This window comes from Verrucosispora sp. CNZ293 (assembly GCF_002754655.1).
This window is the reverse complement of the sequence record NZ_PEFR01000001.1, coordinates 4,520,057-4,574,578: the sequence shown is the minus strand read 5'-3', so window position 1 is coordinate 4,574,578 and position 54,522 is coordinate 4,520,057. Positions and strand designations below refer to the sequence as shown.

Genomic DNA, 54,522 nt, shown 5'->3' with positions numbered 1-54,522 from the left:
GGTTCGCCGGGCCGGCGTGGGTGGCGGACGGGGGTGATCCGCCACCGGAGACGTCGGTAAATCGACGTCTGACGATGTACCGTAGGGCCCGGTGAGGTGTTTCACAAGAGGTTCATTGAAACAAGGCGATGTAACAGTTGAGTTTCCCGCCGTTGGGTGCCACGGGACAGGTGGCGGCCGTCGGCGGCCCTGCCGTCGGGGGTGATCGGCCGGCGGCCGGCTGGCCGGGCAGCCGGCAACGAAGCCGTATCGCTATCGCAACGAACCCGTATCGGTCCCGATCGGTAGGTGTGGGTAGGGTCGAGGGGCACCCTGACGGCGTCCGGCCGGTGCGGCTGGTGCGGCATCTGCCAGGTAGGCTGGCTGCGCTCGCCCGTTGTGGGTCGGCACCCAACTGCGTACACAGTCAGGAGTGCCCAGTGCCTCGCGTCGTCGTCGACGTCATGCTCAAGCCCGAGATCCTCGATCCTCAGGGCCAGGCCGTCGCAAACGCGCTGCCCCGGCTCGGCGTCAACGACGTCGCCTCGGTACGGATCGGCAGGCGGATCGAGATCGACTTTACCGGTGAACCGGACCTGGACCGGGCCCGGGAGATCGCCGACAAGCTGCTCGCCAACCCGGTCATCGAGGACTTCACGGTCCGTCTGGTCGAGGCCGACGAAACCGCGGAAGCCCGGTCGTGACCGCCCGGGTCGGTGTGGTGACGTTCCCCGGCTCGCTCGACGACGGGGACGCGGCCCGGGCCGTGCGGATCGCCGGCGCCGAACCGGTCCGTCTCTGGCACGGTGAGGCGGAGCTGCACGGGGTGGACGCGGTAGTCCTGCCCGGCGGCTTCTCCTACGGTGACTACCTGCGCTGCGGTGCCATCGCCCGGTTCGCGCCGGTGATGGAGAAGATCGTCGACGCCGCCGGTGGCGGCCTGCCCGTGCTGGGCATCTGCAACGGCTTCCAGATCCTCTGCGAGGCTCACCTGCTGCCCGGGGCGCTCACCCGCAACCAGCACCTGCACTTCCGTAACCGCGACCAGATCCTGCGCATCGAGTCGACCGGTACCGCCTGGACGAACACGTTCCAGCCGGGCCAGGAGGTGCTGATCCCGGTCAAGAACGGTGAGGGCTGCTACGTCGCCGACCCGGCGACGCTTGACGCGCTCGAGGCCGAGGGTCGGGTAGTCGCCCGCTATGTCGGCGGCAACCCCAACGGTTCGCAGCGGGACATCGCCGCGATCACCAACCAGGCCGGCAACGTGGTCGGCATCATGCCGCATCCCGAGCACGCGGTGGAGGCGCTCACCGGCCCCTCCCTCGACGGCCTCGGCTTCTTCACCTCGGTGCTGAAGCACCTGGTGGGGGCGCCGGCGTGACCGTCCGCGGCGGGATCATCGGTCGGCTCACCCGCCCCTCGGGCGGCGAGCGCAACAAGGAGACGTCATGACCACGCATCCGGACCCGGTACGGGAGAACCCGGAGGCGGTCCCGGCGCAGCCGCAACCGGCCGCCGCGCCGTCGGCCGCTCCGGCCCGGCACGCCGCCGTCTCGGAGGCCACCGACTGGGCCGACGGGACGGACACCGTGCCGCGCGCCGCGAGCACTCCCGAGGAACTCCAGCCGTACGCCGAGCTGGGGCTGCGGGACGACGAGTACGACCGCATCCGGCACATCCTGGGCCGCCGGCCGACCCAGTCCGAGCTGGCGATGTACTCGATCATGTGGAGCGAGCACTGCTCCTACAAGTCCAGCAAGGTGCACCTGCGCCAGTTCAGCGAGAAGGCCCCGCCGAGCGACCGGATGCTGGCCGGCATCGGTGAGAACGCCGGCGTGGTGCGGATCTCCGACGAGTTGGCGGTGACCTTCAAGGTCGAGTCGCACAACCACCCGAGCTTCGTCGAGCCGTACCAGGGCGCGGCGACGGGTGTCGGCGGCATCGTCCGCGACATCCTGGCCATGGGCGCCCGACCGGTGGCGGTGATGGACCCGCTGCGTTTCGGTGCCGCAGACCACCCCGACACCGCCCGGGTGCTGCCCGGCGTGGTCGCCGGTGTCGGCGGCTACGGCAACTGCCTCGGCCTGCCCAACATCGGTGGCGAGGTGGTCTTCGACCCCTGCTACCAGGGCAACCCGCTGGTGAACGCGCTCTGCCTGGGCGTGCTGCCGGTCGACCGGCTGCAGAGGAAGGAAGCCACCGGCCCCGGCAACGTGGTGGTGCTGATGGGCGCCAAGACCGGCCGGGACGGTATCGGTGGCGTGTCGGTGCTCGCCAGCGCCACGTTCACCGAGGGCAGTGAGCAGCGCCGCCCGTCCGTGCAGGTCGGCGACCCCTTCATGGAGAAGCTGCTGATCGAAGCGTGCCTGGAGCTGTACGACGCCGAGCTGGTCGTCGGCATCCAGGACCTCGGCGGAGCCGGGCTGACCTGCGCCCTGACCGAGACGGCGGCCTCCGCCGGCACCGGCATGCGGGTGTGGCTGGAGCGGGTGCCGCTGCGCGAGCCCTCGATGGAGCCGCACGAGATCCTGGCCAGCGAGTCCCAGGAGCGGATGCTGCTCGTCGTCGCGCCGGAGAAGCTGGAGGCAGTGCTCAAGACCGCCGAGAAGTGGGGCGTCTGGGCCACCGCGATCGGCGAGGTCACCGCGCCCGAGCCGGACGGTTCACCGGGTCGGCTGCTGATCACCTGGCGGGACCACCTGGTGGTGGACGTACCGCCGGGATCGCTCGTGGACGACGGGCCGGTCTACGCCCGTCCGATGCGGGAGCCGGCGGACCTGATCCTGCTCCAGGCCGACCGGGCGGAGACGCTGCCCCGGCCGAGCGACGCGGACACGCTGCGCGAAACCGTGCTGCGGATGATCGCCTCACCCAACCTCTGCGACAAGACCTGGGTGACCGAGCAGTACGACCGCTACGTGCTGGGCAACACGGTGCTCGCCCAGCCGGAGGACTCGGGCGTGATCCGCATCGACGAGCGCACCGGGCTGGGCGTGGCGCTGTCCGTGGACGGCAACGGCCGGTACGCCCGGCTCGACCCGTACCAGGGCGCCAAGCTGGCGCTGGCCGAGGCGTACCGGAACGTGTCGGTGACCGGTGCGACACCCATCGCGGTCACCGACTGCCTGAACTTCGGCTCGCCGGAGGACCCGGGCGTGATGTGGCAGTTCGCCGAAGCGGTACGCGGCCTGGCCGACGGCTGCGCTGAGCTGGGCATCCCGGTGACCGGCGGCAACGTCAGCTTCTACAACCAGACCGGCGCGGCGGCCATCCACCCGACGCCTGTCGTCGGCGTGCTCGGTGTGCTGGAGAACGTGGCCGACCGGGTGGCGTCCGGCTTCGTTCCGCGTGCCGGCGCCGATCACGATCAGCTATTCCTGCTCGGTGAGACGCACGTGGAACTCTCCGGCTCGGAGTGGGCCTGGGTGACCCACCAGCACCTCGGTGGCGTACCCCCGCACGTCGACCTGGCCCGCGAGAAGCAACTCGCCGGCCTGCTGGCCGACGCGGCCCGGGTCGGGCACCTCAGCTCCGCGCACGACCTCTCCGACGGCGGTCTCGCGCAGAGCCTTGTGGAGTCCTGCCTGCGGCACGGCGTGGGGGCCCGGATCGCGGTGCCGGAGCGCTTCGAGGGCAACTCGATGCCGTTCGTCTTCCTGTTCAGCGAGTCCGCCGGCCGGGTGCTCGTCTCGGTGCCGCGCGGGCACGAGAAGGCGTTCACCGCGCTCTGCGGCGAGCACGGCGTGCCGTGGGAGCTGATCGGCGTCACCGACCCGACGGCCGGCGCACTTGAGGTGCACGGCCAGTTCCGGATCGGCCTGGACGAGCTGCGCGAGGCGTACACCGGCACCCTGCCGGCCCTGTTCGGCGGCGTGCAGCCGTTCGAGGTGACCGCCCCGGCAGTCGCCGAGGTCGTCATCGACGGGCCGGCCGACGTCGACTCGCCGTCAAACGTCGGATCGCCGGCGGCAGCCGCCGGGCCGAGCACCGACCCGGAGCCGGCCGCGCCGGAGCCGGTCGCTGCCCGCCCGCAGGCCGAGCAGCCGGCACCTTCCGGCGCGGATCAGTCCGGCCCCGAGCCGGTCGAAGCCGCGTCCGCGCCGGCTACGGCCGCGCCGGCTACGGCCGATTCGACCGGCGAGCCGGCCGACCGACCGGCTGAGCGGGCCACCCCACCGGTGCGTACCGGTCGGGTCGCGGCGGCCCAGCCGTCGGCCGAGGCGGTCGACCCGGCGGTCAGCCAGGAAGAATCCGGGGCGGACGCTCCGCAGCACGGTGACACCGAGCAGCCCCCCGCGCCCGACGAGCGCTGAGGCGCTGGCCGCGGCCGTGTTCGCCCAACCCGGGTCGGGGGTCCGGTTCGACTGGGGTCTGGCGGGCGCGGCCGAACTTGGCCGCGTCTGCGCGGCACTTGTGGTGGTGGACGTCCTGTCGTTCACCACCACCGTCGAGGTGGCGGTGGGGCGGGGGATGCGTGTGCATCCGTTCCCCTGGGGTGAACAGGCCGCCGCCTATGCACGCCGGGTCGGCGCGGTGGCCGCGACCGGCCGCCGGCAGGTCAGCCGCGAACATCCGTGGTCGCTGTCGCCGGCCGCACTGAGCCGGGCGCCTGTGGTGCCCGATCTGGTGCTGCCGTCGCCGAACGGGTCGGCCATCAGCGCCGCCGCCAGCGCCACCGGGCTACCGGTGGTCGCGGCCAACCTGCGCAACGCCCGCGCCGTCGGGCGCTGGCTGACCAGTCAGGGGTACGGCTCGACCGCCGCCGCGATCGGCGTGGTGGCCGCCGGTGAACGGTGGCCGGACGGGTCGTTGCGCCCCTCGGTGGAGGACCAGCTTGGCGCAGCAAGCGTGCTCGACGCCCTGTCGGGCGCGCCGGGCGGGCTCTCCGTGGAGGCGGCCATGGCGCTGGCCGCGCTGGCCAGCACCCCGGACGTGCCGGCGGCGATCCGCGGCTGCGTCTCCGGCCGTGAGCTGATCGAGGGCGGCTTCGCCGAGGACGTCGAGATCGCCGTCCGCCTCGGCACCTCCCACGTGGTCCCACTGCTGCGTCAGGGCGTCTTCTCCGCAGCCTGACCGCTGGCGGTCGGTTGGCGACCCGGTGCCGACAAAAACGTCATGTCACTCAGACATGACTACGTCTGAGTGACATGACGCCGTGCGTGAATCGTTGTCCCCGGAGTCGGCACATCACCACGTGTCGGTGCCGAATCGCAGGATGTCCAACCTGGACTGGCTAGTCGTCCAGCCAGTCCAGGCGACGGCCGCTGCGGTCCTGGGGCGCTGCGTCGGGCCGGCCACGGCCGGCCTGTGCCGGATCGCCGTATCCGCCGCCCTGACCGTAGCCACCCTGGTCATAGCCGCCGCCGCGCTGGCGTGGCGGCTCCTGGCCGTACCCGCCACCGGCCGGGGGCTCCTGGCCATATCCGCCGCCGGCCTGGCCGTTTCCGTAGCCGCTCTGGTCGTATCCGCCGTGTGGGGGTGCGTCCTGGCCGTATCCGCCGCCGGCCTGGCCAGCGCCGTAGCCGCCCTGGTCGTAGCCGCTGTCGTAGCTGGTGTTGTCGTAGCCGCCGCGCTGGTGCCCGGCGTCCTGGCCGTAACCCCCGGCCGGCTGGTCGTACCCGCCGTTGGGTGCCGCGCCGTAGCCGCCACCCGGCTGTCCCGCAACGTAGCCGCGGCCCGGGTCGCCCTGGCCGTAGCCGCCGCCCGGCTCACCCTCGCCGTAGCCGCGAGTCGCGTCGCTCTGGCCGTAGCCACCCGGCTCACCCTGGCCGTAGCCCCGGGTCGGGTCGCTCTGGCCATAGCCACCGGCGGGCTCGTTGCGGCCGTAGTCGCCGCCGGCCTCGCCACGCCCGTAACCGCCGGTTTCGCCCCGCCCGTAGGCACCAGGCTCGGGCTGGCCGTAGCCCTGGCCAGCCTCCGGCTGGTACATGCCGGTGGCGTACGGGTCGGCGGGGGCCGGGTAGGCCGTCTCCTCGCCCTTGTAGCGGCCGGTCGGCTCGTCGTACCGCTCGCCGTAGCCGGCACCGCCGCCCGCCGGAGGGTAGTCCGGGCCGGCGTTGCCGGCACCGTAGTCGCGGCTGCCGTAGCCACTACCGGAGGACGGGGTGGGGTTGCCGTAGCCAACGCCGGAGGACGGGGTGGGGTTGCCGTAGCCACCGCCCGACGAGGGGGCGTTGCCGTAACCGGGCGCGCCGTAACCGCCCGGCTCGTCACCGTAACCGCCGCCGGCGGACCAGCCGCCCGGACCGCTCGCCGCGCCGTAGGGCTGCGGCGGTGCGCCGTACGGGTCCGGCGGGACGTCGTCCACGACCGGCTGGTGCATCATCGTCGGCGCGTTTGCCAGTCCGGGGCCGCCGACAACTGTCGGGTCCGGCGCGGCGCCCACCCGGTTCACCACCCTGGTCTGGTCGTCCGCACCGGCGAAGGAGCCGCGGGCCGCCGGGACCGCGCCGGCCGGAGCACCGGCGGGCACGTCACCGTCCGGCTCGCCGTCCTCGTTCTCCTTGCGCTTCATCCAGAGCAGCACGATCGTGCCGACACCGACGGCCACGAAAAGACCGCCCAGCAGAATGAGCAGCCAGTTGCCGAAGCCGCCGGAGTCCTCGTTGGAGGCCGGAGCCTGCGCTGCGGCGCTCTCGGCGGGGGTCTCCTCCTCGCCGAGTTCCTCCTCGAACGGATCCTCGGTCGGCACCGCCGACTCGCTTGCCGACGGGCTGGCGCTCGGGCTCTCCGAGGCCGCGATCGGGAGGGTGATCCGCCGTCCGGTGATGCTCTGCCCGGCGTTCGCGGTGAAGCTCGCCACGGCGTTCTTGCCGTCGGCGCTCGCGCCGACGTCGATCCGCCCGGGCGCGATCGGGTTGTCGCTGCTACCGGTGAACCGGAAGTTGCCGTCGCCGTTGGTGGTGGTGTCCCGCTGCTTGCCGGCGCTGTCCTTGAGCAGGACGTACGCGCCCGCCACGGCCTCGCCACCCTGGTCGACGACCTTGCCGGAGACCGACCGCACAGTCTGCGGCGCCTGCGTCGTCGGCGGCGGCGAGGGCGCCTGCTCACCACGGACGGTGAGCTGGAGGTTGGCGGTCGCGGGTTCGGAGCTGTCCGGCTGTACCTGAACGGTGACGCCGGTCGAGCCGTTCCGCGCGTTGTCGTTCGCCCGCAGCGTCAGCAGCTGCGTCCTCGGCGCTGGGCCGTTGAACTGGATGCTCCCACAGCCCCTGGCGCAGCTCACTCCAGAGGGGAGGCCGGTCAGACTGATCTCGGCGCTGGTGTCATCCTCACCCGGGGTCACCTGCACGGTCACCGTGGCGTCGCTGCCCGCGTTGACGGTCACCGAACCGGGCACGACGTTGACGGAGGCGGCGAAGGCGGGTGTGGCTGGGACGGCGAGCAGGGCACCGATCATCAGCGCCACAACCACACCGGCCCGCTTGTGCCAGGCTCGTCGGTGTGTTGACACGTCCACCGCCTTCCGGACTGACCTCCCCTGACCGGCGGGTGCCGGGCCGGGGAACATCACGGTACGAATACGCCGTCGGCAACTATGCCTTGTCTGGCCGGATCGGCGCGACCCAGGGCCAGCGTGACGGCCGGCGCGATCACGCCGTATCGTCCCGTCGTGTCCTCTCCGTACATTAAGTCCGCCTCGGTAGCGGCGGCGCTGTCGGCGCTCGACGAGGGGCGTGCACCCGAACGGTCGGTGCTCCGCGAGGCGGTCAGGGCCTTGTTGGCCCTCCTCGCGGACCGCGCCCCCGGCCGATCGGTGGAGGTGCGTGTCCCACCTTACGGTGCAGTTCAGTGTGTTCCGGGGCCGCGACACACCCGCGGTACTCCTCCGAACACGGTGGAGATGGATCCGGAAACCTGGCTCGGGTTGGCCGCCGGGCGACTCGACTGGGCGCGGGCGGTCACGGAGGGTCGCGTAACGACGAGCGGGGCGCGTGCGGACCTGTCCGCGTATCTGCCGCTCGAACTGGAGTGACGGCTGAGACAGGATGACACAAAGCAGCGACAGTGTGACTGTATGTGGCGACATGGATTCGCGTACACTGTCAGGCGACGACAGTGTGGTCCCGGCCGAGGAGTGCGGAGCGACCCCCGTGGTTCCGCCAGGCCAGTCCAGACCAGCAAGAGGGAGCGGCAGGTGCCCCGAGGCGACGGCCGGCTGAGCCACGACCTTGATCCCCAACGACCCGGCCCCCAGGACGCCTGCGGTGTCTTCGGCGTCTGGGCCCCCGGCGAGGAGGTCGCCAACCTGACCTACTTCGGGCTGTACGCGTTGCAGCACCGGGGCCAGGAGGCGGCCGGCATCGCGGTGAGCGACGGCTCCGGCGTGGTGGTCTACAAGGATCTCGGCCTGGTGGCCCAGGTCTTCGACGAGCCGACCCTGGCCAGCCTGCGCGGGCACGTCGCGATCGGGCACGCGCGTTACTCCACGACCGGCGCGTCGACCTGGGAGAACGCCCAGCCGACCATCCGGGCGACCACGTCGGGCACGACGATCGCGCTGGCCCACAACGGGAATCTGGTAAACACGGCCGAGTTGCAGCGTGAGGCGGCCGAGCGCGGCCAGGGCGCCGACGGATCGACGAACGACACCTCGTTGGTCACCATGCTGCTGGCCAGCCGGCCGGATCTCTCCGTCGAGGCCGCTGCGCTGGAGGTGCTGCCCCAGCTGCGAGGCGCGTTCAGCTTCGTCTTCATGGACGAGTCGACCCTCTACGCCGCGCGCGACCCGCACGGGGTGCGACCGCTGGTGCTGGGCCGACTGGAGCGCGGCTGGGTGGTGGCAAGTGAGACCGCCGCGCTGGACATCGTCGGCGCCAGCGTGGTCCGCGAGGTGGAGCCGGGCGAGCTGATCGCGATCGACGCGGAGGGGCTGCGGTCCACCAGGTTCGCCGCCCCCGAGCCCAAGGGCTGCCTCTTCGAGTACGTCTACATCGCTCGGCCGGACGCCACAATCGCCGGCCGAAACGTGCACGCCGCCCGGGTGCAGATCGGGCGTCAACTGGCCAAGGAACACCCGGTCGACGCCGACCTGGTGATTCCGGTGCCTGAGTCCGGCACGCCGGCGGCGATCGGCTACGCCGAGGAGTCCGGCATCACCTACGGCGCCGGCCTGATGAAGAACCCGTACGTCGGGCGTACCTTCATCCAGCCGTCGCAGACGCTGCGTCAGCTCGGCGTCCGGCTCAAACTCAACCCGCTGCGGCAGAACGTACGGGGCAAGCGCCTGGTGGTGGTCGACGACTCCATCGTCCGCGGCAACACCCAGCGCGCGATCGTCCGGATGCTGCGCGAGGCCGGTGCGGTGGAGGTGCACGTACGCATCTCCTCGCCGCCGGTCTCCTGGCCGTGCTTCTACGGCATCGACTTCGCGACCCGCGCCGAACTGCTCGCCAACGGCCTCGACAACGACGGCATCCGGCGGTCGATCGGCGCGGACACGCTGGGCTACGTCTCATTGTCCGGCCTGATCGCCGCCACCGAGCAGCCGAAGACCCGGCTCTGCCGGGCCTGTTTCGACGGGGAGTACCCGATCGAACTGCCGGTCGGCAACCTGATCGGTAAGCACGTGCTCGAAGGGATCGGCCGTCGGGTCGCCAACCGTACGGCCGACGACATCGAACCCGCCGAGCAACTCGTACCGCCAATCGACGGCAGTTTCGGCGACCTCGAACCGTCGGCGACCACACACCGCCCGTAGCACCACCCGGCTGCGGCGCCGGTCACCGTCGACGCGGCAGCCGAGAAACACAAAGGGGAGAACCGTGACGCACGTGTCCGAGCGCAGCGGCGCAGGAAGCAGCCCGAGCGGCGCTGGCGGGGACCGTCAGCCCTGGACGGCCGGTTCCGGCCGCCCGGCGCGCAAACGCTCGGTCTCGTACGCGGATGCCGGGGTGTCCATCGAGGCGGGTGACCGCGCGGTGGAGCTGCTCAAGTCGAAGGTGAAGCAGACCCGCCGGCCGGAGGTGATGGGCGACCTCGGCGGCTTCGCCGGCCTGTTCCGGCTGGACACCACGAAGTACAAGCACCCGATCCTGGCCTCCTCCACCGACGGCGTCGGCACCAAGCTGGTGATCGCCCAGCAGATGGACATCCACGACACGGTCGGCATCGACCTGGTCGCGATGGTCGTCGACGACCTGGTGGCCTGCGGAGCGGAGCCCCTGTTCCTGCTGGACTACATCGCCACCGGCGAGGTGGTGCCGGACAAGGTCGCCGAGATCGGCGCCGGCATCGCCGACGGCTGCCGCTACGCGGGCTGCGCGCTGCTGGGCGGGGAGACCGCCGAGCACCCGGGTGTGCTGCGCCCCGACGAGTACGACATCTCCGCCACCGGCGTCGGTGTGGTGGAGGAGAGCGAGATCCTCAGCTCCGAGCGGGTCGAGGTGGGCGACGTGGTGATCGCGATGCGGTCGTCCGGCCTGCACTCGAACGGGTACTCGCTGGTCCGGCACGTGCTGCTCGGTGCCGGCCGGATGCGTCTGGACGTGGTGATCGACGATTTCGGCCGCCAGCGCACCCTCGGCGAGGAGCTGCTCACCCCCACCAAGATCTACGCGCAGGACTGCCTCAAGCTGATCGCGGAGGCCGACGTGCGGGCCCTGGCCCACGTCACCGGGGGCGGCATCCCCGGCAACCTGGTGCGGATCCTGCCGGAGCACGTGGACGCCGTGGTCAACCGGTCGACGTGGAAGCCGCAGCCGGTCTTCGACCTGATCCAGTCCAAGGGGCGGATCGAGGACCCGGAGATGGAAGCGACGTTCAACATGGGCGTCGGCATGTTCGCCATCGTGTCGGCGGAGGACGCCGACCGCGCGCTGGCCACGCTCACCGGTCGTGGGGTCGACGCCTGGCAGGTCGGCGAGATCATCGACGGCACCGGAGAGGTGCGGATGGTCGGCCAGCACACCCGAGGATGATCACTTTTCGGTGATTGTCCGACCACCTGATCAGGGCTTCACCCGAGTGGCCGTCGCCGCCTAGCCTGAAGGGCACCCTCGAAAGCTGTGGGGCGCGCCCATGCCGGGTCGCGCCCGGCAGCCCAAGACCGCTACGGAGGAGGGCGATGGCTGCGCGGGGACGGTCATTGGGCGGGATGCGGGGCCTGGCCACCGTCCCGTCGTACGTCGTGATGCAGCCGACCACCCTCTGCAATCTCGACTGTGCGTACTGCTATCTGCCATTTCGGGCGGCGGACCGGCAGATGCCGGTGGCGGTGGCCGAGGCGGTGGCCGCCTCGGTGAACCGGTGGGCGTCCACCGACCGGTTCTCCGTGGTCTGGCACGGCGGGGAGCCGCTCGCGGCCGGTCGGGAGCGGTTGGCGGCGCTGATGGCGCCCTTCGGGCCCGAGGTGGAGCACCACGTCCAGACCAACGCCACCCTTATCGACGACGCCTGGTGCGAGTTCTTCGCCGAGCACCGGATGCGGGTCAGCGTGAGCGTGGACGGGCCGCGGGAACGCAACGGCGAGCGGGTCACCCGGGCGCACCGACCGGCGTACGACCGGATCGTCCGGGGGGTGTCCGCGCTGCGTCGGCACGGCCTGCCGTTCTCGGCGCTCGCGGTGGTCAACGACCCGTCTCCCGGCCGGGCCACCGAGCTGTACGACTACTTCCTCGACCTCGGGTGTGAGGTGCTCGGCGTCAACATCGAGGAGACCGAGGGAGTCAACACCCGGGACAACGCCCACGAGGCCTCGGCGGTGACCGGGTTCTGGGCCGAGCTGCTCTCGGCCTGGCGGCGGAATCCCCGGATCCACCTGCGGGAGGTGGAGTGGTCGTTGCGGTACGCCGCCGCGGTGCTCGACGGTACCGCTGACGACCTGCTGCCCCGTCGGCTCGACCCGATACCGACCGTGGCGTACGACGGCTCGGTCGTGGTGCTCTCGCCCGAGCTGGCCGGCTTCACCGACCCCCGCTACGGCGACTTCACCAGCGGAAGTGTGCTCACCACCCCGTTGCACACCATCCTGGCCGGCGCGGGGCGCACCCCCTGGGTCGGCGAGTTCATCGACGGTGTGGAGGCGTGTCGCTCCTCCTGCCCGTATTTCGGTTTCTGTGGCGGTGGCCACGCGGCCAACCGCTACTTCGAGCTGGGGCGTTTTGACGGTACGGAGACCGAGCACTGCCGCAACAGCAAGATCCGCCTACTGGAGGGAGTGTTGGAGCATGCCCGAGATCACCAGTCACCGGGAGCCTGAGACCGTGACGGGAGACGAGCCCGACCGGGTCGCCGACCGGGTGCGGGAGGCGGCTGCCGGGCTCAACGCCCTGCTCCACGAGGCCGAGGTCGCGCGTCAACTACGGGCGGAGGTGGCGGGTGGCGACGGGGCCAGTGCGGTCTGCGCCTGGAACCACTTCGAGAACATCCCGACCTTCTACAACTGGAACAACCGTCCCCGCTGACCAGTCGGTGTCGAGGGCCCGCCACGCCGCCGGAGCATCGTCCGGCCGTGGCGGGCCCTCGACTCGTCGGGTGCTGCATGCCGCTGTGTAGCGGGCACATGCGTGAGCACGCGGGCAGTCACCGCGTGCTCAGATGTGACCGGGGGTCAGCGGGTCGGACGGACCCAGTTGTCCGGGTCGTCGTCGGAGTGGTCCTCGTCATCGTCGACGTACTCTTTGTAGTCGTCGTCGAAATTGCGGTCCGACTTGCCGCTGCCGCCGAGTTCTCGCTGCAAGGCGGCGAGGTCGGTGTTCGGGGAGTGGTACTTCAGCTCCCGGGCCACCTTTGTCTGCTTGGCCTTAGCACGGCCGCGCCCCATGGCTCGACCCCCTCGCACAGAATGCGGGGCAGCCCGAAGGCGGGCCCCGATGACGTCAGGCATCTCTCGTGGCTCTTACGGTACATGGGGATGCCACCGTTCGGCACCTCGGGTTACCTATGACCATGGCCGCGCGTTGCGGTTGTCAGGTCGTCACCCAGTGTACCCGGTAAGGAGCGATGCCGGGAACGGTCCTGACATGGGGCAAATCTCCACGAACGCGTCGTATCTTCAGCTTAGTCGCCCAGGGACGTCAGGGGCGGGACCAGCGGCCCGCCCCCGACGGCGCGTCGTCAGCGCAGGTGGATCGCGCGCAGCCGGCCGATCTCGGCCATCCGTCGCTCGGCCAGCCGGTCGGCCGCCACGGCCGGCGGTACGCCGTCGGTGTCGGCGAGGCGGAGGATCTCCCGCGTGGTGTCGTAGATCCGGGTGGCGCGCAGCTTGGCCCGCTCGAAGTCGAAGCCCTCGATCTCGTCCGCGACCTGGATCACACCGCCGGCGTTCACCACGTAATCGGGGGCGTAGAGGATGCCCCGGTCGGCGAGCAGCTTCTCCACGCCCGAGTGGGCGAGCTGGTTGTTGGCCGCCCCGGCGACCACCTTGGCCCGCAGCGCCGCCACCGTGTCGTCGTCCAGGGCGCCGCCGAGGGCGCAGGGGGCGTACACGTCGATGTCGGCGGAGACGAGCGCGGAGACGTCGTCGACGAGGTGGACCTCGGGGTGCGTGGTGCGGGCCCAGTCCAGCGCCCGCGGGCTGACGTCGGTGGCGACCACCTCGGCCCCGTCCTCCACCAGGTGACCGACGAGGTACTTGCCGACCTTGCCCAGCCCGGCGACGCCCACCCGTCGGCCGTGCAGGGTCGGTACGCCCCAGACGTGCTCGGCCGCCGCCCGCATGCCCTGGAAGACGCCCCAGGCGGTGAGGATCGAGGAGTCGCCCGCCCCGCCGTGCTCGACGCTGCGGCCGGTGACGTAGCGGGTCTCCCGGGCGATCACGTCCATGTCCGGCACGTAGGTGCCGACATCGCAGGCGGTGTAGTACCGGCCGCCCAGCGACTGCACGAAGCGGCCGTAGGCGCGCAGCAGCGCCTCGCTCTTGATCTGCTCGGGGTCGCCCCAGATGACCGCCTTGCCGCCGCCCAGATCCAGGCCGGCGAGGGCGTTCTTGTACGCCATGCCGCGCGAAAGGTCGAGCACGTCGGCGAGGGCGGCGGCCTCGCTGTCGTACGGGTAGAAGCGGGTGCCACCGAGTGCGGGACCCAGCGCGGTGGAGTAGATGCCGATGATCGCCTTCAGGCCGGTCTGCTTGTCCTGGCAGAACACGACCTGCTCGTGACCCGTGGACTCCGGGTCGTCCGTGGTGGCGAATACGCCCATGACTGGCTCCTGTGTCGGCGGGCGCCCTTGTGAGGCGCGGACCTGGTCAACGTCGGCGGGGATGCTGCCGGTGCTGCGAGCCTAGTATCGGCGCGGGCCGCGCCGCTCTCCCGAGTAGTCGCCGTCCCGCCCAGCGGGCGGCCCGTCCCGGCTCCGCAGTCGCCGCGAGCAGGCGGTCGCTAACCGGCTTTGCCCGGATTGGTCCTGCGCCGCGCCGTGTCGCGCGGTGACGCCGAGCAACGCTCGGCTTGCCGCTCGTGGGAGGATCGCGCCGTGCCGTCGCTCTTCGCTTCATACCTGCGCGTGTACGAGCCGCTGACCGCCTTCGACCGGGATCGCCAGTCCTACTGGCGCCGCTACGTCGAGCAGGGGCGGGCCGTCGCGCCGGTCGAAGGGCCGGGCCGGCAGCGGACTGCCGTGATCGAGGCGCTCGGCGCCGGTTGGACGCGGCTGCCCGATCTCCCGGACGAGGCGTACGTGCTGGAGACCGACGAGACCCTGCTGGTGTGCCCGTGGAACCTGCGGATCCGGGTGGCCGAGGCGGCGTTGAGCGCGCGGGACGGCGTACCGCCGGTGCTGGCCGACGCCTTCGTGCCGCCGGTGCTGGCCGGGCAGGCCAAGGCGGTGGTGGAGGACTGGCGCAGCGGGGCACGGGTGCTGGAGCACGGGGTGCCCCGGGTGCACGAGCAGATCGCCACCTGGGGCGTGCCACTGCGCTGGTTCGTGCTCTTCGAGGCGCAGGAACGCAACCACGTGACCGTCCCCGACCGTCGCTCGCTGCGCTTCCGGACGGAGATCTCCAAGGCGCGTCGTCGTTCGTCCCGGGCGCTCGCGGTGCTCCGCAAGTCGGTGGGCGACGCGCCGATCACGGAGGCGGTCGAGGAGGCCGCCCGCTGGCTTGAGGAGTTCCACCCGCGTTCGGTTGTGGAACTGGACTACGGCGGGCTGGTCGAGCTGCTCTCCGACGAGACGCTGGCCGAGGACGACTCGCCGGAACTGGTCGCGGCCGGGTTGGCCGGGCTGTCCCGGGGCGAGGCGGAGGAGGCCTCGGCGGCGTACGACAAACTGGTGGCCCGGTGGCGCGCGGTGCAACTTCTGGAGCGTTGCAACTAGGTCACTAATGTCCTAACTTCAGGCTCTAACGCGAGGCTGCTTCGTAGTTGACGCATCACGAACCGTGATCATGAGTCCGAATAAGTTACTTTCTGGCGTGTAAAAGTCGTATAAATCGGGCATGGTTCATCCGTCCGTCTAGGGACGTTCGGCCGTTCGGCCCATGTCGGACATCGGGGACTAGCCGGACCATGGGAGACGCGTCGGCCGGCGGGACCCCGGCCGATGTCTATACATGTGGAGGAGTGACCGATGGCATCGCGAACGCACGAACCAGAGCCGCTACTCACACCGGCCGAGGTGGCGTCGATGTTCCGTGTCGACCCGAAGACGGTGACCCGTTGGGCGAAGGCTGGCAAGCTGAGCGCCATCCGGACCCTCGGCGGGCACCGCCGATACCGCGAGTCTGAGGTCAGGGCACTGCTGCAGGGGCAGATTCCGCAGCAGCGCCAGGGGGACTGACCACCCGGTCGATAGCAGCGTTTCGCGAAGGGCGGCGGACTCGTTCCGCCGCCCTTCGCCATGCCCGGCGAGGCCCGGAAGCGGATCAGAGTCTCACTCGGTCAACTCGACCCGGATGCCCACGGTGCCGCCCTCGCCCCGGCGCAGCCGGCTGCCCAGCAGGGTCAGCCGGCCGATCACCCGGTACTTCTGCTTGATCAGGCCACGGATGCGGTTGGTCGCGCCGGCGTCGTAGAGGCTCGCCCGGGCAGGCACCGCCTCCCCGTGCGGCCGACCCCGCACGTCGCAGGGGGCCACCGTGACGTTGCCGCTGCGGCGGATCCGCTTCACCTTGCCGGCGTCGGCCGCCGACCACACCGCCAGGGCGTCGCCGTCGCGGACCGCCCAAACCGGGGTCGGCACCGCACGGCCGTCCTTGCGAAACGTCGTCAGGAGGATGTACTTCTCCGCGGATAGGCGGTCCAACGTGGTCACGCCGCCAGGATACGGGCGCTGCGGCCGACTGACCGGCCGGATAGCGTTAAGCGTGTGACGGGGGAACCACGGATCGGTGACGTCTTCGGGGAGATGCTGCGCGACGCGCTGGCCGTGTCGACCGGGATCGGTCCCCGGCCGCTTGCCGGTGGACGCCTGCCCCGCCCGGTCATCGAGATCATCGAGCGGGACGACGGGCTGGTCAACGGCGCGCCGGCCGCTCACTATCTCGACCCGCCGCAGGACTGGCAGCCGCACGACCATCGGGCTGTCGACCGGGTACGCGGCGCGACCCTGGATGTCGGGGTCGGCGGCGGCCGGATCGCGTTGCTGCTCCAGGAACGGGGCGTACCCGTCACCGGGCTGGACACCTCGGCCGGCGCGTTGCGGGTGTGCCGCCGGCGGGGCGTACGCGACCTGGTGCACGGCACAGTCGACGAGCACGCCAGCGCGAGCGGGCGGCGGTACGACACCTTTCTGCTGCTCGGCAACAACCTGGGCCTGATCGAGGGCCGGGCACGGGCTCCGGTCTTCCTCGCCGCGCTGGCGGCCCTGGCCCGCCCCGGTGCGCAGGTGATCGCCCACGGCACCGACCCGTACGGCACCCGGGATCCGGTGCACACCTCGTACCACGAGAACAATCGGCGACGGGGCCGCCTGGGCGGGCAGCTGCGGCTGCGGCTGCGCTACCGCGAGCTGGGCACACCCTGGTTCGACTACCTGGTCTGCTCACCCGAGGAACTCGCCGAGCTGGTGCACGGCTCCCCCTGGCGGTTGGCCGACGTGGACGACCGCGACGCACCGTACTATCTGGCCACCCTGCGGCTGACCGGCTGATCGGGCCGAGTTGGCGTACGGGGCGCAGTTGACGACCGGGCCCCCTGCCGCGCCGGAGGCGTCAGCAGAGGGCCCGGGCGGCGTTCTCGCTCAGACCTGGATGGTCGGCGGAAGCTGCTCCGGGGGCAGGCCACCGTCGCCGTCGACCACCTCGTCGGGCTGGCCGTCCTCGTCGATGTCGACCATCGTGACGTCCACCTTGCCGTCCCCGTCGGTGTCGAACTGGAACAGGTCGGCCTTACCGTCACCGTCGGTGTCGACCACCCACACGTCGGTACGGCCGTCGTTGTTGGTGTCGGCACGCAGCAGCTCGACGCGCTCGTCGCCGCGCGTCTCGACGGTTCCCTCGGCGCCCGCGCCGTCCACGGTCTCCGGTGCCTGGCTCATCTGCTCGTCCTTCCCTCGGTTGTCGGCGGTCTGTACCCGATCCTGTCCGCCCCCACGCATGGGACCGGGGCCGGCGCTGCATAGGGTCGCAGCATGACTGAGCGGAGCGTACGGGCTGACACCCGGCGTGGCGGCGACCCCGCGCGCCGGAGGCGTCTGCGAGGGACCGATTCTCACTGTGCGGTGGTGTCGCGATGACTGAACGGTTCGTGGTGGTCGGTGCCGGCACGATGGGTCTGGGCATCGCGTACGTGGCGGCCGGCAGCGGACACGCCGTGGAACTTGTCGAGGTGGACCGGGAGCGGGGCGACGCGGCGGTACGGCGGCTCGCCGAACTCTGGGAGCGGGCCGTGCGGCGTGGCCGGCTCAGCGCCGAACAGGCCGCGGCCGACCGGGCGCGGATCACCCTGCGGGCAGGGCTCGCCGAGGTCGCCCCGGCACCGGACGTGATCGTGGAGGCGGTACCCGAACGGGCCGACCTCAAGCGGGCCGTGCTCGCCGAGGCCGAGGCGCTGGGCCCGGCGCTGCTGGGCAGCAACACCTCAAGCATCCCGATCGCCGACCTCGCGGCGGAGCTGACCCGGCCGGAGCGTTTCTGCGGGCTGCACTTCTTCAACCCGGTCTGGGCTATGGCGCTGTTGGAGATCGTGGTCGGGCCGGCCACCACGCCGCAGACCACGGCCGCGGCCGTCACGCTCGCCGGTCGGCTGGGCAAGGACCCCGTCGTGGTACGCGACATGCCGGGCTTCGCCACGTCCCGACTGGGCGTGACGCTCGGGCTGGAGGCGATCCGGATGGTCGCCGACGGGGTCGCCAGCCCCGCCGACATCGACAAGGCGATGGTGCTCGGCTACCGGCATCCCGTCGGCCCGCTGGAGCTGACCGACCTGGTCGGCCTGGACGTACGCCTGGATATCGCGCGTACCTTGCAGGCCGCGTACGGTGACCGGTTCGCCCCGCCGCCGCTGCTCGTGGAACTGGTCGCCGCCGGCCGGCTGGGCAAGAAGTCCGGGCAGGGCTTCTACCTGTGGAGCGACGGTAAGCGCTCGGGCGGCAGCGAGCCGTTCGAGGCCGCCGGCAGCGCTCCGGCGGCACCGCCCCCTGGCGACGCGGGCGCACCGCCGGAGGTGACCCGGTGAGTGGACTGCGGGTCGAGGAACAGCCCGACCGGATGGTGGTCACGCTGGACCGGCCGGAGAAGCGCAACGCCATCGACACCGACCTGATCGCGGCCCTGCACGAGGTGTGCGCCGAGTTGGAGGCGCACCCCCGGATGCTGCTGCTGACCGGCGGCACCGACGGGATCTTCGCCGGTGGGGCGGACATCGCCCAGTTGCGGGAACGCGGCCGGCTGGACGCCCTGGCCGCGATCAACTCGGCGGCCTTCGCCCGGATCCGGGCGCTGCCGATGCCGACCGTGGCGGCGATCGACGGCCCGGCCCTCGGCGGCGGCGCCGAACTGGCGTACGCCTGCGATCTTCGGGTCTGCTCGGAGCGGGCGGTATTCGGCCAGCCCGAGGTGCGGCTCGGCATCCTGGCCGGTGCCGGTGCCACCCACCGGCTGCCGGCGCTCGTGGGCGAGGCGCTGGCCAAGGAGTTGCTGTTCACCGGCCGGCGGGTGGACGCGGCCGAGGCGCTGCGGATCGGCCTGGTGAACCGGGTGGTGGCCACCCCGGACGAGCTGCTGCCGGCGGCGCACGCGCTGATCGACGAGATGGCCAAGGGCTCGGCGTTGGCGCTGCGGTTGACCAAGCTGGCCGTCGACGCCCCGGCCGCCGCACATCCGCAGCTTGACCTGGTGAGTCAGGCGGTGCTCTTCACCGACGAGGAGAAGCAGCGTCGGATGACCGAGTTCCTCGAACGGCGGCGCTAGAACGCCCGGAAACGGCGACGGCCGCACCGTGCGCGGTGCGGCCGTCGGCGTCTGTCGGCGTCTGTCGGCGTCTGTCGGCGTCTGTCGGATCAGGAGGCCAGCGCGGCCAGTGGTACCTCGGCGTCGGCGAGCGCCCGGATCACTGCGGCTGACTCGCTGAAGCCGATGATCAGCACCGCGTCGGCCCCGAACTCCTTGATCTGCTTGGCGCCCTCACCGAAGTTGATCGGGGCGGCCTCGGCGTCCTCGCCGGGCTCGTAGCCGAGCAGCTTCACCTTGTCGCCGCCGAATCCGGCCCGCTCCAGCTCGGCCCGGACGACCTCGCGGAGCCCCTTGCCGTAGGAGTCCTCACGCGCCACGATGGCGATCTTCTGTGGGCCGTCCCGGAGGATCACGTCGGCCAGCGCCCGCCCCTGGAGGCTGTCCGGCGGAGCGGTGCGGAAGTAGAGACCCTTGTCGTCGGCGTCGGTCAGGTCGGCCGCCGTGTTCGACGGCGAGAACAGGATCAGGCCGGCGTCCACCACGTCGGGCAGTACGGCGGCGGAGATGCCCGAGCCGCCGGCACCGATGATCACGTGTACGCCGGCGTCGATGTGGCTCGCCACTGTCGCCTTGGCCACGGTCGGGCTGGTGCCGTCGTCGCCGTCGATCCACACCACGTCCTCGCCGAGCACCCCGTCGGCCGCGTTGATCTCCTTGAGCGCCAGCGCCGCACCGGCCGCGATCGGCGGGTTGGCCAGGGCCAGGTCACCGCTCTTGGGCAGCAGGCCGCCCAGAACCAGCGGCGCGCCGCTCGCCGGGTCGGCGAAGTCGCCGTCCTGCCGCTTGGCCTTCGGCGGTGTCTTCCGGCTCGCCGTCGACTCGTCACCGGCGCCGACGAACTCGGTCTTGGCGTCGTTGAGCTGCTGGCCGTCGAAGTGCAGGGTGGCGTAACTGGCGGTGGCCGGCTCGCCCGCGTCCGTGAACCCGGCCCGGGTGATCGACACGCTGCGGTACTCGATGTCGGTGCCCTGGCGGGCCAGCCGCAGACACTGGCTCACCGAGGTGCAGCCGGTGCCCCCGTTGGTGACGCCGACGATCTGCTTGGCGATGGCCGCCGGATCGGTCGACCCGGCGAGCTGCGCCGCGAGTGCGCTGATCACCACCGCGTCGTACGCCTCGGCGGCGTAGAGGTAGTCCGTCAACCTCGGATCCACGGACCGTAGCCGGTTCTTGAAGTTGTCCGGCAGCGGCGTAAGGGGGGTGGTGCCCTTCATCCCGTCGACCAGACCGGCGCGATCCTTCAACTCCTCAGGGTACGAGTTGAGCATGTTGCCGTCCGTGCCGTAGAGGCGCACCTGTTGGGCGGCCGCCTCCTCGGGCTGGTCATCCCCGCAGGCGCTGGTGGCGAGCAGGACCGTGGCGCAGACAGCCAGGATGGCCGTCCGCGAGCCGCGTGACATGTGCATGGTCGTCCTTCCTCGGGCGAAGGTCCGCTGCGCAGACTAGCGTGCCGTGACGGGCGGCGGGACCGTGGAGGCCGGCCTATCCGCAGGTCGCCTCCGCCATGTACGGAGAGTAACCATGGTGGGCTCCTTGACTGGCACCCGTACTGTGCGGTCCGTGACCGACTCGCCACAGCAGATGTTCGAGGATGCCGCTGCCATTCTCAGCTCGGCCCTCGATGGTGACTCCGATGCGGTGGTGGGGACCTTCGACGAGGTGGTCGACCGGGCCGGCCTGGCCGGTGCGTACGACGTGGCCTGGTGCCTGGCCGCGACGATGGTCGGCGATCCGGTGCCGCCCGGGGCCTGCGCCCTGGATTTCCCCGGCATCGACCAGGCCGGGTACGACGCTCGGTGGGTGGCCCGCTTCGTCAGCGCGTACGCCAACGGCGACCTCGACACCGCGCGGGCGCTGTTCGGTGCGGCGGCGGCCGACGGGCTGCTGCCGGAGTGTCTACTCACCCTGGCCGGCTCGACAGTGGCGACGCTGCGGCATCGGGCCGCCTGACCGTTCGCGTCGATCGTCGCGGTACCCGGTGCGCAGCTCATGCCGGTGAGTGGATAAGTGTCGCGGCATAGCGGGAAAGCAGCTCGTGCCAGCCGGCGGTCAGGGCTCGCCGGTAGCCTTCGGCGGCCGGGCCGTGCCGATCGAAGTGCCGGTGCGCCACCTCGACCAGGGTGCCGGATTCGGCGGGGGTGAAGAGGACCTCCACCTCGCTGGCCCGCGCCGGATCGGGCACCGGCACGCGATCCGCGTCGATCTGCCAGGTGAACACCAGCCGGCGGGGCGGATCCCAGGTCAGTACCCGCCCCCAGTCGTTACGGAATCCGTAGGGCCCGATCTCGTAGAGCATCCCGCCGGGGCGGGGCTCCATGCCCAGCTCGGCCAGGAGGGCGGGCCCCGACCAGGTGTACTCGATCACCCACCAGTCGACGAGCCGACCGGTGAAGACCTTGTACGCCCGCTCGGCGGAGGCAGGGACGAACAGGGTGCTGCGGAGCCCGAACCGCTCAAGATCCTGCTGGATGTCGGTAGGATCGGCCATCCCCTGTCCCATAGGCCCGGACCATACCGGCTCGTGCCTCCCTGCGCAGCTTCCTCCGATGTCCGTCCCGCCTGATGATCGACGCACTGGCCGGCTTCGATCGATGATGCGCTGTCGATGCGCCCCTCGTCGGGATGGCCGACCGCTGAGCGGGTATGCGCGGCGGGGACGTCGCCGGGCGGTCCGCGACGGTGAGGCGGAGCGGGAACATGACAGACAGCGAAGAGCCCTCGGTCCTCGGTGCCGGACGGCCGACCGGGCCGGACGGTGGTGGCGAGCCCGAGCCGGACGTGCTGCTCGACGTCCCGAAGCTCTCGGTCAACTCGATCCAGCTTTCGGTGGACCGGCTGGACGCCGACCTGTCCCTACGGGCCCGGCTCGCCGGTCTGCTCCAGCTGGACGTCGGTGTCCGCGTACACGTCGAGGGCGTCGAACTCGACATGGCGGGCGTCGAGGCCCAGGCCCTGCTGAAGGTGCGCCTGGAGAAGCTGGTGACGATCCTCGACCGCGCGCTGACCACGATCGACCGGAACCCGCAGGTCATCGACGCGTTGGCCAGCACCGCGAGCGCGGCCCTGGAGGACGTGCACCGGGTGGCGGGAGAGACTGCCGCCGTGGGCGAGCAGGTGGCCTCCGTTGCCGCACCCGCCGGGCCGACGGTGGTCCGGGCCGAACCCGCCGTCGGGCGGCCCGGCCTGGTGACGGACCGGACCGCACCGGCCGCTGCCCGGACCGTCCAACGGGCAGGCCAACCGCCCGCCGGAGCTGGCCGGCTCCTCGATGAGCGGGAGAATTCCCCGAGCCCTTCGGAGCGGGCAGCCGGCGGGTCAGGTCCTGCGGCTGGACAGCCGGGCGGGTCAGGTCCGGCGGCTGAGCAGCCGGGTGGCGCGACGGACGACCTGGGGCAGCAGGTGGGTGCCATCGGTGCGGTCGCCGACCGGGCACCCAGACGTGAACCGGACGACCAGGCTCAGGTCCAGGGCCAAAGCCGGGACTACGGCCAGGATCGGAACCGCAACCAGGGCCAAGGCCGGGAGTCGGAGCGGGCCGACGACCGGGATCCGAGACGGGGCCGGGGAGCGGAGCGAGAGGAACCGGCCGGCGGGCATGGCCGGGGCCGGGAAGGGGCTGCCTCGTCGGAGCACGGCCCGCCCGGCTCCAGCACTCGCCAGCTGGCCGAGCAGGCGGGAGAGACGCTCCTACAGGCCGGCCGCAGCGTGTGGGAGGCGATCCAGAGCGGCATCGCACAGCGCCGACAGCAGGACCGGTGAGCCGGTCGGTGTCAGTTGAAAGCGGTCACGGCGAACCGGATGCCGTGCCGCCGCGGGCCGACCGGGCCGAGAGCGTACGCCCCGAGGGCCAGCCGATCACCCGCCACCGCACGAGACACCGCAAGTCGCGCTTTCCACCGACCTGGAGGCCGCGACTTGCCGCAACCCGCGCCAACTGAGCAGCAGCAGTGCGAGCCGGGCCATGCCGTCACCCCTTCCGGTCGGTGCAGCAGTTGTCGGGGCAGCCCGAGGCCGAGCCGGCGGTGATGTCGGCGACCGCAACGGGTACGCAGTCGTCGCAGTGCTCGCCACGCCACGCCTGCACGCCTTCCCGCACGGCGACCCCGGCGATGACGAGCCCGGCGATCGGATCCGCCCAGGACCAGCCCCACAGGGCGTTGAGAAGCAGACCGACGAGCAGCACCGCGGACAGGTACGTGCACAGCAACGTCTGGGTGGAGTCGGCCATGACCGTGGCGGAGCCGAGTTCGCGGCCAGTGCGACGTTTGGCGGCCACGAGCAACGGCATGACGATCAGCGAGGCGACGGCCAAGCCGATCCCGACCGGGCTGGCATCCGCCTCTCCGCCGCCCAGCAGCGCGCGGACCGCGTCGAAGCTCACCCAGGCGGCCAGGGCGAAGAAGGACAGGCCGATCAGCCGCAGCGCCAGCCGCTCGCGGTCCTCGGGCACCCGGGAGCGGAACTGCCAGATCAACACCGCAGCGCTGGAGACCTCGACGAACGAGTCCAGGCCGAAGCCGATCAGGGCGGTGGAGGAGGCGGCCGCGCCGGCGGCGATGGCGACCAGGCCCTCCAGCAGGTTGTAGCCGGCGGTGGCGTAGGCGAGCCACAGGCTGCGTCGGGACAGCACCGCCCGCCGTTGCGAGGTGACGACCGAGATGCTCACGTCTGCGTCCCGGTCGGGGTGCCGCAGGAGCAGCTACCGCCGAAACAACAGTCGGCATGCCGACGCCTGCTTGCCCACCACCAGGACAGGCCAGCCAGGACGGCCAGGGCGACGGCGACGCCGGGCAGGGAGCGGTTGGCCGCCGCCCACCCCGCGCCACCGATGAGCCCGACGGCCAGCAGGACCGGCAGGACGCAACAGGCGGCGCAGGCCGCCGCCGCGAGCCCGGTCAGACCGGATGGCAGCAGGCGGCGCGCCCGGTCGGCAGGGGATCCCTTCCGACCTCTCCTCGCGGTTCCACGGGCCCTGAGGTCGGCGGCGGGGCGCACCTGCGGGCCGGTCCAGGTCGGCAGGGGCTCAGTGTCCGGCATTGTCGTTCCTCTCGGCGAGTTCAGCGAAGGGCAGCGGGCAGCAGGGGCTGTCAGCGCAGACGACCAGGTCGTCACAGCCGGCGGAGATGGCGGCGCGCAGGGTGTCCCGGATGACTGTCAGGTCCGTCAGCTTCTGCTCGATCTCGGCGAGTTTGTCCCTGGCGCGGGCTTGCAGCCCGCTGTCGGTACGGCGGCCGTGCCGGTGGCGGCCGGCGTCGAGCAGGTCGGCGACCTCGTTGAGGGTGAAACCGAGACGTTGCGCCGTCTTGATGATCCGTAGCAGGGTGACCGTCTCGACCGGATAGATCCGGTGCCCGCCCGGCGACCGCTGCGGGGAGGTCAGCAGCCCACGTCGTTCGTAGTAGCGCAGGGTCTGTTGGTTGACCCCAGCCGCATCGGCCAGTTCCCCACTGCGCAGCCCGTCCGGCGTCATCTCCGCCGCCGTACGGAGGCGGCCCGGTCAGCGAGGGCGTCCAGCACGTCGACCTGCGCCGCTGGCACCCGCACATCCAGGGTCAGCGAGTCCGGGTCGGATCGGGACAGGTCGAAGGTGAAGAACGAGCAGCACGACGACTCGCGTGCCGTCAGATCGCGGGCGGTCTCCGCCACCTGTGCCGCGCTGTCGAGCCGCAGCCGCAGATGCCGCGCCGACACCCGCTCCGCAGCGCGTACGGCTTCGCCCAGGAACCTGTCGAACTCGGCGAGCCGCAGCGGTCGTTCCGCCGTCGGCAGGGTGCAGGCCTCCGGCACCCACGCCGCTCCGGCCTCTCCGGTGGTGATGTCCTGGTCACTCATATCCCGACGGTAAGCCTGTACCCGGGTACCGGATGCAAGCTCCGGAGCCGGACATTGACCTCACTTGGATGATTGGTCGCGTGACGATCGATCAGCCGGACCCGGTGTGGGGCGCCCTGAGTACCGTCAGCGTGCTCCTCGGCCTTGTCGTGGTCGTCCTCGGCGTGCGGGTCGCGGTGACGCGACGGTTCCCCACCGTCTGGGTGCGGGTGGCGCGGCTGACCGAGAGCCAGCGGTCCGAGCCGCTCCGTCGTGGTGGCTTCCTCGCGCTGCTCGGTGCGAGCCTGCTCGTCCAGCAGGTGCCGCTGCTCGCCCCCGTGCCCGTCATGCTCGGGCGGGCGCTGTTCGCACTGGCACTGCTCCTGCTGGTGGGCGCGATGGGATGGTTCGGCCTGCTCCGGCGCTGACCCCAAAGCAAAACGCCGACCGGCGTTTCCGCTGATCGGCGTCGCAATAGCCCGGCGAAAGGCTATGTGGCCAGGGGCGGGGTCGAACCGCCGACCTTCCGATTTTCAGTCGGACGCTCGTACCAACTGAGCTACCTGGCCGTGGTGCTCGGCTCATGCTACCCAACCTGCGGGATCGCCGCTGGGACGGGTCACATGCCCCGATACGCAGAACGCCGCGCGAGTTGCGCGGCGTCAGCGCTTGCGGTCCTGACGGGACTTGAACCCGCGACCTCCGCCTTGACAGGGCGGCGAGCACTCCAACTGCTCCACAGGACCTTGCTGGTGTTGCCTCCGGCCTGAGCCGGACCGTGCCCCCAACGGGATTCGAACCCGTGCTACCGCCTTGAAAGGGCGGCGTCCTGGGCCGCTAGACGATGAGGGCGGCCCCGCCATCATTGCACACTCGCAACGTTGAACGGACTTGCTCCCATCCGGCCCCGCCGGAGGCTTCGAAAGCATACGTGATGGCGTACCGGTCGACCAAACCGGTATGGCGGCAGCCACAACGCCCCGGAAAACACCAGCTCGGAGGTGGTCTAGGTAAGTCTGGCGACGCCGTGGTCGCGCTTCAGGCCGCTTATCACCTTGGCGCAGGCCGCGAGGGTGGCCGAGCGGTTGCCGCCCCCGTCGTGCAGCAGGACAACGGCACCGGGGCGGGCTGACCGCTTCACCCGCTTCTCGATGGTGGCCGCGGTCGGCTTGGCCCAGTCCTGCGGGTCGACGGTCCAGTGCAACGAGCGCATGTCGAGCTGCTTGGCGACCTTCACCACCTCGGCGGTCCACCGGCCCCCGGGCTGGCGGTAGAACGGCACCTTCGCGTCGGGTACCGCCCGCCGGATCTCCCGGTTCGTGCGGACCAGGTCGGCGCGGATCTCGGGGACCGGCCGCCGGGCCAGGTCGAGATCGTGGTTCCAGCTGTGGTTGCAGAGCTGGTGCCCCTCCCGGACGATCCGCCGCAGCAGGCCCGGGTGCTTGCGGACCTGGGTACCCACCACGCAGAAGGTGGCTTTCACCTTGGCCGCCTTCAACCGGTCGAGCACCGTCGGCGTCCAGGCCGGGTCGGGTCCGTCGTCGAAGGTGAGGGCCACCTTCCTGGTGCCGGTGGTGCGGACCAGGCCGGCCGGCAGCTTCGCCGGCAGCGGTCGTAGCGCCGGCTTCGGCGGCACAGTGCGGGTCGGCGAGGGGCTCGCCTCCGGCGGAAGGGCGGCCGAGGGAGGCGGGCTCGACGGGGCGGTGGCCTCCGGGGTGCCGTCACCGCCAGCGCCGCAGCCGGCAACGAGCAGGACGACCAGGACAACCAGCAGGACACGGTGACGCATCGTTCGCTCCCGAGAGGGGGTTCGGGGATCGCGGACCCCCCGACGCTAGTTCACCCGATCTGGGTGGACCCACGGGGTCAGGAAGCGGCCGGACGATTCAGGGAGTCGTGCACGGCGACGGTGAGCGAGACCGCCTCGGTCAGGTCGGTCGGACGGACCACCCCGGCCGGCAGATTCCGGGCCGGCCAACCCGGGCCGGCCGCGAGCACCAGCAGCGGCCGGCTCGGCGCGGAGAGCAGGGCGGTGAGCTGGGCCGGGTCGGCGGTGGCCCGAGTCTGCGACCAGAGCACCACGGCAGCCGGTCCGGTCCGGTCGATCGCAGCGAGCAGCGCCGTCACCGGCACCCGGGCACCGAGCATCCGGTAGCCGACGCCGGCCTCGGCCAGCGCCGCGGCCAGCGCCTCCAGCGGCAGGCTGTGCTGCTCCTCGTCGGCACAGGAGAGCAGGACGCGCGGTGGCCCGGCAGCGGGGCCGGCGGACGCCACCGCGCCCAACGTCGCCGAGACACAACGGGACACCAGGTGCTCGACCTCGATCAGCGCGCCGGTGGCGACGTGCCGCTCGCCGATACCGACGAGCAGCGGACGCAACAGCCGGTCCCAGGTCGTCACCACACCGTCGGCGGCGATGGCGCGGGAGATCGTCTCACTGATCGCCTCGGCGTCCAGTCGCATCGCCGCCCGGGCCAGCCCCCGGGCCGCCGGACCGGCCCGACCGACCGGGATGGTCGTACCGCCGCCGTCCCGTCGTCTGCGCTTGCCGGCGGAGACGCCGACGGACGCGAGGGCGTCGGGTGCCTGGCGGGCCCATCTGGCCGCCTCGGCGGGGCTGACCCCGTCGGCGGTGAGCCGCCGCATCACCTCGAGCCGGGCCAGGTCGGCGGGGGTGTAGCGCCGGTGGTGACCCGGAATGTGCTGGCTGGGCCCGAGGCCGTACCGCTGGTGCCAGGTGCGCAGTGTGGTCACCGCGACCCCCAGGCGCTGGGCGACGACGCCCGCGCTCAGCGCCTCATCGGCCACCCGGCCGCTCCGGCGCGTCGTCGGCCGGCCGCCCGGGCGGTTTCGCGGGTTGCAGCAGCCGATCCAGTACGCCACCAAGCCACGGTGCGTAGGTGTCGGGATCGCGGTGGAGCGCGGCGGCCAGCTGGGTCGGCTCGGCCCAGCGCAGCTCCGCCACCTCGGCCGGCTCCGGGCGTAGTGGCCCGTCGGTGGGAAACTCGCCGCGCAGGACGTGGTCGTACTCGACCTCGACCCGCCCGGTGGCCGGATCCTCGGCCCGGTAGACGTAGACGCCGATCTCGCTCAGCGGTACCGGTCCGGCGCCCAGTTCCTCCGACAGCCGCCGGTTGGCGGCCTCGGCCAGGTCCTCACCGGGATTGGGGTGGCCGCAGCAGGAGTTCGCCCAGCGCAAGGGGAAGCGGGTCTTCGTCGCGGCGCGTCGCTGGAGCAGCACCCGGCCGTCGGGCGCCACGAGCAGCACGGAGAACGCCCGGTGCAACTGACCGGGCGGCTGGTGGGCGGCGGCCACAGTGGCCTCCCCGACGGGCTGACCGGCGTCGTCGACCAGCTCGACGAGATGACTTTCCCGGGACTGCGGCATCAGCGCCACCCACCGTTCCCGAGCGTGGGGCTCGGCACCGCCTCGCTGTTCGAGATCATCGCTGCTCCCCGGTGATCCGGGCGGCGGCGAGCTTGCCGGAGATGAGAACCATCGGTACGCCGACGCCGGGTTGGGTGCCCGAGCCGACGAACACCACGTTGGACAGCGAGCGGTGCAGGTTCGACGGCCGGAACGGGCCCGTCTGGAACAGGGTGTGCGCGGAGGCGAACGGCGTACCGGCCGCCATGCCCTGCTCGGCCCACTCCGCCGGAGTGATCGCCCGCAGCACCTCCACGCCCGCGCCGAAGCCGACGTAGCCGCGCTCCTCCAGCGTGGTGATGAGCTGGTCGGTGTAGCGGGCGGTGAGGTCGCCGCGCCAGTCGAACGGTGCCCGGTCGAGGTTCGGCACCGGAGCCAGCACGTAGTAGGTGTGCCGGCCACTGGGGGCCACCGCCGGGTCCGTCCGGCTCGGGTTGGTGACCAGCAGGGACGGATCGGACATCAGGTTTCCCCGCCGGATGACCTCGTCGAAGGTGCCCTGCCAGGCCCGCCCGAAGTGGATGTTGTGATGGGCGATGCGTCCGTAGCCCTGGGTCGAGCCGACGTGCAGCACGACACACGAGGGCGAGTAGGTGAGCCGGCGCTGCCGGGTCGGCGGCAGCAGGTCGCGGTAGGCCACCGGAAGGTCGGGGTTGAGCACCACGGCGTCGGCGGGGACGAACTCCCCGTCAGCGGTCACCACACCTGTGGCTCGACCGTTCGCGGTCTCCACCCGGGTGACAGTCGTTCCGTACCGGATCCGCACGCCGTGCTTCTCGGCGGCGCCGGCCAGCCCTCGGGAGACGGCGTGGATGCCGCCGCGCGGGAAGAAGACCCCGGCCACCGAGTCGAGGTACGCGATGACCGCGTAGATGGCCAGCGCGTCGTGCGGGGCGAGGCCGGCGTACATCGCCTGGAAGGAGAAGATCCGTCGGGTGCGCGGGTCCCGGAAGAACTGATCGATCTTCGTTTGCAGCCGACGGAAGGCACCCGTGGCAACGAGTTTGAGCAGGTTGCCCGTGAGCAGGTCGGTGGGGGCGTCGAGATTGCGCTCGATGAAGTCGGCCCGCTCCAGTCGCCACAGGTTCCGGGCGAAGTCGACGAAGCGTAGGTAGCCGTCGGCCTCCCGGGGCCCGCAGACCCGGGAGATCTCCGCCGCCATCGCGGTGGTGTCGGTGAGCACGTCGAGCGTGGAGCCGTCCGGGTAGTAGGCGCGGTAGGCCGGGTCGAGCGGCATCAGATCGAGCCAGTCGGTCAGCTCCTCGCCGACCGCGGCGAGCGCCTCGGCGATCAGATCGGGCATGGTGAGCACCGTGGGGCCGGTGTCGAACTCGTAGCCGTCGACGCTGAGTCGGCCGGCCCGCCCGCCCGGCACCGCCTCGCGTTCCAGCACCGTCACCTGGCGTCCGCTGCCCGCCAGGTGCAGCGCGCAGGCCAGCCCGCCGAGGCCGGCCCCGACGACGACCACCTGGTCAGTACGCCCGTCAACGGTCCGCACCGATGACCACCTCTCTGGGAGACCGGGAAACCTCGGGAGTTTCCCGACGCTCGCTGTGCAGGGAGCCCATCATGCCCTCCGGTGGGTGGCGGCGGTCGCGAGGCCGACCAGCGCGGTGCGGGCGGTCTCGTCGATGGCTACCGCGTCGAGCGCGGCCAGCGCCTCCTCGACGCGTTCGTCGATCATCCGCTCGATCCGTCGTACGGCGCCGGTGTCGACCACCACCTCGGCGAGCCGGGCGATCTCCGGCGCGTCGGCCGGCCGGCCGGCGCCGTCGAGTGCCCGCAGCTGCGTCGGGGTGGCCAACTCCCGGGCCAGCACGAGCAGCGCCGTCGGTTTGCCGGTACGTAGGTCGTCGCCGGCCGGTTTGCCGGTGGTGGTGGGGTCGCCGAAGACACCGAGCAGGTCGTCGCAGAGCTGAAAGGCCTCGCCCACGGCGAGACCGTAGCGGGTGTACGCGGTGGCCAGCGCGCTGTCGCCGCCGATGCCGGCCAGGCTGGCACCGAAGAGCAGTGGTCGTTGCACGGTGTAGCTGGCGGTCTTGTACCGGGCCACCCGGAGCGCCCGGTCCACCGACCAGCTCTCCGGGTCGGTCTCGCCGAGGACGTCGAGGTACTGCCCGGCGACCGTCTCCACCCGCATCCGGTCGTAGCCGTGTCGCACCTGGAGCAGCCGGTCCGCCGGCAGGTCGGCGAGGGCCAGCAGTTGGTCGGCCCAGACCATGCAGAGGTCGCCGATGAGGACCGCGACCGCCTCGCCGAACCGCCCGGAGTCGCCGTTGCGGCCCGCCGCGGCGTGCTGGGTGGCCACCGCCACGTGCGCGGTCGGTCGGCCGCGTCGGGTGGCGGAGGCGTCCATCACGTCGTCGTGCACGAGCGCGAAGGTGTGCAGCAACTCCAAGGTGGCAAGTGCGGGCAGCACCGGGGTGACAGGCATGTCGCCGCCGACCGCGCCACGCCACCCCCAGTAGGCGAATGTGGGTCGGACCCGCTTCCCGCCGGAGAGGACACAGTCGCGGGCGGTGGCGGCGAAGCCGCCCATCGCCGGGTCGATCGCGGTGAGGGCGTCGACCTCGGCGGTCAGGAACTCGGCAAGCGTGTTGTCGACGGCCGTGACGATGTCACGGGTGTAGGCGGCCAGGACGGCAGCGATCGGGTCGACTCCACCGACCGGCTGCTCAGGCACCACGCGAAGGAGGTTACCCGTTGGTCCGTCGCTGGCCATGCCGCCGAGCGTACCCTAAAGTCTCAAGTTGCGTCGATTGGTGCGTCGAATCAGAGGAGGGGCCGGTGGACCTGGATCTCGCCGCTGCCTACGACAGATGCCGTGAGCTGCACAGACGTCATGGCCGCACCTACTATCTCGCCACCCGGCTGCTGCCCGCATGGAAACGGCGGCATGTGCACGCTTTATATGGATTCACCCGCTACGCCGACGAGATCGTCGATCAGACCGACGCCCTGCCTCCGGCCGAGCGCGCGGCCCGGTTGGACGACTGGGGTGGACGGTTCGTCGCTGGGCTGCACGGTGCGCCGGTGAGCGACCCGCTGCTGCCCGCGGTGCTGCACACCATCGCCGTGTTCGACCTCGACCGGGAGGACTTCGCCTCGTTCCTCAAGAGCATGGCGATGGACCTGACCGTCACCTCCTACCGCACCTACGATCATCTGCTGGACTACATGGAGGGATCGGCGGCGGTCATCGGCACGATGATGCTGCCCATCCTGGGCAGCTCCGCTCCGGCGGCGGCCCGCGAGCCCGCCCGGCAGCTCGGCTTCGCGTTCCAGCTGACCAACTTCATCCGGGACGTCGGCGAGGACCTGGCCCGGGGGCGGACGTACCTGCCCGACGAGGACCTGGCCGCCTTCGGCGTGACGCGGGAGGACCTGTTCGCCTGTCACGCCGCCGGGCGGGCCAGCGGGCCGGTGCGTGAGCTGATCCGGTACGAGGTGACCCGCGCCCAGGCGCACTACCTCGCCGCGGCGCCGGGCGTGGTCCTGCTCGACGGTGCCTCGCAGGCCTGCATCCGTACCGCATACCTGCTCTACGGCGGGATCCTCGACGAGGTGGCCGCGCAGGACTACGACGTCTTCGCCCGCCGCGCCACGGTGCCGCAGCGACGCCGGCTGGGTGTGGCCACCCGTGCCCTGCTGACCCCGGCCGGCAGCCCGGTCGCCGTGCCCGGACCGCCGGTGCGGTGAGCGGGCGTACCGCTGTCGTGCTGTTCACCCGCGACCTGCGGGTGCACGACCACCCGGCGCTGGCGACCAGCTGCGCCGCCTTCGACCGCGTGGTGCCGCTCTACGTGCTGGACCCGACGCTCGCGGAGCTGTCGCCGAACCGCACCCGCTTCCTGCACCAGAGCCTCGCCGCGCTCCGTGAGGCGCTGCGCGGGCTCGGCGGTGACCTGGTGCTGCGGCACGGCGATCCGGTTGCCGAGACGATCCGGCTGGCCGGTGAGGTGGGCGCCGAGGGTGTGGCGCTCTCCGCCGACGTCTCCCGGTACGCGGCCCGCCGGGCGCGACGCCTGCGGGCCGAATGCGACAGGCATCGGCTGCACCTGCGGTTCTTCCCCGGCCTGACGGTGGTCGAGCCGGCGGAGCTGACCCCGGGTGGTGGTGACCACTATCGGGTGTTCAGTCCGTACCACCGGGCGTGGAGCGCCCGGCGGTGGCGGGAGGAACTGTCCGCACCGACCACAGTGGTGCTGCCGCCCGGCGTGCCGGTCGGGCGCCTCCCGGCGCTGCCGGCGGGCGACTCGCCGGATGTGGTGACCGGTGGGGAGGACGAGGCACGGCAGCGGTTGGCCCGGTGGCTGCCCGACGTCGCGCGCTACGGCGACCGCCACGACGACATGGCCGGCGACGCCACCTCCCGGCTCAGTCCGTACCTGCGCTTCGGCTGCATCTCACCGCTGACCGTGGCCAACACCATCGACGACCGGGAGTCCCCGTTCGTCCGTCAACTCTGCTGGCGGGACTTCTACCATCAGGTGACCGCCGCCTTCCCCGACCTGCCGCGCAAGGCGTACCGGCGGCGCGCGACCGAGCACTGGCGCTACGACGGGCAGGCCCTCACCGCCTGGGCCGAGGGTCGCACCGGTCTGCCGATCGTGGACGCCGGCATGCGTCAGCTGCGGACGCAGGGCTGGCTGCACAACCGGGCCCGACTGATCACCGCCGGCTTTCTGACAAAGACTCTGGGGCTGGACTGGCGGGACGGGCAGGCGGTCTACTTCCGGTGGCTGCTCGACGGCGACATCGCCGACAACTCGGGCAACTGGCAGTGGGTCGCCGGCACCGGCAACGACACCAGGCCGTACCGGGGGTTCAATCCGGTTCGACAGGCCGAGCGGTACGACCCCGACGGGGCGTACGTGCGGCGCTGGGTGCCCGAACTGGCCTCGGTGGCGGGTGGCGCGGTGCACCAGCCGTGGCGGCTGCCGGAGGCGCTGCGCCGCACGCTCGACTATCCGCCACCGCTGGAACCGCCGGGCGACACCCCGATCTGGTTGCGCTGAGCTGTTCCGCGTGCCCGGGTGGCCGGGGACGGAGCGGTGCGCGATGCTGGCGGCATGGCGGAGCCGGAACTTGTGGACGTGGTGGTGCTCGGGCTCGGCGTCGGCGGTGAGGAGGTGGCCGGTCGGCTCGCGGAGGCGGGGCTGACCGTGGTCGGTGTCGAACGCGACCTGGTCGGCGGGGAGTGCCCGTACTGGGGCTGTGTCCCGAGCAAGATGATGATCCGGGCGGCCAACGCGGTCGCCGAGGCCCGCCGGGTCGACGGTCTCGCTGGCACCGCGCAGGTCACCCCCGACTGGGCGCCGGTGGCGAAGCGGATCCGCGAGGAGGCAACCGACGGCTGGGACGACCGGGTGGCGGTGCAGCGGTTCACCGACAAGGGTGGGCGTTTCGTACGCGGCAGCGGCCGGCTCGACGGCCCGGGCCGGGTGCGGGTCGGCGACCAGGTCTTCCAGGCCCGCCACGGCATCGTGCTGGGCACCGGCACCCGCCCATCGGTGCCGCCGGTGGACGGTCTGGCGGAGACCCCGTACTGGACCAACCGGGCGGCCATCGAGGTCGAGGAACTGCCCGCCTCGCTGCTGGTGCTGGGTGGTGGAGCGATCGGGCTGGAACTGGCCCAGGTGTTCGCCCGCTTCGGCGTACGGGTCACCGTGGTCGAGGCGCTCGACCGGGTACTTGCCGTCGAGGAGCCGGAGTCGTCCGAGGCTGCCGCCGCCGCGTTGCGGGCCGACGGGGTGGAGATCCACACCGGCGTCAAGGCCGCCCGGGTCGAGCACGGTCCCGGAGGCTTCACCCTGCGCGGCACCGGGGGTGAGGAGTTCACCGCCGAGCGGCTGCTGGTGGTGACCGGCCGCCGCGCCCACCTCGACGAGCTGGGGCTGGACACGGTCGGCGTCGACGCGGGTGGGCGGTACCTGCCGGTGAACGACAGGCTGCACGTGACCGACGGGATCTGGGCGGTCGGCGACGTGACCGGCGAGGGTGCCTTCACGCACGTCGCGATGTACCAGGCCGCCATCGTGGTCGCCGATCTGCTCGACCACGTGCGGCGCGCGCAGGGTGGCGCGGACCCGAGCGGTACGGCGAGCGTGGTCGGTGGCGCGGTCGGCGCGGCCAGCTCGTTGTCCGCGACCGGGTCGAGCGGTTCGGCGGGATCGGTACCGCGCGCGGACTACCGGGCGCTGCCCCGGGTCACCTTCACCGATCCGGAGATCGGCGCGGTCGGCCTCACCGAGCAGCAGGCCCGGGAACGCGGGATCAACGTGCAGGTCGGCTTCACCCGGCTGTCATCGTCGGCCCGGGCTGGATCCACCGCACCGACGAGGTCGGCTTCATCAAGCTCGTCGCCGACGCCGACCAGGGGGTGTTGATCGGGGCCACCTCGGCCGGCCCGGCCGGCGGCGAGGTGCTGTCAGCTCTGGTCGTGGCCGTGCACGCGGCCGTCCCGCTGACCCAGCTCCGCCACATGATCTACGCCTACCCCACCTTCCACCGAGCGATCTCCGACGCCCTACACAACCTGGGCCGATGATCGCCCCCACCCCCACCCCACCCCCACCCCCACCCCGCGCGATCTTGTACTTCTTGTCGCCGCATAACGGTCATAAGGCGTATTGAGACGACCAAAAGTGCAAGATCGCGGGAACGGGGGTGGGGTCAGGGGCGGGTGGTGAAGCGGGTGGCGGCGGTGGTGGCGGCGTCGGCGGCTAGGGAGGGGAGGCCGTAGGTCAGTTCGGTGGCCAGGGCCTGCGGCTCCGGTTGGGCGGCGGTGGCCAGGACCGAGGCGCGGTCGTTGCGCAGGCAGGTCTGCGGATGCCCGGCGATCTCGGCGGCCAGCCGCTCGGCCGCCGCCCGGGACTCGCCCGGGTCGACCATCCGGTTGACCAACCCCATGGCGTACGCCTCGTCGGCCGGCACCGCACGCCCGGTGAGGATCAGATCCATCGCCCGGCTCTCACCGATCAGCCGGGGCAACCGGACCGTCCCACCGTCGATGAGCGGCACCCCCCACCGTCGGCAGAAGACACCCAGCACCGCGTCGGACTCGGCGACCCGCAGATCGCACCAGAGCGCCAGTTCCAGCCCGCCGGCCACCGCGTACCCGGAGATCGCGGCGATCACCGGCTTGCCGAGGACCATCCGGGTCGGACCCATCGGACCGTCCCCGTCCGGCTCCACCCGGTTGCCACTCGGCGTACCGATGGCCTTCAGGTCGGCACCCGCGCAGAACGTGCCGCCGGCACCCCAGAGCACCGCGACCGCAGCCGTCGGATCCGCGTCGAAGGCCCGGAACGCGTCGGCGAGCGCCCGGGCGGTCGGCCCGTCGACCGCGTTGCGGACCGCTGGCCGATCCAGGATCACAGTCGTCACCGGTCCGTTCCGTTCCACCCGTACCGTCATCCGGTCAGCATGCCCCGCCGTCGCCCGGCTGGCCATTCGTCCTCGGCGACCGGTTTGGGACGGCGTACGACGGGAAGTCGTTACTCGTGCGAGCGTTGTTGACGAAGATTGAGCAAGCCGCCGGCCTCGACCGGTTCGGTGACCGGTTGCAGCAGACGGTGCAGGGTGTGCTGCGCCCGCAGCGGGTCCGCGACCTGTTGCACGGGGTCTGGCTGGGCCACCCGCTGCACCCGGCGATGGTGCAGCTACCGGTCGGCGCGTGGATCAGCACGGCGGTGCTGGACCTGATGCCCGGGCAGCGCAGGGCGGCGACCACCCTGACCGCGGTCGGCACGCTGAGCGCGCTGCCGGCGGCGGTCGCCGGGCTGAACGACTGGGCGGGGCTCTCCCGTGACCAGCGTCGGGTCGGCCTGGTGCACGCCGCGTCGAACACCGTCGGGTTGGCGCTCTACGGCGCTTCGCTGGCCGCGCGGCTGTCCGGCCGGCACGGACTCGGGCGTACCCTCGGCTGGCTCGGCCTCAGCGCTGCCGGCGCCGGCGCTTATCTCGGCGGGCACCTGGCGTACAAGCAGGGTGCCCAGGTGAACGTGAGCGTCTCCGACCTGCACCTGATCAGCGAGGGCTGGCATCCGGTGGCGGAGATGACAAGCCTGCCGCAGCGGGAACTCGTCACCCGGAAGGTCGACGACGTGTCGGTGATCCTCTACCGGCACGGTGACGACGTGACTGTCATGTTGGAGCGTTGCCCGCACCAGAGTGGCCCGCTCGGCGAGGGCGAGGTGCGCGAGATCGACGGGCATGCGTGCGTGGTCTGCCCGTGGCATGGCAGCACCTTCCGACTCAACGGCGGAGAAGTGGTGCACGGCCCGTCCCCAACGACCAGCAGGTCCTACCGACCCGGATCGTCAACGGCCGGCTGGAGGCCCGACTGCCCTGACCCGGGATCCCGACCGACCGGATGTGTGGCGGTTGCGGTGGCCAGTGGTCGGCGTGTCGGCCACTTCGACTGCCACACATCACGTACGTGGGGTGCGGCTGCGGGGTGTCAGTCTTTGCGGTGTCGGCCGATGGGCAGCTCGCGGGGGATCGCGAGGGGTGGGTGGTGGCGGGTGCCGGTGCGGGACATGGCCGGTCGGCGGCGTAGACCGAGCACCGCGCCGATCTGCGCGCCGACGATGCTGGCCACGGCCAGCACGGCGGAGACGGCGAGCGGACGGTTCACCCGGTCGGGTTCGCCGGCCCGGGCCGCACCCACTGTCACCACCGGTGCCTGCTCCTGAGGCGTCTCGGCCGGCTCCTGCTGCCGCCCTTCGGGACCGGCCGGCGCGGTGGTGGCCGATCCTGGTCGCTTGGTCGGGTCACCGGGCAGCTCCACCGCCTCACCGGGCCGTTCCACCGAGTCGCCGGGCTTGCCCGGCGTCGGGCGGCTCTGCTCGGTGCGCTCCGGTCCGGGGGCGGGCCGGGGCTTCGGTGCGACCAGCCGGCCGGTGGCGTGTGACCGGGAGCCCTGGTCGTGCGCCTCGGCAGGAAGCCTGATGAGCTGGCCGGGGTGGATCTGGTCCGGGTCACGCAGCTTGTTGAGCGCGGCCAACCTGTTGTAGTCGTCGAAGTCGTCGAGATATCGATCGGCGACCCCGCCCAGGTAGTCGCCCTTGGCGACCCGGTAGACGGGTGCGTCGGCTGGGGCACCGGCCCGATCCGTCCGTGCTGCTTCCGCTGGCCCGGCGTCCGTCCGTCCGGTGTTCGTCGGCCCGGTCGCCGCCGGGGCCGCCATCACGGGAGCCGGAGCGAACGCGACGGCGGCCGCCGGGCTCCCGCCGTACGCCGTCGCGCCGTAGGCGGTGGTGGCGGCGGTGGCGGCGGGGCTGGCGGCGAGGATCAGCGCGACCGACCCGACAAGCGCGGCGGCGGCCCGCTGCTGCCGGCCCATGCCCGGCAACCGGGGAGCGGGCCGGTCCAACGCCTGCGCCCCCAGTTCCACGAGCACCGACAGGGCGAAGGTGGCCCAGCCGAACCAGCCGGCGATGGCAAGCGCCCGCAGGAAGAGTTGCCCGTCGTCGCGGCTGGTCAGCGTGGTGCCGATCTCCGCGAGCGTGGGTACGTGGTCGGGGAGCGGGTTGCCGGCGAAGGCCAGCAGCGCGATCGGCCCGCCGACCAGCAGACCGATCAGCACGACAAGCGCACCGAAACCGGTGAGCACCCGACCGGCCCGCCGTACGGCGGTGCCACCCGATGCGGCCATGGCTACCTTCCTTCCCTAGGGAGCCCCGGTCAGCGCCCGCGCGGTCGCCTCACCGGAGACGGTGACGGTGTCTGAGAAGCCGAACAGACCGAGCGCCGCCCGGTCGTAGGTGACCTGGACGCGTACCCGGATCAGGGTTTCGCCGTCGACGACCGGGAAGTTGACGGTGTGGCCGCTGGCCCCGGCGGTGGCGAGGTAGTCCCGGACGGCACGGCGGGCCTCGCGTCGGTTGATCCGCTTGGGTCCGCCCTCGATGGCGGTGGCCCGGTCGATGGCCTGGCCGCCCGCGCGGGCCGCCTCGGCGGCCAGGTTCTCGGCGCGTTGCAGCGTCTGCAGCTGACCTGCGCCGTCGAACGCCATGCCGATGATGGCGAGCACCCCGATCAGGGCCACGGCGAGGAAGATGCTCACCCGACCGGCGTCGCCGCGTCCGGCCGTCATCCCCGGCTCCGGTAGCGGTCCAGCGGTGAGGTGAACGAGGCGGTGACCCGTTGCCCGTCCGGCATGGTGAGTGCCGGCAGCTTGATGTCGGAGTAGGAGACGGTGCAGGCGATCTCGACGGTGACCGTCGCGTTCTGCCCGACGTCGCTGGTGAATGCGCGCCTGAAGCTGGTGGACCGTCCGTCGACCGAGCCGCGCAGGGTCACCTGCGGGGATCCGGCGCAGGACACCCCCCGCCAGTCGAGCTGGCTGCGGGCCGCCGCGAGTGCCTCCCGCCGGGCGGTGGCGGCGTCCCGGGAGATCGAGGCGGCCCGGGCCGCGTCGTGCGCGGCGGCCTCCAGCGCCGCGTTGGCCACAGCGGTACGCCCGGCGACCCCGCCCAGCACCATCATCGCCACGAAGGCCGGTGCCAGTACCGCCACCTCGATCGAGACGGAACCCCGGCTCATGAGGGCTCGGTCCATCGTTCAGCCGTCCCGTGCGCCGTCTGCTGGACGGAGAAGCTGACCCCCGGCACCACCGAGAGAGCCTTGCCGGTCACCGTGCAGGTCACGTCGGTGTCCGTGACGACACAGCTCGGCCCCGGCTCGTCCCAGTCGACGAGCCAGTCCCCGGCGGTCCGGAGGAACCTGGCGGCGCGCTCCTCACCGGCACCCGCCGGTGCGTCGAAGAGCCGCTCCGCGTTGACTCCGCTCTGCGCGGCGTTGAGCGCTGTCGACCGGGCGACGAAGACGACGGCGACCTGGATCGAGGCGAACAGCATCACCAGGATCGCCGGCAGGGCCACCGCCAGCTCGACCGGATTGCCACCCCGCTCGCCGTCGCCGGGCAGCACCCGGTGCCGGGTGGCGGCGACCACCCGGTACCAGCCGGTGGAGAGGCGACGGAACATCGATCAGGTGTCCGCCGGGTCCTGGTGGGTGGGGATGTTGTCCATCCAGTCGTTGGCCGCACCGAGGGCGGCGGCGGTCACCGCCATCGCCACGGCCACCAGGCCGAAGATGATCACGGCGGTCGGCACCGGGCTGTCGCCACGGTCGCCGCGCAGTTCGGCGAGCCGCGCCCGTAGCGCGACGTGTACGTAGGTGAGGACGGACATTCGGGGCTCCTTTACTCGGGATCGGCCTAGAGGCGGGCCAGGAACGGGTAGATGGCGAAGCCGAGCAGGACGAAGACCAGCAGCGCGCCGGGGATGTCGAGCCGGCTGGTCACCCCCTCGGCCCGGGCCAGGTTGTCGGTGCGGATCTGGTCGCGCAGCGAGTCGGCCCGGCTGCGCAGGGTCTCGTGCACCTGTGCGCCCTCACTGCCGGAGGAGCGCATGATGGCACCGACATCGCCCAACTCGGGGATGCCGATCTGGTCGGCGAGATCGCGCAGCTCGTCCCAGGGCGAGTGCATCTGCATCTGGGCCATCCGCAGCGCCTCGGAGATCCGGTCGAAGACCCAGCCCTCGCAGATCGCGGCGGCCCGTTCCAACGACTGCACCGGGCCGTGCGCCGCGGACAACTGCAATGCGACCAGGTCGAGGTAGGTGCAGACGGCCTGGCGGAACTCGTCCCGCGCGGCGTCGGCCTTGGCCAGCACCGACCGGTGCGCCACAAGTGCGCAGAGCAGCGCCAGGCCGAGGCTGCCCAGCACCGGTACGGCCAGCGGCAGCGCGACGCCGACGGTGAAGAGGGTGACGCTGAGCAGCGCCGGAGCGGAGAGTCCGATCAGGGCGGAGAGCAGCAGGGAGAGGGCGTACTGCTCGGGGGTGCGGTCGAGCAGGGCCAGTTGCCGGTGCGGTGGGCGCAGCCAGCGGGCCAACCCGGTGAGCCAGTCCAGCCGCCGGTCGGTGGGGCCGGTGCGGGTGGCCCCCGGCGGCTGGTGCAGTCGGCGCAGCGCCGGACCGAGCGCCGGGGTCGCCGGCACCAGCTCGCGGACCACCAGGAACAAGCCGAGGCCGAGCGTGGCACCGGCCACCACCGCGAGGGTGAGATGCAGATTCACGCCACCACCTCGCCCGGGTCGGGGGCCGGCAGGAACCGGGCCGGTCGGGGCGGCTGACTCATCGACCGCACCCAGGCCAGCAGCGCCACGAAGGCGGCACCGAGCACCCCCATCACCACCTGGCCGAACGGGGTGTCGTACGGCTGCACGTATTCGCGGTTGAGCAGTCCGTACGCGATGGTGGCAAGCGTCATTCCGGTGAGGAAGCGCACCGCGAAGCGGGGCTGGGTGCGCTTGGCCTCGATCTCCCGGCGGGTCGCCACCTCGGCCGCCGCGGCCGAGGCGATCGAGCCGAGCACGTCGCCGAGGCGCTCGCCCCGGTCGGTGAGGTGCAGGATCAGTGCCGCGACCACCTGGTCGCAGACCGGGTCGCCGATATCGTCGGCGAAGGCCAGCAGGGCGGAGCGGGCCAGCCAACCGGCCTGGAGCCGGGCGGCGAGCAGGCGTACCTCCTCCTGGATCTCCTCCGGGGCGGTGGTGACCGTGCCGATGATCGCCTGCTGGAGCCCCTGCCCGGTGGCGGAGACGTCCTTCAGTCGACGGGTCCACTCGCCGACCGCCTCGATCCGGGCGATGGCCCGCTGCTCGGCCCGGCCGACCGAGAACAGCCACGGAGTGCCGGGCACCGCCACCGCGACCAGCAGGCCGACCACGGGCAGACCGGTCAGCAGGAAGGCCAGCGCACCGGCTACCACCGCGCCCACCAGCAGCGACCTGTGTGCTCGCTGCTCGCGGGCCGTGGTGCCGGAGCCGCGCCAGAGCCGCCCGAGACCCGGGCCCGCTCCGGGTGCCCGACCGGGCGGGCGGCGGGTGCCGACGAGCGCGACGACCGCCAGCACCAGGCCGGCCACGCAGGCCGCGCCGGAGACCAGGGCGATCAGCTCGATGTTCGTACGCACCGGCTCACCGCCGACCGAGTCGGGTCTGCCGGGGCCGGCGCCAGGCACCCTGCCCCGCCTCGATCCAGCGGCTCAGCAACCGGGCGTCGTAGCCCACCCGCAACAGCTGCTCCCGGACCCGTTCCGGCAGGTGCCGGGGGACCGCCCGGCCGTCGGGGCCGGGACCGAAGACCTGCGTGGTGGTGATCCGGCTGCTCTCACCGACACCCAGCACCTCCTCGACGTGCGAGACGAAGCGGTGCTTGCGCCCGCCGATGCCGGTCTCGTCGTCGACTGTGACGTAGACGATCAGGTCGAGTGCGTTGCCGGCCATCCGGCGGGCCTGGTCGACTGTCATCTCCCGGCCGTGCGCCAGCGCCAACTCGATGATCCGCTCGCTCACCCCGGCCGGGGTACGCGCGTGGATCGTGCACATCGACCCTCGGCTGGTGGTCATCGCCTGGAGCATCGGCACGATCTCCCGGGAGCGGACCTCACCGACGATGATCCGCAGCACGCCCATCCGCAACGAGACCGGGATGAGGTCGGCGATGCTGACCTCGCCCGCGGGTCGACCGTCGGGTCCGCGTTCGCCGTGCCCCTCCCGGGCCTCGAAGCTCATCACCGCCCGGTGCCGCTCGCCCCGGCGGGCCGGGAGCAGCTCCCGACTCTCCTCCAGCAGCACGTACGGCTCGTCCGGCGGGATCTCGCTCATCATGGCCCGGATCACGGTTGTCTTACCGGCACCGGCCAGCCCGGCGACCATGATGTTCAACCCGGCCCGCATCGACGCCCGGAGGAAGTCCCGCAGCAGCGGGTCGATCATCTCGTCCAGGTCGCCCCGGCCGCCGGCCAGGTCGTCAAGGGTCACGTCGAGGGTGTTGTGCTTACGGATCACCGCGTACGGACGGTGGCTGACCAGGAACACCGCGGCGAGTCGGCTGCCGTCGGGCAGTTGCAGGTCCAGTGTGGGTTTCGAGGTGGACAGGGAGCGTTCCGTCGCGCCGGCCCGGCGGGCCGCCGCCTGGAGGATCTCCACCAGCTCGTCGTCGCTGTCGGCGATGGGGTCGGCCCAGTCGACCCCGCCACCGTGCCGGGTGATGCGCACCTGGTCGCAGCCGAGGATGTGCACCTCCTCGATGGTGTCGTCGACGAGCAGGGTCTGGAGTCGCCCGAGGCCGGCCAGCTCGGCGGTCACCTGGTCGAGCAGCAGCCGCTCCTCGCCGGCGGCCATCGGCGTGCCGGCACGACGCACCGCGTCGGCGTACTCGGCGACCAGCTCGACGGCGAGCCGGGCCCGCTCGGTGTCCTCCTCGGCGACGCTGAACTCCCGGCCGCGCTGCCACCGGGTGAGCCGCTCGCTGAGCTGCCGGCGCAGCTCGCGTACCACCTGGAAGTCGACCCGAGGCCGGGGCGGTGGGGCCGCTGGCGGCACCGCGACGGGCGCCGGCATGTCGGCTGGTTGGTGGTGCCAGCCGTTGACCGGGGGCAACGGCGGGGCGGTGGAGGTGGCGCCCGGTGGCTGCCGGCGCGGGTCGGACGAGACAGGCTCAAATCGCATCCGGCACCCCCTGGGAGACGGGCCACGCGAGCCGGGCGCGCCGTCGTTCCAGCAGCGCGCCGATCGGCACCTCCAACTCGCGGGCCGCGCGCAACAGCGGCCGGCTGGCCCGCACCGTCCCGCCCAGGCTCAACACCTCGGCGGTACGCGGGTCGTGCGGCAACCTGCCGATCACCGGTAGCTGGAGGGCCTTGCTGACCTCGCTCCTGCCGTGGCCACCGCCGACAAGCAACAGGCGCAGCGTGCCCGTCGGCACCCGGTGCTCGGTGAAGTCCCGTTCGATGGCCTGGAGCATGGCCCGGGTGCCGGACAGGTCGGGCAACTGCGCCCTGGACACCACGAGCACCACCGACGCGGCGCGGAGCAGCGGCCAGGGCGGGCCGGTGACGTGCAGCCGTCCACAGTCGACGACCACGTCGTACGGCGGGTCGCCGCGTTCCAGGGCGGTGAAGAAGTCGGCGAAGCGCTGCCAGAGCGGCGTGACGCTGCCGGCCTGCGCGGGGTCGACCACGCCCGGCAGCAGGAGCCGTTCCCGGCGGGGCGCGTCGAGGTCGACAAGTTGCGACCAGAACGCGTTCTCCAGGTTGCCGTCCCGCAACTCGCCGACGGCCAGCTCACCGATGCCACGCGGCCCGTCGAGCGCGCCGCCGAGGTAACCGGCGAGGACGGAGCCGCCGGCCGGGTCGCACTCGGCGAGGATCAGCCGCCGGTGCCAGCTCAACGCGCAGGCCAGCGCGGTGGTGGTGACCCCCGGCGAACCCTTGGCCGAGACCAGCGCGATGATCGCCATGGTCAGGCCGCCTTGGTCAGCACGACCGCGATCCGATCCTGGGCGGCCAACGCCACCACGGCCGGCACGTCCCGGACCGCGAGGGCCAGGTAGACCACTACCTCGTCCCGGCCGTCGGTGGAGACGGCGTCGGTGACGGTAGCGGTGAACCGGGTGGCACCGGACGACGAACCCCCGTCGCTGTCGCTGCTCGGGGTGCTGACCAGCAGCACCTGGTCACCGGGGCGCAGCTTCGGGGCGGGCACCTGGGCCGCGCGTAGCCCGAGGGCGAGCTGCTGCTGCCCGGGGCCGAGCAGCGGATCGTCGGTGAGCTGGGCCATCGTCAGCAGGGAGCCCGGGGCCAGGGAGACGGCGGCGCGCATCCCGATCACCTCGGCGAGCCGGGAGGCGGGCACCGGTTCGAGCCCCTGACCGCCGGCCACCTGCACCGACACCAGGTCGTCGGCGCGTACCACGCTGCCGACCTCGACCGCCCGGGCCACCGCCAGGTAGCTGCCGGTCGCCCGGACCGAGGTCACCGCGAACGCCGAACCCAGGCCGCCTAGGGCGATCAGCAGGACGGCGAGGCCGAGCAGGCCGGGCCGGACCCGGCGTTGGCGGACCACCCGGGGCGGGGCGACCGGCGCGTCCACAGGAGAGGTTCCGTTCCGGGTCGCCACGCTCACTTGTACCAACCTTCCGTTCGCGACTGCGGGCCGAGCAGGACGGGCTCACTCACCGCGCCACCACCTGAAGCTCGTTGATCTCGATATCGACCGGGCCCGTCGTGCGGGTGACACCGCCGATGCTTCCGCTGTCACCGCCGTTGCTGGTCCACCGCACCGACCAGTGCGTGGTCGCCCGGACGGTGTACGTGTCGGCCTCGGAGTAGCCGCTGTGGTAGCCGCAGTCGGGAGAGGGCTGCCCGGCGTGCGGGCCTCGGGCGCGGTACCGGGTGCCGGGGCCGGTGCAGGTGACCGTGTCGCCGTTGCCCATGTCCCAGACGACCCGGTTGACCCTGGCCCGGATGGTCACGGTGAGGCCGCGATCCGAGGCGGAGGCGCGCAACGGACCGAACTGGTTGGCACCTCGTTCGGCCCACATCCAGACCGGCAGACCGACAAGCCCGGGGCCGACGGACTTGCGCGGCGCGACCGCCGCCCGGGGCGCGAGCAGGGTGATCGAGGCGAACGCCCGGCGGGCCAGTTCCTCCGGGTCCGGCGGCGCGCCGAAGCCCTGCGGCGGCGCGTCCAGCAGCACCGTCCGCTGGTCACCCACGGCCCCGCCGTAGCAGGTCTGCACGTACCACTGCTGGCCCTCGGGCGCTTCCGGCTGCGGCTCGGCAAGCTTGTAGTAGCAGCCGTTGCCGCTGTTGAACCAGCCGAGCACGTCGTCGTAGCAGGGGATGGTGCGGCCCTCCCACTGGCAGACACCTCCGCCACCCCCGCCGCCGTTGTTGCCGCCACTGCCGTTGTCGCCACCGTTGCCACCGCCACCGGGGGTGCCCGGGTCGTCGTCCCAGACGTTGCAGTTCGGCTGGGCCGGCGGGCACTCGGCTCCGGGGTCGGCGGCGCTCGCCGGAACCGCGCCGCCGCTCGCCAGCAGCACCGCCAGCGCGCCGCCGAGCAACACCCGCGCAACGCCGCGTCTGCCGCTCCGCCCGGTCAGCACGGCTGGTCCTGGTGGGCGGCGCCGGTGCTGATCCGCCAGCGACCGTCGGGATAGCGGGCCGCCGTGGCGGTGGCCAGGTGGCGGGAGCCACGGGTACCCGGTACGACCTTGTCGTCGGCGAGGTAGATGAGCCGGTAGTTGCTGGCGTCGACGCAGTCCTGGATCTCCACCGTGGGTGGGCTGGCGTCCAGGTCCATCGAGATGACTGTGGGACCTTCGGAGCGCAGCGTGCCGGCGCTCACCGCGCCGTTCTGGCGGGCCTGCCGCAGGCTGAACCGGACCCGGGTCAGCAGCGGATCGGCGAGGAACCGGGTCAGCTCCGGCTCCTGCGGGTCGCTGCGCCGGCTCGCCGCCCGGGACGCCTTGAGGTAGCCGGAGTAGGCCGCCAGTGCCGCCTTCTCCGCTGCCGCCTCCTCGGCGGCCCGCTCGGCGCCGGCAGGTCTGTTCCGTTCGGGTGTCGCGGTGGTGGCCGATTCCTGGGTGCCGCCGCAGGCGGTGCTCGTGCCGACCGTGGCCACCGCGACCAGGCCGGCCGTCCAACGGCTCAGCTGCCGTGCTCGCACCTCGTGCCCTCCTCGGTGCCGACCGGCGGACGCCATCGTCAGCGTCTCCGGGCGTGCGGCGGCGCGACCGGACGGATCTCTCCGGCCCTGTTCCGTGCGCAGCCGCATTTACGGTTACGGATCTCTTATTGATGCACTGGCCTGGCTGCTCGTCGGTGGTGGACGTGGGTTGCGTCACATCCAAGGGGCGAGCATAGGCTGACGCCGGCCGATGCAACAGAGGCAATTCATGCGAACACGCTGAGTTATGAATGGTGGTGGTGCGGCATGGTTACCGGTAGGTTGCCAACGATGATCGGCTCGGGGTGTGGGGCGGCCGGGAGCGGGCGGCGGAGCGGGCGATCCCGGATTGATGGGGGCCCGAAACCGACGGGGCGCAATGTGGCGGGAAATGGCAATCGGTCCGATCCGTCCCCGACGGAAACGGTGCCAATTAGTCGTCAATTGCGGTCGATGGGAATTCCATCTGACCGTCCCGGGCGTTCTGACCGACTGTTGAACGGCGGTACGACAACCTGCGCCGCACATTCGGACCGCCACCCGAACCGACCGGACACACTACCCTCCGTGAAGGCGTGGTCGGCGTGACCCGGCAGCCCGCGCCGCCGGCACCGCCGGAGCGGACCGGCGCGGCGGACCCGTCACCGTCGGGGAACAGCCCCCGGTCGTGGCCTCGGGCCTCGGCCGTGCTGCCGATCACCCCGCTGCTGCGGTACGCGGTCGCCCGGCTTGCCGTACCGCCGGGAACCGCCCGCCGGACCGGCTGCGACGCCTGCGGCGCGCCGATCGGCCCGCACCGCCCCTGGCCGGCGCTCGGCCCGACCGCCCGCTGTGGCGGCTGCGGCGCCCGGGTCGGTGCCCCGGCGGCCAGCGTCGAACTGGCCACCCTGGCCGCCGTGGCCGCGCTGCTGCTGGCCCGCCCACCCGCCGTCGAGCTGGTCACCGCCGCGTGGTGGCTGGCCTTCGCGCTGCCGTTGCTCTTCATCGACGTCGCCGTGCACAGGTTGCCGGACCGGCTGACCCTGCCGGCCGCCGCCGGCACCTGGCTGCTGCTCGGGCTGGCCGCGCTGACAGGTGCCGGCGCGGCACCGTGGCTGCGCGCCATCGCCGCCGGGCTCGGGCTGGCGCTCTTCTTCGCCGCCACCACAGTGCTCCTCGGTACGCGGGGCTTCGGCATCGGCGACGCCAAGCTGGCGTTGAGCGCGGGAGCACTGCTGGGCTGGTACGGCTGGAGCGTGCCGGTGCTCGGCCTGCTGCTCGCGCTGACCCTGTCCGGGCTGGTCGCCCTGGCCCTGCTGGTCAGCCGCCGGGCCCGCTGGTCGAGTCACCTGCCGTTCGGGCCGTACCTGGTGCTCGGCACGCTCGGTGCGTTGCTGCTGGTGTGGTGAACGACGCTGCTGGTGTGGTGCACCGACCGGCGGGGAACTGTCAGCCCGCAGGGACCGTCGGAAACGCCTGGAGGCGCTGTGCAGCCCAATCTCGACCGGTCTTACCCCGAGACCGACGAGCCGCAGCCTGACGAGCGGTGGCGGATTCGGCGGACCTGGGACGACCTGGACCGGCTCGGTGAGACCGAGTCGGTCTTCGCGTTGAGCAACGGATGGCTCGGCTGGCGCGGCACCCTCGACGAGGGCGGGCCTGTCGACATGCCCGGCTGCTACCTGAACGGGCTGCACGAACGCCGTGAGCTGAGCTACCCCGAGGACGGCTACGCCTTCCCACAGCTCAGCGACACGGTGATCAGCCCGCCGAACGCCACGCTCGTCCGGCTCTGGGTCGGTGGCGAGCCGCTGGACCTGCGTACCGGCACGGTGCTCGCCCACGAGCAGGTGCTGGACCTGCGGGCCGGGGTGATCGAACGGCACACCGAATGGATCTCCCCGGCCGGCGTCGGGGTGCGGGTACGCAGCACCCGACTGGTGTCGCTGTGCCGGCGCCGGATCGCCGCCGTCGACTGGACCGTGGAGCCCCTGGACGGGCCGGTCGAGCTCCGGATCTGCGCGGACCTGCTGGCCAACGAGCGCATCCCGGAACGCGAGGACGACCCTCGGGCCGCCTCGCTGATCCAGGAACCGCTTACCAGCGAGCTGCACCGGGTCGACGGTGCGGACACGCTGCTGGTGCACCGTACCGAGCGCAGCGCGCAGCGGGTCGCCGTCGCGGTCGCGCACCTGACGGTGGTGCCGGAGCAGATCACCACCGGCACCGACGCCACCGTGGACCGGATCCGGCTCACCCTCACCGGGGCGCTGCGACCCGGCGAGCGGGTCCGGCTGACCAAGTTCGCGGCGTACGAGTGGGCACCCGTCGCCGACTCCTCGGTCGAGGAGCTGGCCGCCAAGGTGACCGCCGAGGCGGACGCCGCGCGTACGGACGGTTTCGGTGCGCTGCTGGCCGAGCAGCGGGCCGCCCTGGACAACGCATGGCGCACCGCTGACGTGCTGCTCGACGGCGACGAGGAGTTGCAGCAGGCGATCCGGTTCGCGATGTTCCACCTGATCCAGGCGGGCCGCTCGGACGGCGACCGGACCATCCCCGCGAAGGGGCTCACCGGCAACGGCTACGACGGGCACGTGCTCTGGGACACCGAAGGTTACGTGCTGCCGGTGCTTACCTACATCGCGCCGGCGGTGGCCCGTTCGGCGCTGCGCTGGCGGCACGCCCACCTGCCGCAGGCGTTCGACCGCGCGGCGGAGCTGCGGCTCACCGGTGCCACCTTTCCCTGGCGGACCATCAGCGGCGAGGAGTGTTCCGGCTACTGGCCGGCCGGCACCGCCGGGCTGCACGTCAACGCCGACATCGCCGACGCGGTCCTGCGCTACGTCGCGGCCACCGGCGACGAGGACTTCCTCGCCGGCCCCGGCCTGGAGCTGCTGGTGGCGACCGCCCGGTTGTGGCACGGCTTCGGGCACTTCACCGACGACGGCAGCTTCCACATCGTCGGGGTGACCGGCCCGGACGAGTACGCGGCGCTTGTCGACGACAACCTGTTCACCAACCTGATGGCCCGGCGGAACCTGCGCGGCGCGGCCGACGCCGTCGAGCGGCACCCGGAGGCGGCCGACCGGCTGGGCGTGGAGCCGGCCGAGGTGGCCGGTTGGCGGGCCGCGGCCGAGGCGATGACCGTGCCGTACGACCCGAAGCGCGGGGTGCACCAGCAGGCCGCCGGGTTCACCGACCGGCCGGAGTGGAACTTCGCCGACACCGGCGACGACGACTATCCGCTGCTGCTGCACTTTCCCTACCTGGAGCTGTACCGGCACCAGGTGGTGAAGCAGGCCGACCTGGTGCTGGCGATGCTGCGCTGCCCGGGGGAGTTCACCGCCGAGGAGAAGGCCGCCAACTTCGCCTACTACGAGGCGCGGACGGTCCGGGACTCGTCGCTGTCCGCCGCCCCGCAGGGGGTGCTCGCCGCCGAGCTGGGACACCTCGACCTGGCGTACGACCTGTTCGCCGAGTCGGTGCTCCAGGATCTTGAGGATCTCGGCGACAAGACGGGCGACGGGCTGCACCTGGCCTCGCTGGGCGGGGCATGGCTGGCGCTGGTGCAGGGCTTCGGTGGTCTGCGCGACGACCGGGAGCTGTTGTCGTTCGACCCACGGCTGCCCGACCGGATCGACCGCCTCGCGTTCAGCCTGCTCTGGCACGGCCACCGGCTGCACGTCACGCTCACCGCCGACGAGGCCCGTTACGAGCTGCCGGACGCCGCCGACGACGCCGCGGTCGAGCTGTGGCACCACGGTGAGCGGCTGCGGGTGACCGCTGGTCAGCCGGTCACCCGGCCCATGCCTGCGCTACCCGACTTCGGTCCCGAGCCACCCTCGCCACCCGGCCGCCGACCCGCCCGCCGCTGATCCTCGAAGCTCAGTGCACGGACGGCCCAGGCTGCGGCAGGTGGTCGCCGGGGTTCGGGCCGCCGGCCATCCGCTGCCGCACGGCCTCCAGCTCCTCGAAGGCGTACGCCCAGTTGTGGCACTTGAAACTGCGTAGCCCTTCGATCGGCGACCGGCAGTCGGCGCAGCGTACGCCGGGGATGGCGGCGGGCAGTCCGGTGTTGACGTAGCGGCGGTCGCCGAGGATCACGGTTGCGATCATCATCGGGTCGTGCACGCCCTTCAGGGCCGAGGCGACGATGTCGTACCAGGTGATCCGGCGACCGCACTTCGGGCAGTCCGGCTGGTCGCCGCTGACCCAGAGCGGCGCGCCGATGGTGCGGGGCGGCATGTTGAGCAGCTTCTCGATCCGCCGTACGTCGGACTCGGGGGTGGTCCAGCGGTGCCGGCCGGGCAGTGCAGCGGGCGAGTCGTAGACGGCTTGGAACAGGGCGGGTTCGACCTCGACGGTCTCGCGTTCGCTTGTCATCGGCGTCCCTCCCGGACTCTCGGCGCACCCACAGTGGTCACCGGCGGGTGACGGGCACAACCGGATCAACGACACGGCAGGGCGGCCGGCCCCGGGCTGGGCGTACCCGGGCGGGAAACGACCCGGGGCCGGCGGAGCGTTCAGGCGGGTGACGCGGTGGTGAGCGGTGCGACCGGCGTCGCCGGCCGGGTCTCGGTGAGCGCCTGCTTCCGGACACCGAAGATGATCAGGTAGCCGAGGATCCAGAACTCGCCCACGGTGGCGGGTACCACCAACAGGTCGGCGATGATCCCGGCGCCGGGGGCGAGGTAGCTGACGAAGGTCATGAGCAGGTAGCCCAGCCCACCGGCGACGAGGAGCCAGCCGAGCGGCCGGGGCAACCAACCCGAGCGCAGTACGCACCAGCCCATCGGGATCAGCCAGAGGCCGAAGAAGAGCCCGCCCACCCCCCACAGGTTCTCGCTGACGAGGTACAGCAGTTGCACGGTGTCGGCGGTCCCGCCGGCCCCGCCGGTGGCCACCCCCACGGCGGTCGCGAGCATGGCGGCGCTGCCGAGGATCGCCACGGCGTTGACGATGCCGAAGGCGGCGATGCTGCCGGCGGCGGTGCTGTCGACGGTACGGAACAGCCGGTAGAACCAGACGGCGGCGAGCGTCTGGGTGAGGACGACAAGCAGTTCGAGGGCCACCCCGAGACGCGCCAGCGACTGGTTGGCGACCAGGTTGGCGAGGGTCGCGTCGGCAGCACCGGCGTCGAAGATCATGGGGCGGATGGTGAGGAAACCCAGTGCGCCGGCGATGCCGAGGCCGAGGTAGAACAGCCCGGTCGTCCGGGCGGTGCGGATCAGCGGGTGCATTGTGGCTCCTTCGTTCGCAAAAGCTCGGGTGGCGAGATCAGCCTTACGTCGTAAGGCAACCATACGTTGTAAGGTCAAGGGGAGATGGGAGCCGCATGGGAGCGAGCAAACGCCGGGAGCCGCTGAGCCGGGACCGGGCGCTGGCCGCCGCGATCGCGCTCGTGGACGCGGAGGGGATGGCGGCGCTGACGATGCGCCGCCTCGCCGCCGACCTCGGCGTCGAGGCGATGTCCCTCTACCACCACCTGCCCGGCAAGGAAGGGCTGCTCGACGGCCTCGTCGATGCCGTGGTCGCCGAGATCGTCGCAGCCGCCGGAGCGGCTGAGACGGACGCGGCCGGCGGCGACTGGCGTACCCGGCTCCGCCTGCGTTTCCTCGCCGCGCGTGCAGTCATGCTGCGACACCCGTGGGCACCCGCGCTGCTCAGCTCCCGCCCGACAATTCCCGCCGGGGTGTACGGGTACTACGAGGGCATCCTCGCCACCCTGATCGACGGCGGCTTCTCGTACCGGATCGCCCACCGGGCGCTGCACGCGTTCGGCAGCCTGGCCCTCGGCTTCGCCCAGGAGGTCTTCCAACCCGCCACCGGTGCGGATACCGACGCCGCCGAGGCGGACCTGGCCGTGCTGGCCGAGCAGTTGCCGCACCTGGCGGCGATGGTCGCCGCCGAGATGCACGCTGCCACCGACCCGACCCTGGGCTGGTGCGACAGTCAGACCGAGTTCGAGTTCACCCTCGATCTGCTCTTCGACGGCCTGGAACAGGCGCGCAGCCGATCCGCCAACCCGACCGGCCACAGTGACCTGTGACTACGGCCACCGCTCACCCCGTCCGCCGACCGCTACCGTCGGCTGATGCAGGACATCGGCGGTATCGCGGAGGCGTTCCGGACGGCCCGTGGGTTCGGCAGCTCGCCGCTGTACAGCCGGCTGCTCGCGGTCGTGGCGGACGATGAGTCCCTGCTAGAACTGGCGGCCCGCACGCGCCCCGGCCAGCAGCCCACGTTCGCGCTCTTCGGCGCGGTCCACTACCTGCTGCTGGCCGGGACGCCCGATCCGCTGGCCGAGTACTACCCGTCTCTGGCCGGTGCCGCCGCTCGTCCCGTCGACGCGGGCACCGGCCCGGCCTTCGCACGCTTCTGCGCCGCGTACGCGACCCGGATCGCGTCACTGCTCGACAGGCGCCTGGTGCAGACCAATCACGTACAGCGTGCAATGGTGCTCCGGCTCGGCCTGGCGCTGCTGCGCCGCACGACATCGGAGCCCGTCTGCGTAGTCGAGGTGGGCTGTAGCGCGGGATTGAACCTCCGCGCCGATCGGTACGCCTACACCGTGGGTGGCACACCCGTCGGCGACCGCAGTTCGTCGGTCCACATCGAAGTGGACGTGCCGGACCCCGGTCCGCTGCCCGACCTGGACCAGCTACCGGAGATCGCCGACGCGGTCGGCATCGACCTGGCTCCGCCGGACCTCACCGACACCGACGACCGGGCGTGGCTGCGTGCGCTCGTGTGGCCGGAGAACTCGCATCAGGCGGCGCAGTTGCAGGCGGCGATGGCCGAGGCGGCGGCCGATCCGCCGCGCGTGGTGGCCGGCAACGCCATCGAGATCGGCCCCACGGTCGCGGCGACGCTGCCACCGGGGCTGCCGCGACTCGTCGTGCACACCGCGACGCGGATCCACGTACCCGCCGAGGAGCGTCCGGCGTTCGACGCTGCGGTGGCGGCCTTCGGTGCGGACGGGCCGCTGCTGCACCTCGCCCTGGAGGACGACCAGCTCGTCGCACCGTCGGGCCGGCCGGGCGTCGGCCTGACCGCCACCGACGCGACGGGAAGCCGGACCATCGCGGTCGCCGACGGCCACCTCGCCTGGTTGGAACCGCTCCCCGCGATGAACGACGGGTCCTAGCGTTATCGGCCCCGACCGGCGCTGCGGGAGCCCGCTCGGGCCGGGTGGCCCGGATGGGCGCGGCTGCACCGAGCGCGGTCCGACGCCGTCCGGCGGCCGAATCAGGAGCCGTTCCGCGCGTCGGCAAGCGTGGTGGCGGTGATCCTGATGTCCGTCACGCGGGCGCTGAGCCCGTCACCCATCGGCGACTGCACGCTGAATCCGACCCGGTGCCCGGCCACCGGCCCGAGCGTGAACAGCCGGGCGAGCGCCCAGTGCGCGCCGTCGTCGGAGTGGTGGAACGCGTACACCGCGCCTATGCGGGAGATCCGCAGCCAGGACCGTCCGGGCTGCGACACGGCGACTCCGTTGGCGTCGTCGGAGACCTCGCGGGTCACCACGGTGACGATCATGTCCGTACCGGCCGGTGATCGCTCCAGGGCCAGCTTCGCCCAGGTGGACGGCCCACCATGGATGAACAGCGTGACCGCGTCATAGGTTTCCGCCAGCGGTGCCTCGACCAGGGCGCTGAGCTGGAAGTCGTGGTCGATCCGGGTCAGGGTGAGCGGTGCCGAGCCGGTCGGTTCGCCGCCAGCCGGGTCGGCGAACCAGTCCGTCCGGGCGGACGCGCTCAGCAGCCCGACTCCTGGTGGCGCGACGCGATTGCCATCGACGTCCTGCCATTCGAGCCGCTCGATCGACATGACGGCAAGCGTGCCGGCGGGACTCGGCGACCGCAACCCGCTCGGACGGGTCTGACCAGCTCAGCCGCTCATGAGAGCGCTGCCACCTGGACGCCCGCCCGGCGCTGACCGGGTCTCGTCATGCCGTGCGCTCAGTGGAACAGGCGGGTGATGGCGACTTGCAACCGGATGATGTCGGTGATCGTGTACAGGCCCTCGCCCGGCCTGGGATCGGCGCTCAGCGGTGGTTGCTGGTGCGGAGCGGCCACCGCTCGGAACTGATTGGCGGGGTCGGGCAGGTAGGTGAGCCCGACCACCCCGAACCGGGCCTGGCCCCGGTCCCGGACGGCGGCCCGGCCGGCCAACTGGTCCGACGTCGGTGGCTGCGTGAAACGGCCGGAGTAGAACTCGATGACCGGGTACTCGTTGGTCCCCGCCAGCTGGTGTACGAACGCCGCGTAGTAGCTGCCCTCCAGCTGAACGGACACCACATCTCCCGGGCGCAGGAGCGTCGGGGTCCTGGGCCGGGGCGGCCGGCGAGTCAGTGGTGGCGGCGGCGCGGTCAGGAAGTTCTTGATGGCCGGAGACTGTCGGGCAAAGGCGTCGGAGAGCACGACGTCGCGGTTGAGCGCGTCGATGGCGGCCAGCGCGTGG

At 72.1% G+C, this 54,522-nt stretch carries 55 protein-coding genes, 3 tRNA genes and 3 pseudogenes (1 of these 61 running past the window's edge); 25 read left to right on the top strand and 36 right to left on the bottom strand.

Annotation, left to right across the window (positions count from 1 at the left end; genetic code table 11):
* Positions 1–419: 419 nt before the first annotated feature.
* The 4 genes and pseudogenes from purS (at position 420) to CLT74_RS20890 (ending at position 5,055) form a co-directional block, all read left to right on the top strand.
* Positions 420–683: a phosphoribosylformylglycinamidine synthase subunit PurS gene (purS, locus tag CLT74_RS20905; RefSeq protein ID WP_099848115.1), complete on the top strand. Its 264-nt coding sequence runs from the start codon at positions 420–422 to the stop codon at positions 681–683.
* Complete coding sequence (gene purQ, locus CLT74_RS20900; RefSeq protein WP_099848113.1) at positions 680–1,363, top strand: phosphoribosylformylglycinamidine synthase subunit PurQ; 684 nt, start codon at positions 680–682, stop codon at positions 1,361–1,363. Before purS ends, purQ begins: the two co-directional genes overlap by 4 nt.
* 67 nt (positions 1,364–1,430) lie before the next feature.
* Positions 1,431–3,858: pseudogene (gene purL / locus CLT74_RS20895) on the top strand (phosphoribosylformylglycinamidine synthase subunit PurL); the annotation flags it as partial.
* Between the two features lie 441 nt (positions 3,859–4,299).
* The gene (locus CLT74_RS20890; RefSeq protein ID WP_099852503.1) at positions 4,300–5,055 is read left to right on the top strand and encodes a 2-phosphosulfolactate phosphatase; all 756 of its coding nucleotides are present in this window, start codon (positions 4,300–4,302) and stop codon (positions 5,053–5,055) included.
* Between the two features lie 160 nt (positions 5,056–5,215).
* Here CLT74_RS20890 and CLT74_RS20885 read toward each other — a convergent pair whose 3' ends face one another.
* Positions 5,216–7,492: a carboxypeptidase-like regulatory domain-containing protein gene (locus tag CLT74_RS20885; RefSeq protein ID WP_158240283.1), complete on the bottom strand. Its 2,277-nt coding sequence runs from the start codon at positions 7,490–7,492 to the stop codon at positions 5,216–5,218.
* Between the two features lie 102 nt (positions 7,493–7,594).
* On the opposite strand from CLT74_RS20885, the gene CLT74_RS30505 reads away from it, so the two are divergent.
* The 5 genes from CLT74_RS30505 (at position 7,595) to amcA (ending at position 12,386) form a co-directional block, all read left to right on the top strand.
* Positions 7,595–7,957: a sterol carrier family protein gene (locus CLT74_RS30505; RefSeq protein WP_158240306.1), complete on the top strand. Its 363-nt coding sequence runs from the start codon at positions 7,595–7,597 to the stop codon at positions 7,955–7,957.
* A 162-nt stretch (positions 7,958–8,119) separates the two neighbouring features.
* Complete coding sequence (purF, locus tag CLT74_RS20880; protein WP_099848109.1) at positions 8,120–9,682, top strand: amidophosphoribosyltransferase; 1,563 nt, start codon at positions 8,120–8,122, stop codon at positions 9,680–9,682.
* 64 nt (positions 9,683–9,746) lie between these two features.
* On the top strand, positions 9,747–10,901 hold the full coding sequence (gene purM, locus CLT74_RS20875) for a phosphoribosylformylglycinamidine cyclo-ligase (protein ID WP_099848107.1): 1,155 nt from the start codon (positions 9,747–9,749) through the stop codon (positions 10,899–10,901).
* A 176-nt stretch (positions 10,902–11,077) separates the two neighbouring features.
* Positions 11,078–12,181 (top strand): cyclophane-forming radical SAM peptide maturase AmcB, encoded by a 1,104-nt coding sequence (gene amcB / locus CLT74_RS20870; protein WP_486582749.1) that lies wholly within the window; start codon positions 11,078–11,080, stop codon positions 12,179–12,181.
* Complete coding sequence (gene amcA / locus CLT74_RS20865; protein ID WP_099848103.1) at positions 12,150–12,386, top strand: multiple cyclophane-containing RiPP AmcA; 237 nt, start codon at positions 12,150–12,152, stop codon at positions 12,384–12,386. Before amcB ends, amcA begins: the two co-directional genes overlap by 32 nt.
* 146 nt (positions 12,387–12,532) lie before the next feature.
* On the opposite strand, the gene CLT74_RS20860 is transcribed toward amcA, so the two are convergent.
* Together CLT74_RS20860 and CLT74_RS20855 are read right to left on the bottom strand one after the other, a co-directional pair.
* Complete coding sequence (locus tag CLT74_RS20860) at positions 12,533–12,745, bottom strand: DUF3073 domain-containing protein (RefSeq protein WP_093403828.1); 213 nt, start codon at positions 12,743–12,745, stop codon at positions 12,533–12,535.
* Between the two features lie 293 nt (positions 12,746–13,038).
* The gene (locus CLT74_RS20855) at positions 13,039–14,121 is read right to left on the bottom strand and encodes a Glu/Leu/Phe/Val dehydrogenase dimerization domain-containing protein (RefSeq protein WP_099848101.1); all 1,083 of its coding nucleotides are present in this window, start codon (positions 14,119–14,121) and stop codon (positions 13,039–13,041) included.
* Between the two features lie 273 nt (positions 14,122–14,394).
* On the opposite strand from CLT74_RS20855, the gene CLT74_RS20850 reads away from it, so the two are divergent.
* Both CLT74_RS20850 and CLT74_RS20845 read left to right on the top strand, forming a co-directional pair.
* A complete protein-coding gene (locus CLT74_RS20850) occupies positions 14,395–15,234 on the top strand; it encodes a DUF8083 family protein (RefSeq protein WP_099852500.1) in 840 nt (279 codons plus the stop codon).
* Between the two features lie 252 nt (positions 15,235–15,486).
* Positions 15,487–15,696, top strand: coding sequence for a BldC family transcriptional regulator (locus tag CLT74_RS20845; protein ID WP_007073996.1), 210 nt, complete (start codon positions 15,487–15,489; stop codon positions 15,694–15,696).
* 93 nt (positions 15,697–15,789) lie between these two features.
* On the opposite strand, the gene CLT74_RS20840 is transcribed toward CLT74_RS20845, so the two are convergent.
* Complete coding sequence (locus tag CLT74_RS20840; protein ID WP_099848098.1) at positions 15,790–16,170, bottom strand: PPOX class F420-dependent oxidoreductase; 381 nt, start codon at positions 16,168–16,170, stop codon at positions 15,790–15,792.
* A gap of 54 nt (positions 16,171–16,224) precedes the next feature.
* Here CLT74_RS20840 and CLT74_RS20835 point away from each other — a divergent pair, with 54 nt between their 5' ends.
* The gene (locus tag CLT74_RS20835) at positions 16,225–17,007 is read left to right on the top strand and encodes a methyltransferase domain-containing protein (protein WP_099848096.1); all 783 of its coding nucleotides are present in this window, start codon (positions 16,225–16,227) and stop codon (positions 17,005–17,007) included.
* Positions 17,008–17,097: 90 nt separating this feature from the next.
* Here CLT74_RS20835 and CLT74_RS20830 read toward each other — a convergent pair whose 3' ends face one another.
* Positions 17,098–17,394, bottom strand: a complete 297-nt coding sequence (locus CLT74_RS20830) for a hypothetical protein (RefSeq protein WP_099852498.1) — start codon at positions 17,392–17,394, stop codon at positions 17,098–17,100.
* A gap of 194 nt (positions 17,395–17,588) precedes the next feature.
* On the opposite strand from CLT74_RS20830, the gene CLT74_RS20825 reads away from it, so the two are divergent.
* The gene (locus CLT74_RS20825) at positions 17,589–18,533 is read left to right on the top strand and encodes a 3-hydroxyacyl-CoA dehydrogenase family protein (RefSeq protein ID WP_099848094.1); all 945 of its coding nucleotides are present in this window, start codon (positions 17,589–17,591) and stop codon (positions 18,531–18,533) included.
* Complete coding sequence (locus CLT74_RS20820; RefSeq protein ID WP_199172231.1) at positions 18,530–19,267, top strand: enoyl-CoA hydratase/isomerase family protein; 738 nt, start codon at positions 18,530–18,532, stop codon at positions 19,265–19,267. Before CLT74_RS20825 ends, CLT74_RS20820 begins: the two co-directional genes overlap by 4 nt.
* A gap of 89 nt (positions 19,268–19,356) precedes the next feature.
* Here CLT74_RS20820 and CLT74_RS20815 read toward each other — a convergent pair whose 3' ends face one another.
* The gene (locus tag CLT74_RS20815) at positions 19,357–20,715 is read right to left on the bottom strand and encodes an ABC transporter substrate-binding protein (protein WP_099848092.1); all 1,359 of its coding nucleotides are present in this window, start codon (positions 20,713–20,715) and stop codon (positions 19,357–19,359) included.
* Between the two features lie 154 nt (positions 20,716–20,869).
* On the opposite strand from CLT74_RS20815, the gene CLT74_RS20810 reads away from it, so the two are divergent.
* Positions 20,870–21,259, top strand: coding sequence for a hypothetical protein (locus CLT74_RS20810; protein WP_099852494.1), 390 nt, complete (start codon positions 20,870–20,872; stop codon positions 21,257–21,259).
* Between the two features lie 37 nt (positions 21,260–21,296).
* Here CLT74_RS20810 and CLT74_RS20805 read toward each other — a convergent pair whose 3' ends face one another.
* A complete protein-coding gene (locus tag CLT74_RS20805) occupies positions 21,297–21,809 on the bottom strand; it encodes an SRPBCC family protein (RefSeq protein WP_099848089.1) in 513 nt (170 codons plus the stop codon).
* A 197-nt stretch (positions 21,810–22,006) separates the two neighbouring features.
* Between CLT74_RS20805 and CLT74_RS31470 the strand changes: the two genes are divergently transcribed.
* Positions 22,007–23,068: a hypothetical protein gene (locus CLT74_RS31470; protein ID WP_486582435.1), complete on the top strand. Its 1,062-nt coding sequence runs from the start codon at positions 22,007–22,009 to the stop codon at positions 23,066–23,068.
* Between the two features lie 208 nt (positions 23,069–23,276).
* On the opposite strand, the gene CLT74_RS20795 is transcribed toward CLT74_RS31470, so the two are convergent.
* The 4 genes from CLT74_RS20795 to CLT74_RS20785 are packed head-to-tail and all read right to left on the bottom strand — an operon-like array spanning position 23,277 to position 25,141.
* Positions 23,277–23,975 carry a cation efflux transmembrane domain-containing protein gene (locus CLT74_RS20795; protein WP_099848086.1) on the bottom strand — a complete coding sequence of 233 codons (699 nt, stop codon included), beginning with the start codon at positions 23,973–23,975 and terminating at the stop codon, positions 23,277–23,279.
* Positions 23,972–24,346, bottom strand: coding sequence for a hypothetical protein (locus CLT74_RS30260; RefSeq protein WP_143697192.1), 375 nt, complete (start codon positions 24,344–24,346; stop codon positions 23,972–23,974). Before CLT74_RS30260 ends, CLT74_RS20795 begins: the two co-directional genes overlap by 4 nt.
* Positions 24,333–24,779 (bottom strand): MerR family transcriptional regulator, encoded by a 447-nt coding sequence (locus CLT74_RS20790; RefSeq protein WP_099848084.1) that lies wholly within the window; start codon positions 24,777–24,779, stop codon positions 24,333–24,335. Before CLT74_RS20790 ends, CLT74_RS30260 begins: the two co-directional genes overlap by 14 nt.
* Entirely contained in the window at positions 24,776–25,141 is a 366-nt protein-coding gene (locus CLT74_RS20785) for a hypothetical protein (RefSeq protein ID WP_099848082.1), read from the bottom strand. The genes CLT74_RS20790 and CLT74_RS20785 overlap by 4 nt, the downstream gene beginning before the upstream one ends.
* Positions 25,142–25,221: 80 nt before the next feature.
* Here CLT74_RS20785 and CLT74_RS20780 point away from each other — a divergent pair, with 80 nt between their 5' ends.
* Entirely contained in the window at positions 25,222–25,548 is a 327-nt protein-coding gene (locus tag CLT74_RS20780) for a hypothetical protein (protein WP_099848080.1), read from the top strand.
* 67 nt (positions 25,549–25,615) lie between these two features.
* Here the strand turns inward: CLT74_RS20780 and CLT74_RS20775 are convergent.
* The 8 genes from CLT74_RS20775 to CLT74_RS20740 all read right to left on the bottom strand — a co-directional run bounded on the left by CLT74_RS20775 (position 25,616) and on the right by CLT74_RS20740 (position 31,269).
* Positions 25,616–25,689, bottom strand: a tRNA-Phe gene (locus CLT74_RS20775).
* A 103-nt stretch (positions 25,690–25,792) separates the two neighbouring features.
* Positions 25,793–25,866: transfer RNA gene (locus CLT74_RS20770), tRNA-Asp, on the bottom strand.
* Positions 25,867–25,899: 33 nt separating this feature from the next.
* Positions 25,900–25,972, bottom strand: a tRNA-Glu gene (locus tag CLT74_RS20765).
* A gap of 154 nt (positions 25,973–26,126) precedes the next feature.
* Positions 26,127–26,909 (bottom strand): polysaccharide deacetylase family protein, encoded by a 783-nt coding sequence (locus CLT74_RS20760; protein WP_099848077.1) that lies wholly within the window; start codon positions 26,907–26,909, stop codon positions 26,127–26,129.
* 77 nt (positions 26,910–26,986) lie between these two features.
* Positions 26,987–27,928, bottom strand: coding sequence for a MerR family transcriptional regulator (locus CLT74_RS20755; RefSeq protein ID WP_099848075.1), 942 nt, complete (start codon positions 27,926–27,928; stop codon positions 26,987–26,989).
* Positions 27,918–28,508, bottom strand: coding sequence for an isopentenyl-diphosphate Delta-isomerase (gene idi, locus CLT74_RS20750; RefSeq protein ID WP_099852492.1), 591 nt, complete (start codon positions 28,506–28,508; stop codon positions 27,918–27,920). The genes CLT74_RS20755 and idi overlap by 11 nt, the downstream gene beginning before the upstream one ends.
* A 55-nt stretch (positions 28,509–28,563) precedes the next feature.
* Positions 28,564–30,045 carry a phytoene desaturase family protein gene (gene crtI / locus CLT74_RS20745; protein ID WP_099848073.1) on the bottom strand — a complete coding sequence of 494 codons (1,482 nt, stop codon included), beginning with the start codon at positions 30,043–30,045 and terminating at the stop codon, positions 28,564–28,566.
* A 69-nt stretch (positions 30,046–30,114) separates the two neighbouring features.
* Positions 30,115–31,269 (bottom strand): polyprenyl synthetase family protein, encoded by a 1,155-nt coding sequence (locus CLT74_RS20740; protein ID WP_099848071.1) that lies wholly within the window; start codon positions 31,267–31,269, stop codon positions 30,115–30,117.
* A 65-nt stretch (positions 31,270–31,334) separates the two neighbouring features.
* Here CLT74_RS20740 and CLT74_RS20735 point away from each other — a divergent pair, with 65 nt between their 5' ends.
* From CLT74_RS20735 to CLT74_RS20725, 3 genes and pseudogenes are all read left to right on the top strand, one after another.
* Positions 31,335–32,246 (top strand): phytoene/squalene synthase family protein, encoded by a 912-nt coding sequence (locus CLT74_RS20735; protein WP_099848069.1) that lies wholly within the window; start codon positions 31,335–31,337, stop codon positions 32,244–32,246.
* Positions 32,243–33,565: a cryptochrome/photolyase family protein gene (locus tag CLT74_RS20730; RefSeq protein WP_099848067.1), complete on the top strand. Its 1,323-nt coding sequence runs from the start codon at positions 32,243–32,245 to the stop codon at positions 33,563–33,565. Before CLT74_RS20735 ends, CLT74_RS20730 begins: the two co-directional genes overlap by 4 nt.
* A 54-nt stretch (positions 33,566–33,619) precedes the next feature.
* Positions 33,620–35,097 (top strand): annotated as a pseudogene (locus CLT74_RS20725) (dihydrolipoyl dehydrogenase family protein).
* Positions 35,098–35,222: 125 nt separating this feature from the next.
* Here the strand turns inward: CLT74_RS20725 and CLT74_RS20720 are convergent.
* A complete protein-coding gene (locus CLT74_RS20720) occupies positions 35,223–35,966 on the bottom strand; it encodes a crotonase/enoyl-CoA hydratase family protein (RefSeq protein ID WP_099848065.1) in 744 nt (247 codons plus the stop codon).
* An 86-nt stretch (positions 35,967–36,052) separates the two neighbouring features.
* On the opposite strand from CLT74_RS20720, the pseudogene CLT74_RS20715 reads away from it, so the two are divergent.
* Positions 36,053–36,903: pseudogene (locus CLT74_RS20715) on the top strand (Rieske (2Fe-2S) protein).
* Positions 36,904–37,011: 108 nt separating this feature from the next.
* Here CLT74_RS20715 and CLT74_RS20710 read toward each other — a convergent pair.
* Genes CLT74_RS20710 through CLT74_RS20655 form a run of 12 tightly spaced genes read right to left on the bottom strand, consistent with a single transcriptional unit; the run spans position 37,012 to position 46,116 of the window.
* Positions 37,012–38,208 carry a LysM peptidoglycan-binding domain-containing protein gene (locus tag CLT74_RS20710; protein WP_099848063.1) on the bottom strand — a complete coding sequence of 399 codons (1,197 nt, stop codon included), beginning with the start codon at positions 38,206–38,208 and terminating at the stop codon, positions 37,012–37,014.
* Between the two features lie 15 nt (positions 38,209–38,223).
* On the bottom strand, positions 38,224–38,649 hold the full coding sequence (locus CLT74_RS20705) for a pilus assembly protein TadG-related protein (RefSeq protein WP_099848061.1): 426 nt from the start codon (positions 38,647–38,649) through the stop codon (positions 38,224–38,226).
* Complete coding sequence (locus tag CLT74_RS20700; protein ID WP_099848059.1) at positions 38,646–39,113, bottom strand: TadE/TadG family type IV pilus assembly protein; 468 nt, start codon at positions 39,111–39,113, stop codon at positions 38,646–38,648. Before CLT74_RS20700 ends, CLT74_RS20705 begins: the two co-directional genes overlap by 4 nt.
* Positions 39,095–39,541 carry a TadE family protein gene (locus tag CLT74_RS20695; RefSeq protein ID WP_099848057.1) on the bottom strand — a complete coding sequence of 149 codons (447 nt, stop codon included), beginning with the start codon at positions 39,539–39,541 and terminating at the stop codon, positions 39,095–39,097. Before CLT74_RS20695 ends, CLT74_RS20700 begins: the two co-directional genes overlap by 19 nt.
* 3 nt (positions 39,542–39,544) lie before the next feature.
* A complete protein-coding gene (locus CLT74_RS20690) occupies positions 39,545–39,748 on the bottom strand; it encodes a hypothetical protein (protein ID WP_099848055.1) in 204 nt (67 codons plus the stop codon).
* Between the two features lie 26 nt (positions 39,749–39,774).
* A complete protein-coding gene (locus CLT74_RS20685; protein WP_099848053.1) occupies positions 39,775–40,638 on the bottom strand; it encodes a type II secretion system F family protein in 864 nt (287 codons plus the stop codon).
* On the bottom strand, positions 40,635–41,537 hold the full coding sequence (locus CLT74_RS20680; RefSeq protein ID WP_099852490.1) for a type II secretion system F family protein: 903 nt from the start codon (positions 41,535–41,537) through the stop codon (positions 40,635–40,637). The genes CLT74_RS20685 and CLT74_RS20680 overlap by 4 nt, the downstream gene beginning before the upstream one ends.
* 4 nt (positions 41,538–41,541) lie before the next feature.
* The gene (locus tag CLT74_RS20675; protein WP_099848051.1) at positions 41,542–43,077 is read right to left on the bottom strand and encodes a CpaF/VirB11 family protein; all 1,536 of its coding nucleotides are present in this window, start codon (positions 43,075–43,077) and stop codon (positions 41,542–41,544) included.
* On the bottom strand, positions 43,067–43,867 hold the full coding sequence (locus CLT74_RS20670; protein ID WP_099848049.1) for a ParA family protein: 801 nt from the start codon (positions 43,865–43,867) through the stop codon (positions 43,067–43,069). The genes CLT74_RS20675 and CLT74_RS20670 overlap by 11 nt, the downstream gene beginning before the upstream one ends.
* A 2-nt stretch (positions 43,868–43,869) precedes the next feature.
* Complete coding sequence (locus CLT74_RS20665) at positions 43,870–44,532, bottom strand: SAF domain-containing protein (RefSeq protein ID WP_099848047.1); 663 nt, start codon at positions 44,530–44,532, stop codon at positions 43,870–43,872.
* 49 nt (positions 44,533–44,581) lie between these two features.
* Positions 44,582–45,517, bottom strand: coding sequence for a hypothetical protein (locus CLT74_RS20660; RefSeq protein WP_099848046.1), 936 nt, complete (start codon positions 45,515–45,517; stop codon positions 44,582–44,584).
* On the bottom strand, positions 45,511–46,116 hold the full coding sequence (locus tag CLT74_RS20655) for a hypothetical protein (RefSeq protein WP_486582434.1): 606 nt from the start codon (positions 46,114–46,116) through the stop codon (positions 45,511–45,513). Before CLT74_RS20655 ends, CLT74_RS20660 begins: the two co-directional genes overlap by 7 nt.
* 650 nt (positions 46,117–46,766) lie before the next feature.
* Between CLT74_RS20655 and CLT74_RS20650 the strand changes: the two genes are divergently transcribed.
* Together CLT74_RS20650 and CLT74_RS20645 are read left to right on the top strand one after the other, a co-directional pair.
* Positions 46,767–47,468 (top strand): prepilin peptidase, encoded by a 702-nt coding sequence (locus tag CLT74_RS20650; protein WP_486582748.1) that lies wholly within the window; start codon positions 46,767–46,769, stop codon positions 47,466–47,468.
* A gap of 78 nt (positions 47,469–47,546) precedes the next feature.
* Positions 47,547–49,934, top strand: coding sequence for a glycosyl hydrolase family 65 domain-containing protein (locus CLT74_RS20645; protein ID WP_099848042.1), 2,388 nt, complete (start codon positions 47,547–47,549; stop codon positions 49,932–49,934).
* A gap of 10 nt (positions 49,935–49,944) precedes the next feature.
* Here CLT74_RS20645 and CLT74_RS20640 read toward each other — a convergent pair whose 3' ends face one another.
* Both CLT74_RS20640 and CLT74_RS20635 read right to left on the bottom strand, forming a co-directional pair.
* Positions 49,945–50,442, bottom strand: coding sequence for a hypothetical protein (locus CLT74_RS20640; protein ID WP_099848040.1), 498 nt, complete (start codon positions 50,440–50,442; stop codon positions 49,945–49,947).
* 140 nt (positions 50,443–50,582) lie between these two features.
* Positions 50,583–51,299: a DUF4386 domain-containing protein gene (locus CLT74_RS20635; protein ID WP_099848038.1), complete on the bottom strand. Its 717-nt coding sequence runs from the start codon at positions 51,297–51,299 to the stop codon at positions 50,583–50,585.
* 95 nt (positions 51,300–51,394) lie between these two features.
* On the opposite strand from CLT74_RS20635, the gene CLT74_RS20630 reads away from it, so the two are divergent.
* Entirely contained in the window at positions 51,395–52,108 is a 714-nt protein-coding gene (locus CLT74_RS20630) for a TetR/AcrR family transcriptional regulator C-terminal domain-containing protein (RefSeq protein WP_099848036.1), read from the top strand.
* Between the two features lie 45 nt (positions 52,109–52,153).
* Complete coding sequence (locus tag CLT74_RS20625) at positions 52,154–53,206, top strand: DUF2332 domain-containing protein (protein ID WP_099848034.1); 1,053 nt, start codon at positions 52,154–52,156, stop codon at positions 53,204–53,206.
* 101 nt (positions 53,207–53,307) lie between these two features.
* Here CLT74_RS20625 and CLT74_RS20620 read toward each other — a convergent pair whose 3' ends face one another.
* Together CLT74_RS20620 and CLT74_RS20615 are read right to left on the bottom strand one after the other, a co-directional pair.
* Positions 53,308–53,889 carry a DUF1349 domain-containing protein gene (locus CLT74_RS20620; RefSeq protein WP_099848032.1) on the bottom strand — a complete coding sequence of 194 codons (582 nt, stop codon included), beginning with the start codon at positions 53,887–53,889 and terminating at the stop codon, positions 53,308–53,310.
* A gap of 131 nt (positions 53,890–54,020) precedes the next feature.
* Positions 54,021–54,522: the 3' portion of a hypothetical protein gene (locus CLT74_RS20615; protein WP_099848030.1), read on the bottom strand. It continues 269 nt past the right edge of the window; 502 of the gene's 771 nt are visible here — the last part of the coding sequence; the start codon falls outside the window, past its right edge — the gene reads right to left on this strand; its stop codon occupies positions 54,021–54,023.

What these genes read in the sequence shown, in the direction of transcription:
- CLT74_RS20655 (WP_486582434.1), bottom strand. Translation starts at nt 46,116, where the DNA reads ATGGCGTCCGCCGGTCGGCACCGAGGAGGGCACGAGGTGCGAGCACGG.
- CLT74_RS20885 (WP_158240283.1), bottom strand. Translation starts at nt 7,492, where the DNA reads ATGTTCCCCGGCCCGGCACCCGCCGGTCAGGGGAGGTCAGTCCGGAAG.
- CLT74_RS20690 (WP_099848055.1), bottom strand. Translation starts at nt 39,748, where the DNA reads ATGTCCGTCCTCACCTACGTACACGTCGCGCTACGGGCGCGGCTCGCC.
- CLT74_RS20640 (WP_099848040.1), bottom strand. Translation starts at nt 50,442, where the DNA reads ATGACAAGCGAACGCGAGACCGTCGAGGTCGAACCCGCCCTGTTCCAA.
- CLT74_RS20710 (WP_099848063.1), bottom strand. Translation starts at nt 38,208, where the DNA reads ATGGCCGCATCGGGTGGCACCGCCGTACGGCGGGCCGGTCGGGTGCTC.
- CLT74_RS20805 (WP_099848089.1), bottom strand. Translation starts at nt 21,809, where the DNA reads ATGGGACAGGGGATGGCCGATCCTACCGACATCCAGCAGGATCTTGAG.
- CLT74_RS20785 (WP_099848082.1), bottom strand. Translation starts at nt 25,141, where the DNA reads ATGAGTGACCAGGACATCACCACCGGAGAGGCCGGAGCGGCGTGGGTG.
- CLT74_RS20695 (WP_099848057.1), bottom strand. Translation starts at nt 39,541, where the DNA reads ATGTTCCGTCGCCTCTCCACCGGCTGGTACCGGGTGGTCGCCGCCACC.
- CLT74_RS20705 (WP_099848061.1), bottom strand. Translation starts at nt 38,649, where the DNA reads ATGACGGCCGGACGCGGCGACGCCGGTCGGGTGAGCATCTTCCTCGCC.
- amcB (WP_486582749.1), top strand. Translation starts at nt 11,078, where the DNA reads ATGCGGGGCCTGGCCACCGTCCCGTCGTACGTCGTGATGCAGCCGACC.
- CLT74_RS20635 (WP_099848038.1), bottom strand. Translation starts at nt 51,299, where the DNA reads ATGCACCCGCTGATCCGCACCGCCCGGACGACCGGGCTGTTCTACCTC.
- CLT74_RS20845 (WP_007073996.1), top strand. Translation starts at nt 15,487, where the DNA reads ATGGCATCGCGAACGCACGAACCAGAGCCGCTACTCACACCGGCCGAG.
- CLT74_RS20740 (WP_099848071.1), bottom strand. Translation starts at nt 31,269, where the DNA reads ATGGCCAGCGACGGACCAACGGGTAACCTCCTTCGCGTGGTGCCTGAG.
- CLT74_RS20625 (WP_099848034.1), top strand. Translation starts at nt 52,154, where the DNA reads ATGCAGGACATCGGCGGTATCGCGGAGGCGTTCCGGACGGCCCGTGGG.
- CLT74_RS20620 (WP_099848032.1), bottom strand. Translation starts at nt 53,889, where the DNA reads ATGTCGATCGAGCGGCTCGAATGGCAGGACGTCGATGGCAATCGCGTC.
- CLT74_RS20630 (WP_099848036.1), top strand. Translation starts at nt 51,395, where the DNA reads ATGGGAGCGAGCAAACGCCGGGAGCCGCTGAGCCGGGACCGGGCGCTG.
- CLT74_RS20790 (WP_099848084.1), bottom strand. Translation starts at nt 24,779, where the DNA reads ATGACGCCGGACGGGCTGCGCAGTGGGGAACTGGCCGATGCGGCTGGG.
- CLT74_RS20675 (WP_099848051.1), bottom strand. Translation starts at nt 43,077, where the DNA reads ATGCGATTTGAGCCTGTCTCGTCCGACCCGCGCCGGCAGCCACCGGGC.
- CLT74_RS20860 (WP_093403828.1), bottom strand. Translation starts at nt 12,745, where the DNA reads ATGGGGCGCGGCCGTGCTAAGGCCAAGCAGACAAAGGTGGCCCGGGAG.
- CLT74_RS20830 (WP_099852498.1), bottom strand. Translation starts at nt 17,394, where the DNA reads ATGAGCCAGGCACCGGAGACCGTGGACGGCGCGGGCGCCGAGGGAACC.
- CLT74_RS20720 (WP_099848065.1), bottom strand. Translation starts at nt 35,966, where the DNA reads ATGACGGTACGGGTGGAACGGAACGGACCGGTGACGACTGTGATCCTG.
- idi (WP_099852492.1), bottom strand. Translation starts at nt 28,508, where the DNA reads ATGCCGCAGTCCCGGGAAAGTCATCTCGTCGAGCTGGTCGACGACGCC.
- CLT74_RS20825 (WP_099848094.1), top strand. Translation starts at nt 17,589, where the DNA reads ATGACTGAACGGTTCGTGGTGGTCGGTGCCGGCACGATGGGTCTGGGC.
- CLT74_RS20815 (WP_099848092.1), bottom strand. Translation starts at nt 20,715, where the DNA reads ATGCACATGTCACGCGGCTCGCGGACGGCCATCCTGGCTGTCTGCGCC.
- CLT74_RS20760 (WP_099848077.1), bottom strand. Translation starts at nt 26,909, where the DNA reads ATGCGTCACCGTGTCCTGCTGGTTGTCCTGGTCGTCCTGCTCGTTGCC.
- amcA (WP_099848103.1), top strand. Translation starts at nt 12,150, where the DNA reads ATGCCCGAGATCACCAGTCACCGGGAGCCTGAGACCGTGACGGGAGAC.
- CLT74_RS20700 (WP_099848059.1), bottom strand. Translation starts at nt 39,113, where the DNA reads ATGGACCGAGCCCTCATGAGCCGGGGTTCCGTCTCGATCGAGGTGGCG.
- CLT74_RS31470 (WP_486582435.1), top strand. Translation starts at nt 22,007, where the DNA reads ATGACAGACAGCGAAGAGCCCTCGGTCCTCGGTGCCGGACGGCCGACC.
- CLT74_RS30260 (WP_143697192.1), bottom strand. Translation starts at nt 24,346, where the DNA reads ATGCCGGACACTGAGCCCCTGCCGACCTGGACCGGCCCGCAGGTGCGC.
- CLT74_RS20670 (WP_099848049.1), bottom strand. Translation starts at nt 43,867, where the DNA reads ATGGCGATCATCGCGCTGGTCTCGGCCAAGGGTTCGCCGGGGGTCACC.
- CLT74_RS20855 (WP_099848101.1), bottom strand. Translation starts at nt 14,121, where the DNA reads ATGGGCGTATTCGCCACCACGGACGACCCGGAGTCCACGGGTCACGAG.